The organism is Amycolatopsis sp. NPDC005003 (genome assembly GCF_053600695.1).
The window spans coordinates 112,285-168,714 of the sequence record NZ_JBSGAI010000023.1; the positions used below are offsets into that span (position 1 = coordinate 112,285).

Sequence of the window (56,430 nt, forward strand, 5' to 3'; positions counted from 1 at the left end):
CCAGGGCCGTCGGGACCGTCGTCGGGCCCTCCGGGTGGGACGTCGTGTGCGCGTTCTCGTAGTAGAAGCGGATCGACGAGCCGCCGGTGCGGGTCAGCCAGTACAGCGCCACGTTCGCCAGCACGAACTCCGGATCCAGGTGCTCGCCGAACAGCTGGGCGTTCCACGCCAGCAGGGCCAGCGGCGAGTCCGCGAGCGCGAAGGCCAGCGTGTGCGGCTGCTGGCTGTGCAGCGTGTTGAAGGAGAACATGTTCTCGTAGAACCACTGCAGGTGCGCGAGCGCCGCCTGGTCGGCTTCGCTCAGGTCCGCCATCTCGGCCGGGTCGCCGGACGGGAACGAGAACAGCTGCGTGACGTGCACGCCGACGACCTTCTCCGGGGCCAGCCGGCCGATCTCCGGCGAGATCATCGACCCGCCGTCGTTGCCCACCGCGCCGTACTTCTCGTAGCCCAGCCGGCTCATCAGCTCGGCCCACGCCGCCGCCGTGCGGTACGTGTCCCAGCCCGCCGAGCTGGTCGGGCCCGAGAAACCGAAGCCCGGCACGGATGGGATGACCAGGTGGAACGCCGGCTCAGCCGCGGACGCCGGCTCGGTCAGCGGGCCGATCACGTCCAGGTACTCCACGATCGAGCCCGGCCAGCCGTGCGTGAGCACCAGCGGCGTCGCGTCCTCCCGCGAGGAGCGGACGTGCAGGAAGTGGATGGACTCGCCGTCGATCTCCGTCACGAACTGCGGGTACGCGTTGAGCCGCGCCTCGAACGCCCGCCAGTCGAACTTCTCCAGCCAGTACTCGGCCAGCGCGCGGACCCGCTCGTTCGTGACGCCGTACTCGGCGGGCAGCTCGTCCGGCCACAGCGCCCCGCGCAGGCGGTTTTCCAGGTCCACGAGGGCGGCCTGCGGGATCTCGACGCGGAACGGGCGGAGGGCGGGGACCGTCATGACTTGCTCCTTCAAGGTGGAACGGAATGCTTCGTTCCGAACTGTAGCAGACCGGAACGATCCGTTCCAGTGTTAATCTCGGCGGATGAGTGAGACCGAGACCGCCCTGCCCGGCCGCCGCGGCCAGGCCGCCCGCAACAACGTCCTCATCCTCGACGCCGCCCGCCACGTCTTCCTCGGGGATCCGAAGGCGCCGATCTCGCAGGTCGCCGAGCGCGCCGGCGTCGGGATCAGCGCCCTCTACCGCCGGTACCCGAGCAAGGAGGTCCTGCTCCGCCACATCTGCCACGACGGCCTTCTCCTCTACATCGGCGAGGCCGAACTCGCCGCCGAGGAGCCGGACGGCTGGGCGGCCCTGACCGGGTTCCTCGACCGGGTCGTCGAAGCCGACGTGCACTCCCTGACCGTCCACCTCGCCGGCACGTTCACCCCGACCCCCGAGATGGGCCGGGACGCGCGCCGCGCCGGCGAGCTGACGGAGCAACTGGTCGAGCGGGCGCGCGAAACCGGGCGCCTGCGCCCGGACGCCGTCGCCGAAGACATCGGCATGATCCTCGAATGCTGCGCCGCCATCCGCGTCGACGACGAGGAGCGGACGTCGCAGCTGCGCCACCGGTACCTCGCGCTGCTCATCGAGGGGTTGTCGGCGAAAGGTCCGGATCTGCCGGGCCCGCCGCCGCGGCCCGGTGAGATGAACGGCCGCTGGCGTCCATCCTGACGGCGGTGCCGTGGCAGGTCCGGATGGCGGTAACGAATTCCGCGAGTGCGACGACTGATCAGCGTCGGCTGTCCAGAAAAGACCCCAATGCACCATCAGTCAGAGCGGCATTCCCGGACCGGAACAGCGAGATGACGACTATGCAAAGAAGCTGGCGACGGACCACGATCCTGTCCTCGGTGGCCGCACTGGCCACGGCGTTCATCGCAATCGCCCCCGCCGCGCAGGCGGACACGCCCACCAGTTCCGTCGAAGTCAGTCCCACCACGGTACTTCCGGGACAGACGTTCACGATCACGCAAACCATTCACAACGACCGCGATTTCACGGTGACTTTCGCGAAGGGTGCCATTTACGGTACGCCGACCGCGATCGTCGACGTCGCCGACATCGTGTCGTGCACCAACACGACGGCGGTCGGCTGCTTCCAGGCCGGGAGCAGTTACCGCGCCGCGTTCGGCGATCTCGAGGCCGGCGGCACGAGGACCACGGTGTGGACCCTGCGCGTCAAGGACACCGCGGCGCCCGGGTCGTTCACGCTGCAGCACCAGTTCGTCGGTGACAACTACGCTTTCGAAACCCTCGACGGGCCGGTGATCACCGTCGCCGAGCCGGCCACGCAGGCCGACGTCAAGGTCGCGCTGGGCGCCACCGGGCACGGCGGGCTGAACGCGCGCATCGACTACACGGTCACCGTGACGAACAACGGCCCGGCCGCGGCGACCGGAACCCGGGTCGTGGCAACGTATCCGGCGGGCCTGTCGTTCGGCTCCGGCAGCGGCTGCACCCACGTCGCCGGCACCCGGACGGTGAACTGTGACGTCGCTTCGCTGGCCAGCGGCGCGTCGGCGACGCCGAAGTTCTCGGTGAACGGCGGCCTGCTCGCGCTCGGTTCGTACACCACCACGGCGAAGCGGACGGCGAGCTCGCCCGCGGATCCCAACCCCGCCAACGACAGCGCGTCGAAGACGTGCTCGGCGCTCACCGGGCTCATTGTGACCTGCTGAGAGGTTCTTTCGTTCGCGAAAGGTGAACCGGGCTCGTGTCCTCCGCCAGGGACACGGGCCCGGCTTTGCGTTTCACCCGGTGCGTTTCCACCGGGGAATCAGCCGGTGACCGACGCGTAGAGCTTCGCGATGTCGTCGTCGAAATAGGGGCTGTAGGAAACGTCCGGGGTGTCCCCGCCGAGCTGGTAACCGCCGATCACGCCGATGACGGCGCCGTCGGTGACCCACGGCCCGCCGCTGGTTCCGTCCGGGAAACCGGGGCACGCCACCCGCAGTTGATAAGGGCCGGAACGGGTCGTGTTCCCCTCGCAAACCACCGGGGAATCGGTCGTGTCGGGGTAGCCCGTGAGGGTGATCCGGTGCTCGAACCCGCGATTCGTGCCGAGCACGTTCGCGCCGGTGACGCTTTCCAGCGACGCCGCGTTTCCGGCCTGCCGCACGGTCAGGAACGCGAAATCCAGATCCGGGTCCGCCGAAGCCGTCCAGCCACCGGCGACGGCCACCGAGGTCACCGTCCACATCCCGGCCGGCGCGACACCGTCGTGGTAGCCAGGGGCGAAGGTCATGCCGTCCCGGACGCAGTGCGCGGCGGTCAGCACGAGGTCGCCGGCGGCGGAGTGCACCACGCTCGCCGAGCAGAAGTGCCTGCCGTTCGCGAACAGCGCCCCGACCGGGGCGACGGCGGGTTTCGCCGGAGCGGACGGCGCGACGGGGGCGGCGGCGACCGGAACGGTGACGGGGGCCGGAGTGGTGACCGGGGCCGGCGCGCCCGCGGCATAGGCGTCTTCGGCGGTCGTGCCGGTGCCGAGGACCAGCCCGGTCCCCATGACCAGCAACGCCGCCGCGGCCGTCAGCGCGGTGCGGGGGAACTTGATCGCCACGTCTCAAGACCACCACAGCACCACCGCATCCGCAGCGTGCGCGGCCCGATGCACAGCGACCTCATAGCGCCCGCACAGCGCCACACAGGCTGCCCGGACGCGCGGTCTTCGGCGCGAAGCGGGGGCGGCGCCGGGGATCGTCGTTAGCCTCGGAAGCATGACGGCATCGGTCACCTCGCCCGACGGGACGGTCATCGGCTTCGAGACCCTCGGCGACGGCCCGCCGATGGTCCTGGTCCACGGCACCGGTGCGGACCACACGCGCTGGGCCGCGGTGCGGGACCGGCTGGCCCGGCGCTACCGCCTGTACCTCGTCGACCGCCGCGGCCGGGGCCTCAGCCGAGCCGAGGCGCCCGCCTACGACCTCCGGCGCGAAGGCGAGGACATCGCCGCCGTCGCCGAAGCCGCCGGGGGAGACGTCTACCTGGTCGCGCACTCCTTCGGTGCCCTCTGCGCGCTGGAAGCCGTCCGGCACACCAAGGCGGTCCGGCGGCTGGTGGCCTACGAACCGCCGCGGCCGCAGCCGGGCGGGTCCGTGGTGGGCCCGGACGCGCGCGGCCGGATGCGAGCCGCGCAGGACCCCGAGCGGATCCTGGAAACCTTCCTGCAGGAGGCGTTGCGGCTCCCACCGGCGGACGTCGAGGCGATGCGCGCGACACCGGTCTGGCCGGCCCGGGTCGCCGCCGCGCCCACGATCCCGCGGGAGCTGGACGTCGTCGAGGGCATGGCCTTCGACGAGCGGCTCGGCGAGATCGCCGTCCCGGTCCGGCTGTTCGCGGGCACGGAAAGCCCGGCCTACCTCCGGCTGGCCGCCCAGGCGGTCGCGGAGCTGATCCCCGGCGCCGACGTCGTGCCGCTGCGCGGCCAGGCCCACCAGGCGATGGACTTCGATCCGGACCAGTTCACCGAGGCGGTGTTCGCGTTCGACCGGCTCACGGGGGGTTCCGGGTGACGGAGCCCCCGGCCCCGGTCGGCACGGTGAGGCCGCGGCGGTGCGCCCAGGCCGTCACCTCGGTCCGGTTCGCCAGGCCCAGCTTGGCCAGCACGCTGCGGACGTGGCTTTCCACCGTGCGCTCGGACAGCACCAGCCGGTGGGCGATCTGGCGGTTGCTCAGCGCGCCGGCGACCAGCGCCACGATCTCCCGCTCGCGGCCGGTGAGCGGGTCGGCCTCGCTCCGGACCCGGTCGAGCAGCGCGGTGGCGTCCCGCACCCAGCCGGGCATGCCGAGCCGCCGGGCTTCGTCGGCGGCCTGCCGGGCCAGGGTCTCCGCGCGGGACAGCTCGCCGAGGGCGGCCAGTTCGGCCGCCAGGCGGACGCGGTTGTGCACGACGTAGGGCCGGGCGCCGAGCCGCGTGTCCCAGGCGATCGCCTCCTCGAACAGCGGCACGGCCTCGGCGTGCCGCCCGAGGACCGCGGCCAGCCGGCCGGCCCAGCTGCTGGAGCAGTCGCTGCAGAAGGTGCCCGCCCCGCCCGAGCCGACCGGCGACTCGCCGGCCAGCCGCTCGGCGAGCCACTCCGCCGTTTCGCGGTCTTCGAACGCCTCCAGCAACGGCAGGAGGTTCGGCCCGATCCCCGGCGCCTGGCCGATGAAGTCGGGATCGCGCAGGCGGGGACGCAGGGCGTCGTACTCGGCCCGTGCTTCGTCGCGGCGGCCCGTGACCAGCGCGCAGAGCGGCCGGGAGACGACCGTGATGGGCAGCGGCGGGGCGATCGCCAGCAGCTCGTCGTAGCCGTCGGGCAGCTCGCCCGGGTCGCCGACCACGTCCGCCAGCTGCTGCGCGAACGCGAACGACATCCCGACCGCGGACCGGTCTTCGGCCAGCTCCGCCTCGGCGAGCTCCCTCGCGAGCCGGTTCTGCGCCCTGGCCTCGGCGAACGCGCCGCGGTAGGCCGCGACCGAGGCGCGCAGCCGCAGCTCGTGCCAGCGGACGAGCGGCAGCCGGGTCGTCGCGGCCAGCGCCGAGATCGCGGCGAGCTCGGCGTCCACGACGGGAACGGTGCCGACCTCGAACGCCGCGTCCAGCCGCCACTTGTGGCCCCACAGCGCCACCAGGGGCCGTCCCGTGCCGCCCAGTGCCACGGCGAGCGCGCCGAGCCGCAGCCGCTCGGCCAGCGGCAGCTCGAACGGGCGGATCTTCATCCGGGCGCGGACGGCGTCGAGCAGCGCCTCCTGGTCGCCGGAGCGCTCGGCCAGCGCCAAGGCTTCGCCGGCGGCTCCGACGGCTTCGGTCGCCCGGCCGTAATCGGCGGCCACGGCCGCTGATTGGGCGAGGAGCTTCGCGCGCACGGCCGGGTCCGCGCCGGGCCCGGTCGCCGCCAGCGCGGACGCCGTGAGTTCGGCCATTTCCGGCAGCAGGTCGGGCGCCGACGTGTCCCGGACGACGAGCGCCGCGGCGGCGACGAGCGCCGGATCGGACGTCAGCTCCGCGGCCTCGCGCGCATGGGCCAGGCTGCGCGCGAACCGGCCCGCCCGGTACTCCGCGGTCGCCAGCTCGACGAGCAGGGCGGCGAGGCCGTCGCGCCGGCCCGCGCGACGGCGGCAGCCGAGCGCGAGGCCGAGGAACCGGGCGGCTTCGGTGAAGGCGAGCGAGCGGGTGGCGTCCCGGGCCGCCGTTTCGGCCCAGTCCGCCGCCCGGGCGAGGGCGTCCGGCGTCGCCGCGGCTCGCAGCCAGTGCCCGGCCACGACGCCCGGCTCGGCCCGCGGCTCCAGCGCGGCCGCCGCCCGGGCGTGCAGCTCCTCGCGGACGCCCTGGTCGAGATCGGCGTAGATCCCGTCGCGCACCACGGCGTGGGCGAACCGCCGCGAGCCGGCGACGGCGGGCCGCAGGACCCCGGCGCGCACGGCCCGGTCGAGCGCCGCGACGACCTCGCCGTCCGGCCGGGCGGCCACCTCGGCGACGACGTGCGCGTCGACCTCCTCGCCGAGCACCGAGGCGATCGCCAGCAGGTCCCGTGCCGCGGTGTCGAGCCCGGCGACCGTGGTGCGGACGAGGTGCCGCAGCTCGGCCGCACCGCCACCGGTCGCCGAGGACCGGGCGACCGCCTTGAGGTAGAGCGGGTTGCCGCCCGAGCGCCGCCACGCGTCGAGGGCGTCGACGCCCGCCCGGCCGACCTCGGCGAGGTAGGCGCGGACGTCGGGTTCGGTCAGCGGCTCCAGGCGCAGGCTCTCCGTGCCCGGCCGGCCCAGCAGCTCCGGCAGCGCCTCGAAGAGCGGGCCCGCCGCGTCGGTGTCCCGGTAGGTCGCGACGACGGCGAGCCGCGACCGGCGGATTTCCCCGGCCAGGTGCCGCAGCAGCCGCAGGGAGGCCTCGTCGGCCCAGTGCACGTCTTCGAGCACGACGACGAGCCCGTCCGGCTCGGCCGCCGCGACCAGGGCGTCCGCGGCCACGGCCACGAACCGGAACCGGGCCGCGACCAGGTCGGCGCCGTCGCGGTCGTCGAGGTCGGCCAGGGCCCGGTCGACCTCCGCACCCGCCTCCGGCAGCGCGCGGAGCACCCGCCGCCACGGCCACAGCGGCGGGGCGCCCGGGTCGTCGACGCAGCGGCCCCAGACGGCGGCCGGGCCGGTGACCGTCTCGGCCAGCCGGGTTTTGCCGATCCCCGCCGGACCGCCGACGAGCACCAGCGCGCCGGTGCCGCCGCCGGCCGCCGCGAGCCACGCACGCAGGTCGGCCGCGGCACCGGCCCGCCCGACGAACGGCTCGCTGCGCGTCACCCGAGCAGTATCCCCTCCGTGCCCGGTTTGCGCGTCGGTCTCCGTACTGGCACTGATGTCCGGGACGCCGCCGGCGGCGAGAGTGACTCCCAACGCCGTGACCAGCGAAAAGGAGCACACCATGCACGCTGTCGTCCACCAGTTCCGGGGTCCGCTGGGAACCCGGGACCTCACCGAAGGCGCCCTCGGTGCCGCCACGCTCACCCAGCTGGGCGGCCCGGCCGGCGCCGTCGTCACCTTCTGGCCCGACGCCTCGGCCGCGGAGGCGGCCGCGGCCCGGCGGCCCGCCGGGACCACCTGGCTCGACACCGGCGTCTACCGGGTCACCGACGCGCACTGGGCGTCGGACGCGGCCGCCTACGCCCAGCTCACCTGGTTCGACGGACCCCGCGGCGCCGAGCAGTCGGCCGCCGAGCTGCGCGCGGGCCGCGAGCGCATCTGGCCCGCCGTGCGCGACATCGAGGGCGTCGGCGCGAGCTACACCCTCGTCGCCGAAGACCGGTCCCTGCTCGTCGTGGGGTTCGGCGCGTCGACGGCGACGATCGAAGCCGTCCAGGAGGCGATCATGGCCACCGAGCTGCTGGCCGGCGAAGACCCGGTGCTGCTGCCCGGCCCGGACCGGGTCGACGTGCACCGCGTCCGGCACGCGGCCCTGCCGGCCCCGGCGGGTGCGCGATGAGCCCGCACACCGCCCCCGCGCTGCGCGCCGGCACCTGGACCGTCCGCAGTGGACGGACGACGGCGGCCTTCGAGGTCCGCAACTTCGGGTTCAACCGGGTGGGCGGCACGATCCCGGTCCGCACCGGCACCGTCGAGGTGCGCGACGGCGCGGTGACGGCCGTCCACGCCGAGCTGGACCTCGGGGCGCTCGACACGCGGAACGAGCGTCGCGACGCCGACCTGCGCAAGCCGAACCTGCTCGACAGCGGCGCCCGGCCGGACATGACCTTCACGGCCACCGGTGCCCGGCGGCAGGACGACGGCTGGGAAGTGACGGGCGAGCTGCGGCTGCGCGGGACGTCGTGCCCGCTGACGCTGACCGTCACGGCGCTCACCGGCACCCGCGTGCGGGCGACCGGGACGCTGGACCGGGCCCCGCTCGGCATGCGGGTGCCGCGCGCGGTGATCGGCCGGTACGTCCGGATCGACGTCGAGGCGGAGTTCGAGCCGCCTAACTGACGTCCTTGGGGAGCAGGGCGGTCGCCGGGTCGGGGGCGGCGACCGCCTTGGGGCGCCGGTCGCGGAACAGCCAGCCGCCGACGATGCCGCCCACGAACCCGAAGAGGTGGCCCTGCCAGCTGACCCCTTCCTGGGTCGGCAGCAGGGAGGTGAACTGGTAGGCGAAGCACAACGCCATCACCAGCCCGATCACGATGTCGATCAGGTGCCGGTCGAAGAGGCCTCGCACGATGATGTAGCCGAAGTAGCCGAAGACCAGGCCGCTGGCGCCGACCGTGACCGAGTTCGCCGGCGAGATGAACCAGACGCCGAGGCCGCTGGCGACGATGATCAGCAGGCTGACGCCGAGCCACTTCTTCACCCCGCGGTAGGCGGCGAGGAAGCCGAACACGAACAGCGGCCCGGAGTTGCCCTCGATGTGGCCCCAGCTGTAGTGCAGGAACGGCGAGGTGAGGATTTCGGGCAGCGACGCCGGATCGCGCGCCTCGATGCCGAACTCCCGGCTCAGGTCGTAGCCGCTGGGGGCGTTCACCAGCTGGACCACCCACAGCGCGGCCAGCAGGCCGACCATCACCCACAGGGCCTTCTTGGCCTCGGCGATCATGGCCTCGGCGTCGCTGCGGCTGGGTACCTCGTTCATTTCGCCCCCTCGGTCGCGCCCGAGGATAACCGGCGGACGGCCCGGACGCGGCGTTCCGGACCCAGCCGTGACCTGGCAGGGTTGGGCGCATGACGTCACACCGGCCGGAGATGGTCTTCCGGGGCCGTCGCATGCCCGGCGACCGCGCCCTGGTCATGGCCATCGTCAACCGCACGCCCGACTCGTTCTACGACAAGGGCGCGACCTTCGCCGACACCGCGGCGCTGGACGCGGTGGACCGCGCGGTCGCGGCGGGCGCCGACATCGTGGACATCGGCGGGGTGAAGGCGGGCGAGGGCCCCGAGGTCGACGTCGACGAGGAGATCAGGCGGGTGGTGCCGTTCGTCGCCGAGGTGCGCCACCGCCACCCGGGGCTGGTCATCAGCGTCGACACGTGGCGCCACGAGGTCGGCCGCCAGGTCTGCGAAGCGGGCGCGGACCTGCTCAACGACACCTGGGCGGGCGCGGACCCGAAGCTGGTCGAAGTCGCCGCGGAGTTCGGCGCGGGATACGTGTGTTCGCACGTCGGCGGCATGCCGGTGCGCACCGACCCGTACCCGGCGCCCACGCCCGAGCGGCCCTTCTGGCCCCGCTACGACGACGTGGTGGCGGAGGTGATCGCCGAGCTGACGGAGGCGGCATCGAGAACGGTGGCGGCCGGAGTGCCCCGCGACGGCGTACTGGTCGACCCGACGTTCGACTTCGGCAAGAGCACCAGGCACGGCCTGCAGTTGTTGCGCCACTTCGACCGCCTGGTGGCAACGGGCTGGCCGGTACTGGCGGCGCTGTCGAACAAGGACCTGATCGGCGAGACGTTGGACGTCGAAGCCCCCGACCGCCTGGCGGGAACCCTGGCGGCCACGGCAATAGCGGCACAGGCAGGCGCGGCGGTGTTCCGAGCCCACAACGTGCGGGAAACCCGCGAGGCGGTGGAGGCGGTCGCAGCGCTGGCCTGACCCAGAAAAGGAGCGGGATGACCACCCGCGGCCCACCTCGAGAAGGTGAGGTGGCAGCGGTAGTTGTGCGGCGAGGACAGTCTTTTTTGCCGCGGTGGAAGTTCCAGGCTTGCCCTGTCTCTGCTTTTGCCGCGGAAGGAGTCTGCCGTGGCAGGGCGAGCCTGCGGCAGGGCGGGGCCTGGTGACGTTGTTGGTCCGGCTTGCGTTGCCGGCCGGCGGTCCGTATGTCGCGTGTGGACGAGCCGCCGTGCGAGCCCCTTGCTGTGGACAACCGCGGGCACCTCCGCCGGAGGGCACCGATTCCGTCGGTGCCCTCCGCTAGCGTGGAATCGGGGGCTGCTCAGCTCGCCCGCGCACGCGGGAGCGCCTTCGCTATGGCCTGAGCCGCCAGAGTGAAGTGACTTCCGCGGCCCGCGCCCGGTGCAGCGGGTCGGCGGGGTCGAGCGCCCGCGGATGTCGCGGTAGCGCTTCCGTCCGGTCCGCCACCCGCAACCCCGCCGCCGCGATCCAGGCGAGCAGTTCCCCCCGCGTGCGCAGGCCCAGATGCTCCGCCAGGTCCGACAGCACCAGCCAGGCCTCGCCGCCCGGGGTCAGGTGCCTGCGGGCCCGGTCGAGGAAGCCGCGCAGCATGCGGCTGCCCGGGTCGTACACCGCGTGATCGAGGGCTGTGTGCGGCCGGCCCGGCAGCCACGGCGGGTTGGCCACCACCAGGGGCGCCCGGCCGCGGGGGAACAGATCCGCCTGCACCACTTCGGTGCGGCCGGCGAAGCCGAGCCGGGTCAGGTTCGAGGTCGCGCACGCGACCGCCCGGGGCGAAGTGTCCGTCGCGATCACCCGGCGCACTCCGCGGCGGGCCAGGACGGCGGCGAACACGCCCGTTCCGGTGCCGATGTCGAACGCCAGCTCCGTGCTCGGCAACGGCGTCTGCGCGACCAGGTCCACGTACTCCTGGCGGATCGGGGCGAACACGCCGTAGTGCGGGTGGATGCGGGCCCCGAGGGCCGGGACCGGGATACCCCGGTGACGCCATTGCGCCGCTCCGATGACCCCGAGCAGCTCCCGCAGCGGCACCGCCGCGGCATCAGCCGGCGGCCCGTAGACCGCACGGCACGCGGCCCGGACGTCCGGTGCCCGCCGCAACGGTATGACGTGGCCGGGATCGAGGGGCACATACAACGACGAAAGCAGCCGGGCGCGGTGGGCGCGGTCCGCCCGGTATCGGGCGTAATCGTCCGGCGGGGGCTGGGGAATCCGGCGGTTCACGGCGGTGAGCAGACGGCGGGCGGCCGGGTAGTCGCCTTGCCAGAGCAAGGCGACGCCGCCTGCCATCGTGCGAAGGGCGGTGTCGGCGGAGAGTCCGTCGTCGGCGGGGATCGCGCGCCGTGAAGGCGGGGAAAACAGCCGGCGATCGGGTTCGCCGGGCAGGACGAGGTGAGCCACGTAAGGGGGTTTCCGTTCTTGCTGCGGGCACGGCGAAGCACCCGCGTGAGGTGCGGGGTGTGCGGAGGACCGGAGCGGGAACTAGCTCAGGACAGCAGCATGAACGGGATTCGTCACCCTTCGACCCTAGCTGCGAGCCTCCGACCCTGCGTACAAAGGACAGCAAGAGGTGATGCCCGATGGTGTTGCGGCACGGGAAGCGGCGCCGGTGGGCGACCGTCGCCGCCGTGGCCGTTGTGCTTGTTTCGGCTCCTTCGGTCGTCTCTGCGCTCTCCCCGGCCGGGGCGGTGGTCGACCCCGGCCGGCTGCGGGCGCTCGTTCTGGACTCCGCCGGACGGCCGTACCAGGGTTACGCCGAAAGCGCCGGGTCGCTCGCCCTGCCGGAGCTGCCGAACCTCGCCGCCGTCACCGCGCTCTTCTCCATGCGGACGCCGATGCGTGCCTGGTACGCCGGGCCCGACCGGTATCGCGTCGACATCCTCGGGACCGCCGGCGAGCACGATGTCTACCGGCTGCCCGATGGCGAATACACCTGGGACTACGGCGACAACACCCTCACCGAGCTGATCGGCGAGCCCGGCCTGCGGCTGCCGCGGGCCGGGGACCTGCTGCCGCCCGAGCTCGCGCGGCGGATCCTGCGTTCCGCGCCGGGCGATCCGGTGAGCGCGCTGCCGGGGCGGAACGTCGCCGGGGTCGCCGCGTCCGGGCTGCGGCTCGTCCCCGCCGATCCCGACACCACCATCGGCCGCGTCGACGTCTGGGCGGACCCGGCGACCGGCGTCGCCGTGCGTGTCGAAGTGACCGCGCGTGGGCAGGAAGCGCCGATCCTGGTCACCGAGTTCCAGCAGCTCGAGCAGACCACACCGGTCGTCGAGGCGCCGCGGCCGGTGCTCGGGTCCGGGTTCAGCGTCACCAGCGCCCCGGACGTCGCCGACACGCTCGGCGCGTTCGGCCAGGTGCCGCTGCCCTCGTCGCTCGGCGGGCGCCCGGTGGTGTCGGAGAACTTCGGCGGTGTGCAGGGCGCCGCGCTCTATGGCCGGGGGCTGGCCGCCTTCGCCGTGATCGCCGTGCCGCGGACGGTGGCCAACGCGGCGGGCGATGCCGCCGGGAAGGCCGGTGGGGCGCAGGTCAAGCTGGCCGCCGGCAGTGTCGTGCAGCTGTCGATCACGCCGCTTTCGCTGGGCATCGTGCGGTCTTCGGTGTCCCGGCGCTCCTACCTGCTGGCCGGGACGGTGACGCCCGGCGTCCTGAAGTCCGTCGCCGACGAGCTGTCGCGGCTGCGCCGGAGTGGCCCGTGATCGTCACGCGCGCGCTGACCAAGCGCTACGGCCGCACGGTCGCCGTCGACGCGGTCGACCTCGACGTCCGCGAAGGCGATCGCTACGGCTTCCTGGGCCCCAACGGCTCGGGCAAGACCACCCTGGTCCGGATGCTGCTCGGCCTGGTCTACGCGACCGCCGGCGAGATCGAGGTGCTCGGGAAACCGGTGCCGAAGCGGGTCGCCGAGGTGCTGCCGGACGTCGGCGCGCTCGTCGAGGGCCCGGCCGCGTACCCGCACCTGTCCGGGCGCCGGAACCTGGCGCTGCTCGACGCCGCGGGCCGCGGGGGTGGGCGGCGCACGCGACGCCGTCGCATCGACGAAGCCCTCGAACGGGTCGGGCTGGGCGGGGTCGACCAGCGGCCGGTCAAGGCGTACTCGCTCGGCATGCGGCAGCGGCTCGGGCTCGCCGGCGCGCTGCTGCGGAAGCCGCGCCTGCTGATCCTCGACGAGCCGACCAACGGGCTCGACCCGCAGGGCATCAAGGAGATCCGGGAGCTGCTGGTCGAGCTGAACGCGGGCGGCACCACGGTGTTCCTCTCCAGCCACCTGCTGGCCGAGGTGGAGCAGCTGTGCACCCGCGTCGGCGTCGTCGACCGCGGCCGGCTCGTGCTGGAGGAGGACCTGGCCACGCTGCGGGCCGCCACCGGCCGGATCCTGGTCGGCACGCCGGACGCGGCCCAGGCGGCCGCGGTGCTCGACGGGCAGCTCGAAGCCCGCGACGGCGACCGGCTGGTCATCCGGCACGCCGATCCGGCGGCGCTGAACGCGCTGCTCGTCGAAGCGGGGGTGCGCGTGACGTCGATCCACGCCGAACAGCGGACGCTGGAACAGGTCGTCCTCGAACTGACGGGCCCGGGGTCGGACCGGTTCGGAGCGGCGCGGTGATCGGCGTCGAACTGCGGAAGCTCGTGCTGCGGCCGCGGGTGTGGTTCAGCGTGCTGCTGCTGTGCCTGCTGCCCGCGATCGTCGGCGTCTTCCTGGCGACGGCCGACTTCGCGCCGCCGCCGGGGCAGGGCGGGGCGTTCCTCTCGGCGGTGGTGAACGACGGCGCGCTGTACCCGGCCGCCGCGCTCGCGCTGGTGCTGCCGCTGTTCCTGCCGATCGCGGTCGCCGTCACCGCGGGCGACGCGATCGCCGGCGAGGCCTCCACGGGCACCCTGCGCTACCTGCTGGTGCGCCCGGTCGGCCGGACGCGCCTGCTGGGCGCCAAGATGGTGGCGCTCGCGGTGTACGTGACCGCCGCGATCGTCATCGTCGTGCTGACGTCGCTGGTGCTCGGGGTGATCCTGTTCGGCACCGGCGGCAACCCGGGCGTCGCCGGGCCGGGCGGGCAGCCGACGGGTGTGACGTCGTTGTCCGGCCAGTCGCTCAGCTCCTCCGCGCTGGGCCTGCGGCTGCTGGGCGCGGTGTCCTACATCGTCGTGTCGATGCTCGGGTTCGCGGCGATCACGCTCTTCCTTTCGACGGTGTCCGATTCGGCGCTGGGGGCCGCGCTGGGCGGGCTGGCGGTGCTCATCACGAGCACGGTGCTGGAAACCCTGGACGCGGCCGCGTCCGTGCGCCCCTACCTGCCGACGCACTACTGGCTGTCCTGGATCGACTTCTTCCGCGATCCGGTGCTGTGGCGCAACATCGACCACGGGCTGCTGCTGCAGGCCGGCTACATCGTGGTGTTCTTCGGGGCCGCGTGGGCGAACTTCGCGACGAAGGACGTCACGAGCTGAGGCACTCCGCGGGCGCTTCGAGCGCGGTGGTGCCGAGCGCCTGCAGGACGATCTCGGTGACGGCGGGGTCGGTGGGCAGGTCGCCGTGGCCGGCCGGGTTGCCGGGGCAGACCTGCTGGAGGGAGACGTTGACGGCGCCGTCGACCCGGGCGGAGTCCGGCGGGGTCACCGTCTCGTCGTTGTCGGTCCAGAGCGACAGCCACGGCAGGCCCGGCGGGAGCGGCTGCTTGGCCAGCTCCTGCAGGAGACTGCTGCCCGGCGCCAGCTGGACGCACGCGGCGGGACAGCCGCCGGGGACCAGCGCGCCGCCCGCCGTGGCCAGGCCGGTGCCGTGCATCGGCGCGCCGAGCGTCACGACCCGGCGGGCCTGGTGGTCGCCGTTCTCCCGGCCGACCCACAGCCGCACGACGACGCCGCCGGCCGAGTACCCGACGACGTCGACCGAAGGCGCGCCCTGCTCGTAGGCCTTCTCGACGGCTTCGGCGAGGACGGCGGCCTGTTCGACGAGGTCGCCGGTGCCGTCGCCGGCCAGGGTGAGCACCTCGGCGGACCGGCCGGTGGCCTGCCGGATCCGCTCGGCGAGGGTCTCGAGCGCACCCCGGCCACCGCCGTAGCCGGGGACCAGCAGCACCGGCCCGGGCCTGTTCTGGTCCGGCGTCCCGGCGTCGGGCGCGGCCTTGGCCCCGGAAGCGGCGGCGACGGCGGCGACGACCACGGCCACCACGGCGACGGCCACGCTGCTCAGCATCAGCCGCCGCCGCGGGCTGAGCCCGCCCCACCAAGCCGTGATCCGCACAGCTCCATGATGACCCGGCCCGCGCGTGGCCGCCGTGATCCGGCGGGCATCACGCGTGACTGGAGAGGCATCACGCGTGATTGCCGGGGCATCGCGGCGATGCCCCGCCAGGCACGGGTGATGCCCGGTCAGTCACGGGTGATGCCTCTTTGCGCACGGGCTCGGCCGATCCGGTGAGAGCGGGGGCTTGCTGAACCGGCCTGGTGGTGGGTGCCGTGTGCCCGGTGGGAGTGGTGGAGATGGGTCGGGGTGAGTCGTTCGTGCGGACTTTCGTACTCGTCGTGCTGGTGGGGGAGCTGCCGCGTGCGGGCCGGTGGAGGTGCGCGGCCGGGCGCAGCCGCAGCCGGTGCCGGAGCGCACCGGCGCGCCCCCGGGCGAGCTGCTCGGGAACACGCCGGTGCGGCCGGACAGAGTCGTCGTGAAGCTCTAGTTGAACGGATCGAGCGTCAGGTAGGCCGTCGCCGGGTTGCCGTCGTTGACCAGGGATTCGTAGTGGCCGACGTCGTCGAACGCGAAGGCGTACGCCTTGCCGTCGGCCATCTGCGCGTGGATCTTGCGCGCGTAGTGGTTGGTGACGGCGTCCTGGTAGAAGCCCGCCGAGCTGGTGTCCGGCTGGTTCGCGTTCATCAGCAGCGTCGAGCGGTTGAAGCCCGCGCAGAGCGTGCGCGAGATCTGGCCGCGGACGTCGTTCGGCGCGTCGAGGTTCTTGTAGCAGCCGAAAACACTGTCGGAATCCGGCTTCTGGAACGCCGTCACGAATCCGCCGGACGTGTTCGTGAAGTTCATCGTGTTGCCGGAGACGCGGCCGTAGTATTTCACGTTCGGCTGGTCGGCCACCGGTGTCACGGTCAGCGTCGACGAGCTGTACTTCGTCCAGACGCGGTTGATGTAGTCCTGCAGCACGGTCGCGGGCAGCGCGCCGGCTTCGATGCCGTGGCTCGGGGCCAGTGCGCGCAGGACCGTGCCGTCGGAGCGCGTCCGGACCAGGTTGGCCCAGCCGCCCGGCTGGCTGCGCAGCGACGAGTAGAAACCGTTGTAGCCGCCCGGTTTCAGGTGCCCGGTGCTCCTCGTGGTGCCGCCCACGGGCTGCACACCGACCGCGTACGGCGCGGAGAACATGTCCACCTGGGTGCTGTTGATCCAGAGGCCGCCGTCGTTGAGCGTGTACTCGGACCAGTTGAAGAGGATGTTCACGTTCGGGTCGGACGGGTTCTGGACCGCCGGCTGGACCAGGCCGCCGGTGGCGAGCTTGAAGGCCAGCTTCTGCCCGTACGAGAAGTAGATCCGGCCTGAGAACTTCGGGATCCGGATGGTGATCGACTGGCCGTTCGCGGGGCCGGGGATCGACGCGTCGGGCGCCGGGATCGGCGGCACCGCGCCGCCGGGCCAGGCGTGGAACGTGCCGTTCGCGTCGGCCCAGCCCTGCTGCCCGGTCGCCAGGTTCGTGCCGAGGTCGTAGAGGTACACGGGGTCGCCGCGGCCCGAGTTGTTGGTGATCTTCAAGGGGATCGTGGCCGGCACCGCTTCGGCGGCGGGGGCGGTCGCGGTGGCCACCGCGAGTGCCGCGGCCAGCACCACAAGCCGTTGCCGGACGGACGTCTTCGTGCGCACGGGCGCCTCCTCGTCGAGGCCGATGATCGCAAGTTGTTCAGACCATTTCAGCGTCGGTGGCCCGGCGAGGCGTTGTCAAAGGCTGATAGCTATCAGCCCCCGTCCGGACCAACGGCCGCCGCTGCGCGGCCACGACGGCGGCCAGCGCGATCACCGCGCCCAGCAGCTGCCACGGCGTCAGCCGCTGGCCGAGGACGAGCCAGCCGAGCAGGGTGGCGACGACCGGGCTCAGCAGCCCGAGGAACGTCACGTGGGTCGCGGACAGCGCGCGGATCCCGCGGAACCACAGAGCGTACGCGAAGGCGGCGCCGATCAGCGAGAGATAGGCGTAACCCGCCAGGTTCGCGCCGGACAGCGACGCGGGCGGCGCGCCTTCGACGGCCAGCGCGACCGGCACGAGCACCAGGCTGCCCGCGACGAGCTGCCAGCCGGTGGTCGCCAGCAGGGGCGCGGGGGACGTCCAGCGCTTGCTCAGTACGACGCCGAAGGCCATCACGACCGCGCCGCCGGCCGCCGCGGCGACGCCGATCGCGTCGAGCCGCGCGGAGGACTGCAGGACCAGCAGGCTGACGCCGACGACGCCGGCCAGGCCCGCGAGCACGGTGCGCCGGGTCAGGCGTTCGCCGAGCAGGCCGGTGGACAGCCCGGCGACCAGCAGCGGCTGCAGGGCGCCGAGGGTGGCGGCGACCCCGCCGGGCAGCCGGTAGGCGGCGACGAACAGCAGGGCGAGGAACGCGCCGATGTTCAACGTGCCGAGCACGAGCGAGCGCCACCACCAGTCGCCCTTCGGCAGGCGGCGGGTGAGCCCGACCAGCAGCAGGCCGGCCGGCAGCGCCCGGATGACGGCGGCGAGCAGCGGGCGGTCGGGCGGCAGGAACTCGGTGGTGACGAGGTAGGTGGTGCCCCAGATGGCCGGGGCGAGTGCGGTGAGGAGCAGCTGTTTGTTTAGCACTAAGACAGATTACCTCAGTGCTAAGGTAACTGACTACCCTTTCACTTACCGCTAAGACATCGGTTACGCTGTGGCGATGGCCGACCACGTGGACCGGGTGCTGGCGCAGTGGCACGCCGAGCGCCCCGACCTCGACGTCTCCCCGATGGCGGTGATCGGCCGGCTGTCCCGGCTGAGCGCGCTGGTCGACGCGGAACTGCGCCGCACGTTCGCCCGCCACGGCCTGGACCGGGCGACCTTCGATGTCCTCGCGACCCTGCGCCGCAGCGGGCCGCCGTACCGGCTGACCCCGACGGAGCTGATGCGCTCGGCGATGGTGACGTCCGGGGCGATCACCCAGCGGCTCGACAAGATGGAGGCGCGCGGGCTGGTCGAGCGCACGCCGAACGAGGCGGACGGCCGCGGCGTGCGGGTGCGGCTGACCGAGGCCGGCGGGGAGCTGATCGACCGGGCGCTGCCGGAGCACGTCGAGACCGAGCACCGGATCCTGGCCGCGTTGGACACCGGCGAGCGGGTGGAACTCGCCGCGACGCTGCGGACTCTCCTGGAGAGCCTGGGCGGCTCCGGTTCCTAGGAAATCTGCCGGACCGGTTCGCTGCCCAGCAGCAGGTCCAGATCGATCCGGCCCCCGGCGGCCGCCAGGACCGCGTCGACCGCGAGGTCGACGTCGAGCTTGCGGCCGTGCTGGTCGGCGTACGCGCGCATCAGGTTCCCGATGTGCCGCTCCGGGTTGCGCCACGACGGCCACCGCAGGGACGCCTGCTTCGCCAGCTTCGTGAAGTTCGACTGGCGCACCGTCGCCTCCAGCAGCCACTCCAGGTAGACGCGCATCCCGTGGAGCGCCGGGTGGGCGGGGGTCGCCACCGGGCCGTGCCCGGGGACCAGGGTGCGCGGGCGGAACGTGTCCTGGAGCCAGTCGAGCGCGTCGAGCCAGCCGGGGATCGAGCCGTGCACCGCCATCGGGGTGTCGCCGATGTACACCAGGTCGCCGGTGAACAGCGTGCTCGACCGCGGCTCGTGCACCACCAGGTCGCCCGCCGTGTGCGCGACGCCCGGCACCGCCACGACGTCGACCGTCGCGCCGCCCAGGTCCAGCTCGTGCCGGCCGGTCACCGGCCGGACGGCGCCGGGCTCCGGCGGCTCGAGCACGCCCCAGCGGGTGTAGGTGAAGACGTTGCCGTAGGTCTGCGGCCCGGCCTTGACCAGGTCGAGGCTGCCCGGGGCGGCCAGCGCGGTGCCGCCGTCGCGCAGGGCGACGCCGAGTCCGTTGTGGTGTTCGCCGTGCGCGTGCGTGATGACGACCGTGAGCTCCTGGTCGCCGGCGTACTTGCGGACGTCGCGCAGCAGTTCCAGGGTGGCCTGCTCGGTGCCGCAGGTGTCGATCAGCGCGACGCCCTCGGTGCCCTGGATCCAGCCGCTGTTCGCGACGAACCACTCGGCCGGGCTCTTCACGTACGCCACCACGCCGGGCCGCGCGTGCCGGAGCGGGACGATGTTCGATCTGACGGCCGGCATGCTTTCCTCCCCTGAACGGACGATGCGGATAACGACGGTGACCGGGTCAGGTTGCGCGGTTCCCCCGGAATGTTCCCGTCGAATTTCGGTCGGCTGACCGGTCGAGAATTTCTCGGATTCTCCGAGGTCCGAGGTCTTGACAGTCGATCACATCCGTCCATACTGGTATATACCTTTATGGGAGGGTCCGGGAGAAAAATCCAGGGGGACTTCGCGCTCGTGGGCCGACGGAAGGTCTGAGGGGTCCTTCCGTCGGCCGCGCGAAGGCCGGTCACCGGCAGTGTTGACACAGATACTGGTACGAACCAGTATGTCTCCTGCCGGCCGGGAGGAGAAACATGACGGGGGCACACGTCCGGATCGACAACCGGCTCATCCACGGTCAGGTCACCGTCGCGTGGACCCGCCGCCTCGGCGTGCGCCGCCTGGTGGTCTGCAACGACGACGTCGCCACCGACGAACTGCAGCGGATGCTGCTCCCGCAGGCCGCCCGCGGGTTGCGCACGGACGTGCTGTCGGTCGAGGCCACGCTCGCCGTCGAGGCCGGCACGGACGTCATGATCATCGCCAAGCACCCCGAGGACGCCTTCCGCCTCGTCGAGGGCGGCCTGCGGCCCGAGGTCGTCAACGTCGGCAACGTGGCCCCCCGGCCGGGGGAGCCCGCCACCATGGTCACCCGGTCGATCGCGGTCACCGCCGACGAGGCCGACGCCTACCGCAAGCTGGCCGCCGCGGGCGTCCCGCTGGTCACGCAGCTGATGCCGCAGGACAAGCCCGCCGACTTCGTCCCGCTGCTCGACCGGAAAGGGCTCTAGCTCCGCATGCTCGTCGCGTTGGCCCTGACCCTCTGGGCGATCTACTGCACGTACGACGGCCTCGGGCCGTTCCTCATCTACGCCCAGCGCCCGCTGATCGCCGGCTCGGTGGCCGGGCTGATCACCGGCCACCCGCTGCTCGGCCTGCTGGTCGGCGCCACGCTGGAGCTGGCCGCTCTCGGCGTCTACACCTACGGCGGCGCCACCATCCCGGACTACCAGACCGGCGCGATCGTCGGCACCGCGCTGGCCGCGGGCGCCGCCGGCACCCCGGCCGCGCAGGCCGCGATCGGCATCGGCGTCGGGCTGCCGGCGGCGATCCTGCTCGCGGCGCTGGACCCGGTCGGCAAGATGGTCACCACCGCGCTGGTGCACCGGGCCGACGGCTACGCCGCCGACGGCAACGCCCGCGGCCTGGCGATGATCCACTGGATCAGCCTGGTCCCGTGGGTGGCCGTGCGCGCCGTCCCGACGTTCCTCGCCGCGCTCGCCGCCTCCGGCGGGCTGGTCAAGGACATCACCGCGAGCATCCCGGCCGGGTTCGTCCAGGGCATGACCCTGGCCGGGTCGCTGCTGCCGGCGGTCGGCTTCGCGCTGCTGCTCGGCATGATGGAGCTGTCGCGGTACTGGTACCTGCTGCTCATCGGGTTCGTCGGGTTCGCCTACCTCAAGCTGCCGGTGCTCGGGATCGCGCTGGTCGGCGTCGCGGTCGCGATGCTGTTCGTGACGCTGAAGCGCGACGAGCCCGCGATCGCCGTCCCCGAAGCGGCCGCGGACGAGTCCACAGTGGACCCACGGCTGACCAAGCAGGACCTGCGGCGGGTGTTCCGCCGGTACTTCTGGTCGAGCCAGATCTCCTGGAACTACGAGCGGATGCAGGCGCTCGGGTTCGCGTACTCGATGGAACCGGTGCTGCGCCGGCTCTACCCGGAAAAGGCGGACTACGTCGCCGGTCTGCAACGGCACCTGCAGTTCTTCAACACCTCGGTGCTCGTCGGCGGCCCGCTGATCCTCGGCTCCAGCGTCGCGCTCGAAGAAGCCGGCACGCCGAAGTCGGCGGCGAGCACGAAGGTCGCGCTGATGGGGCCGATGGCCGGCATCGGCGACACCGTCGTCTTCGCGCTGTACAACAGCATCGTCTTCACCATGGGCGCCTCGTGGGCACTGCAGGGCAACTGGCTCGGCCCCGCCTTCGCCGCGGTCATGGTGCTCGTGCCGTACGCGCTGGTGCGGCGCTGGCAGTTCGGGTTCGCCTACCGCGAGGGCAAGCGGCTGGCCGGGCACCTCGCCGCCGGGGCGCTCGCGCGCGTCGCCCAGGGCGCGACCGTGCTCGGGTTCGTCGTCCTCGGCGGGTTCATCCCGTCGATCGTCAAGGTCGTCACCACGCTCACCTACCGGCAGACCACCACGGTCCAGGGGCAGCCGGTGACGCAGGCGGTGGCGATCCAGGACCGGCTCGACGAGCTGCTCCCGTTCCTGCTCCCGGTGCTCGTCACCGCCGGGGTGTACCTGCTGACGGTCAAGGCGCGGCTGCGGCCGGTCTGGGTCATCGGCATCGTGGTCGTGGCCGGGGTCGTCCTGGGGTGGCTCGGCTGGTTCGCGCCATCGGCCCCGGCGAAGAGTTAGGGGAGTTCGCCATGTCCGTTCCGATCATCCTCGCCGGCCACGGCCGGCTGCCCTCCGGCGTCGGGGAAGCCGCCGAGATGATCCTCGGCCCGCAGGCGCGGCTGAAGGTCTGCGAGCTGAGCCCGCGCGACAGCCCGGAGGAGTTCGGCGCCCGCGTGCTCGCGCTGGCCGGCGACGCCCCCGGCGTGCTGGTGCTCGCCGACCTGCACGGCGGCTCGCCGTTCAACGCCGTCCGCACGCTCGCGGCCGGGCACCCGCGCATCCAGCTGGTCTCCGGGCTCAACCTGCCGATGCTGCTGGAAGTCCTGCTGCACACGACCGACGACGTCACCGCGCTCGCGGGGGTGGCTCGCGCCGCCGGCCGCGACGGCGTCGTCGACGTCCTGGAATCGACCTGGTGACCGCCGCGCTCCTGCTCGCCGCGCAAGACGTCCGGATCACGCCGGGGCCCGGGCACCCGCTCGGCGGCTACCTGGCCCGGCACGGCGTCGCGACCGGTACGCACGACGACCTCGAGGCGTCGCTGATCTGGCTGTCCACCGAGGACGACCCCGGCGTGGTGTGGGTGGCGCTGGACGCCCTCGCCGTCGACGCTCGCCTGACCCGCACCCTGGCCGACGCGGTCGCCGAGGCGGTGGAAATCGACCCGGACCGGGTGCTCGTCTGCGCGTCGCACACGCATTCCGGCCCCGAGGGCTGGACCGGCCCGCTGCACCCCGGCCTGCCGGGGCAGCGCGACGCCGGGCTGGTCGGCGGCATGGCGGAGAAGGTCACCGGCGCCGCGCGGCGGCTGCGCGCCTGCCGCGGCCGGGTCCGCGCCCGCTGGCACGCGGGTTCGACGGAAGCCGTCGGCGGCAACCGCTACCGGCCGGACGGGCCGCACGACACGTCGTTCGGCGTGCTGGAGCTGCGCCGCGACGACGGCACTCCGGCCGCGCTGCTGTTCGACTACGCCAGCCACCCCACGGTGCTCGGCCCCGACAACCTCGCCTGGTCGGCGGACTGGCCGGGCGCGACCCGCCGCGAGCTGGCCACCCTGGTCGGCCAGCCGGTCGCGGCCTTCCTGCAGGGCGCGGCGGGCGACGCCAGCTCCCGGTTCGTCCGCCGCGGCCGCGACCACGCCGAGGTCCGCACACTCGGCGGTCACCTGGCGACGTCGATCGCGCGCACGCTGGCGGCGGTGTCGCCCGCGCCCGCGACGGCCGGCCCGGTCCGGCTGACGCGCTCGACGCTGCACCTGCCCTACCGCGACATCCCGTCGCTCGAGGACAGCCTCGAGCTGCGGCAGGCGGCGGAGGCGGAGTGGCAGCGCGAGCTCGCCCGCCACGGCGAGAACCACCCGGCGGTCCGCATCGCGCAGACCCGCTACGAGGGCTGCGCGATGCTGGCGACGATGGCGGCGAGCGGGCGGCCGACGGGCTGCGCGGAAGTGCCGGTCAGCGTGGTGTCGCTGGGGGAGATCGCCTGGCTGCACACGCCGTTCGAGCTGTTCGCGTCGCTGGGCCTGCGCATCCGCCGCGGCAGCCCGTTCCGGCACACCCGGGTGATCGGCTACACCGACGGCTACCTGGGCTACCTGCCGGACGCCGACGGCCACCGCGACGGGATCTACGAGTCGTACGTGACGCTGTTCGAGCCGGAGGCCGCGGACGAGCTGGTGGAGCACTGCCTGAAGGTGCTGCGGGCGCACCAGGTCAGCCGCTGCTGAGCCGGCGGAGCGGGTAGCCGGAGCGGAGCACGGTGACCCCCAGGACCCCGGCGCCGCCGAGCACGAAGGCGGCGGGGACCGCGGGGTCGACCTCTTCGGGCAGCATGGGGCGCACGAAGCCCCCGCGGTCGACGAGCACGGTGAACCGCTCGCCCAGGGTGAATCCGGCATCGGTGCGCAGGTCGCCGGGCAGCAGCGTCGAGCCGCCGGGCAGCACGAACCGGTAGGTGCCGCCGCCGTCCGGGTCGAGGTTCGCCTGCGCGACCTCGACCGTGACCGGCGTGCCGCGATGGGTCAGGATCACCTCGGTCACCACGGCCGGGCCGCCGAAGAGCAGGCAGGACACGCCGAGCATGGCGAACAGGAACGGGAAGTAGTAGAGCTCCTCCGAGATCCAGCCGCCCCACCAGGAAGCCACCAGCAGCCCCAGCGTGCAGCCGACCAGGCCGAGCACGGCGAGCCCGAACGCCCCGGCGTGCCGGTCTTCGTGCGCGGACAGCACCGCGAGCACCGCGGCCACCGTGAAGAACGCGGCCAGGGTCAGCGACCGGGTGAGCTTCACCCGCGGGGTCACCAGCTGTTCTTCCCGCACCTCCGGCGCGGGCCGGGGCCTCGGCACCGGCCGCGAGGCCCGGGGTGTTCTCGCCTGCGGACGGCGGACGGACAGGAGCGTGACCGCCGCCGAGGCGGTGAGAACGGCGGCGAGGGCCAGCCGCCGACGGGTCTTCGTCTTCCGCGTCGCCATCGGGCCCCCTCCGCGCCGTTTCCGCTAGCACGCGGGACGGGCGCCGGGGGTTGCCCGCTCAGGTCGCCGGGCTGCGCCGCGCCTGCGTGAAGACGGTGTAGCGGTCCGCCCGGTACAGCGACCGGCCCGCTTCGATGACGCCGCCGCTCTGGTCGTGCAGGGTGCCTTCGATGATCAGGCACGGCTGGGTGGCTTCGATGCCGAGCAGGGCGGCGTCGTTGCTGTTGGGCAGGACCGCGGAAATCGCGGTGTCGTTCCACTCCGGGCGCACGCCCCAGCGTTCCTCGATCGTGCGGTGCAGGGACTGGGTCTCCCAGTCGAACAGCTCGATGTCCGGGAACCGGTCGACGGACAGGTTGGTGCGCTCGACCGCGAACGGCTCGTCCTCGACGTAGCGGAGCCGTTCGAGCCGGAACACCCGGGCGCCCGGCGGCACGTTCAGCCGTCCCGCGATGCGCGGGCCCGCGCTTTCGACTTCGGCGTGCAGCACCTTCGTCTTCGGCACGACGCCGCGGGCCTGCATGTCCTCGGTGAACGAGGTCAGCATGTCGATGTGCGCGGCCTGCCGTTCGGCGGTGAACGTCGCGGTGCCGTGCTGGCGGTACAGGACGCCGTCCGCGACGAGGCGGTTGATCTCCTGCCGCACGGTGCCGCGGGCCACCTGGAAGTGCTCGGCCAGGAACCGTTCGGACGGCATGAGCCGCCCCGGCCCGGCTTCCGTGGCGACGCTCTCCAGGATCTCGCGCAGCTGATCGCCCTTCGGCCGCCCCGGCTGCAGCGCGTCCGGGAGGCGCAGATCGCTCGCGGGGACGTGTTTCGGACGGGGCATGTCCTCAGTATGTCGCGCGAGCGCCGGGGAGGTAACACCCGACGCGGGCCAAGCCGGGCCCACGACCGGCCGCGGCAGACGCTCAGCCCGTGGCCTGGTCGCCGAGCCGCGCGAGGAATTCGCCCGCCAGGGCTTCACCCGTCACGTGCCCCACCGCCCGGTACAGCGCCTGGGACTCCCGGGCCGTCCCGCCGGCCAGGATCGACCGCCCGGCCGCCTCCTGGACCGCCGCCAAGCCCAGCAGCGCCTCGGCCTCCACCACCCGGAAGCCACCCGCCCGGGCGGCGTCCAGTGCCGTTCGCGCGTGTTCGCCCGCTTCGCCCGGGCGCCCGTCGGCGGCGAGGACCCGCGCCAGCGTCGCGGCCGCCTCCGCCAGCTGGCCCCGCAGTCCCGACTCCGCCGTCAGCGCGCGAGCCTCGCGCAGGACGCGTTCCGCCGCGGCGAGATCACCGCGGCCCTCCTCCGCCCGGCCCAGCGCGATCAGCGCCGCCGCCTCGACCTGGCGGTCGCCGTCGCGGCGGACGCACTCCAGGGCCGCCTCCGCCGTCGCCGCCGCGGCCGCGTGGTCGGTGCGGGCGATCTGCAGGGCGCTCACCACGTTCAACGCCGTGGCCTCGCCGAAGCTGGAGCCCAGGTCGCGGAACGCCCGCAACGCCTGGTCGAGGGTTTCCCCGGACTCCGCCAGCCGCCCGGTGGCCATGAGCACCCAGCCGAGGTCGGCGAGGTTGGCCGCCTCCCAGAACGCCAGGTCCTCCTTGCGGGCCAGCGCGATCGCCTCCACCAGGCAGTCCTCGGCCTGCTCCAGGCGGCCCAGCTGCCGGTAGTGGCAGCTCAGGGAGTTCAGCGCGAGTGCCTCGCCCGACCGGTTGGCCAGCTCGCGGAACAGCTGGATCGCGCGACGGCTGTGCTCGACGGCCTCCGACAGCCGCCCCGTCCACTCCAGCATCGCCCCGAGGTTCGCCACCGCCGTGGCCTCGCACTGCCGCCAGCCGCACGCGCGGCTGGCCAGCACCGCCTTCTCCGAGTGCCGGATGCCGGCCTCGTGCTGGCCTTCGCGGAAGTACGCCCCGCCGATGGACAGCTCGACCAGCGCTTCGGCGGGCTGGGCGCCGTGGTCCTGCGCCGCGCGGAGCACGATCGGGGCCAGCTCGAGCCACTCCGCCCGGCGGCCGTGGTCGTGGAAGAACCGCCGCAACGCGTCGGCGAGGTACCAGGCGCCCGGGTACGGCCCGCGCGCCGCGGCCTGCCGCAGCGCCGCCGAGAGGTTCGGCACCTCGACGTCCAGCCAGGCCACGGCTTCGGCGGCGCCGGCGAAGACCACCGGGCTCGGCGCCGACGGCGCGTCCTCGCGGGGGAGTGCCACGATCCGCGCGCCGAGCAGCGCGACGGCGGCGTCCGCGGCCGCGCAGTAGCCGGTGAACAGCCGTTCCCACGCCTGCTCGCGCGCCGGCTCGTCTTCCTCGGCGCGGACGCACCGCTCGGCATAGCGGCGGGCGAGGTCGTGGAAGCGGTAGCGGCGGGGCGCGTGCGCCTCCAGGAGGTTCGCCGCGATCAGCCCGCGCAGCCGCCGGGTCGCCACCTCGGCCGTCTCTTCGAGCAGGGCCGCCGCCTCGACCGCCGTGAAGTCGGTTCCCGGCACCAGCGCGAGCAGCCGGAACGTCTGCCGCAACGCCGGCGGCAGCGCCTGGTAGGACACCGAAAACGCCTTGGCGACCGCGCTTTCGCCGTCGAAGCCGAGGTGGGCCAGCGGGTCGCCGCGCAGCTCGTCGACCAGCTCGCCGATGCTGGCGACGCCGGTGTTCGCCGCGGCGATCCGCAGGGCCAGCGGGTGGTGGCCGCACAGGCGGGCCAGCTCGGCCGCCGCTTCCGGCTCCGCCGCGGTCCGGTCGCCGAGCAGCGCGGTCAGCAGCGCCCGGGAGTCGGCCTCGCGCAGCTGGGCCAGGCCGAGCGATCGGGCGCCGACCCGGGCGACCAGCTCGTCGAGCCGGTGGCGGCTGGTCACCAGCACCCGCCCCGAGGACGGCAGCAGCGGCAGCACCTGGGCGGTGTCGCGGGCGTTGTCCAGCACCACCAGGGCCTGCCGGTCGGCCAGCAGCGACCGGTAGAGCTTGCTCTGGTCGTCCACCCCCGGCGGGACGTCCCGCAGGTCGACGCCGAGGGTCCGCAGCAGCTGGGCGAGCGCGGCCGCGGGCGTGAGCGGCTCGTCGTCGGCGTCGAAGCCGCGCAGGTTCACGTACAGCTGGCCGTCGGGGTAGCGGGTCCGGGCGGTGTGGGCCCAGTGCACGGCCAGCGCGGTCTTGCCGACGCCGGCGGTGCCGGTGATCACCCAGACCTCGCCGGGTTCGTCGAGCGCGGCCAGCTCCGGTGCCCGGCCGGCGAACCCGCGCACGTCCAGCGGCAGCTCGGCGGGCCGCGGGGTGATCGGGGCGGCGGGCGGGGCGGGCTCGCCCTCGCCGCGCAGGATCCGCATCCGCAGGTCCTGCAGGGCCTGACCGGGTTCGATGCCCAGTTCGTCGACCAGCAGCTCGTGCGCCCGCGTGTACGTCTCCAGCGCTTCCGGCGTGCGGCCGCAGCGGTGCAACGCGAGCATCAGCGTGGCCCGCAGGCGCTCGCGGAACGGGTGCTCGTCGACGAGCCGCCGCAGCTCCCCGACGACCTCGCCGTGCCGCCCGGCGACGAGTTCCTGCTCGTACAGCTCCTCCAGCGCGACGAGCCGGCGTTCGGCCAGTGCCGGGCCCTCGTACTCCGCCAGCGCTTCGCTCACCCCGCCGAGGGGGGTGCTGCCTTCCCACAGCGCCAGCGCGGCCCGCAGGTGCGTGACGGCGTCCGCCCCGGAGGTCGCCCTGGCCTTGGCCACCTCGGCGTCGAACACGTCGAGGTCGCGGTCGCCCGGGGCGACTTCGATGAGGTAACCGGGCGCGCGCCGCACGATGACGTCGCGGCCGAGCAGCTTCCGCAGCTCCGAGATGTGCACCTGGAGCCGGCCGCGGACGCTCGGCGGCGCGTTCTCGCCCCAGGTCAGGTCGATGAGCCGGTCCTCGGTGACCACGCGGTTGGCGTTCAGCAGCAGCGCGGCGAGCACGGACGTCTGCTTCTGGCCGCCGGGCCGCAGCGGGCCCGCGTCGCCGAGGACCGTGACCGGTCCGAGCAGGCGGTAGCGCACGTGATGCCCCCCGGAAGACGGACCGAAGCGAAACGGAAGTGCTTTGGCCGACCCTATCCCCGGGCAGGCTGGAAGGGAGGCCACGGGTGGACCGAGACGACGTGCAGCGTCTGTTGTTCGTCTGCTTCCCGGACGCCGGGGAAGCCGCCGGCCGCTACCGGGCCTGGCGCGATCCGCGGATCGCGGTGCAGGTCGTGGAGCTGCCGGGCCGGGGCGAACGCCGGGACGAGCATCCCTACCGGGACATGTGGCTGCTGGTCGAGGCCTTGGCGGGGGAACTGGCCGAGGCCCTCGAGAGCCCGCACGTGCTGTTCGGCGCGGGGCTCGGCGCCCTGGTCGCCTACCGGCTGGCCCAGCGCCGGGTGGCCGCGGGACTGGGGGTCCCGCGGGCACTCGTCGTGGCGCACCAGGCGCCGCCGTCCCGGGCCGCGCGCGCGGTACCGGAACAGGCTGGCCGCGCCGACGTCAGCCTGCTGGCCAGCGACGCGCACCTGCCGGTGGCACCGCCGCTGCCGTCACCGATCCGGGGGTTCGGCGAGCCGAACGTGATGACCGGCTGGGGGGAGCACACGAGCGCCGGGTTCGTGCTCACGCCGGCGCGGGCCCAGGACAGCGCCGCCCTGCTGCGCGACGCCGTGCTGCGGTCGGCTCACCTGATCTCCGCGATGTCGGTGCAGCCGCCCGCGCCCGCGTCCGCGCCTGCGCCTGCGCCGAAGCTGACCGGGACGTAGCCGGGCGCCAGCCCTGCCGGGAGTCGACCGGGACTCCGCCCGAGCGCCCCAGGGTGGCCTTGGTTGCCTTGAATCCAGCACTGCGGCGCGGCCGACACGGCTCGGTGGACTCGCGGAGCGCGCTGGTCCAGCCGGCGACCCCGGACACCCTGCGAGCGGTCAGCCGGCCGGCGACGGCGCGAGTTCCAGGGCCTTCTCCGCGCCCTTGATGAGGTCGGCGTAGGTGATCACTTCGACGCGGCTGAGGTGCGCGTTGTAGGTCCGGAGCGTGTCGGGGACCTGCTCGCGCGCCTCGGCGTCCGGCACGTGCTCCGGGTGGCCGATGACCACCGTCGCGAAGGCGCGCCGGCATTCGATGCCCAGTTTCCGCTCGATGGTGTTGCGTTCTTCGTCGAATTCGCGCAGGTAGTTGAGAGTCTGACCGACGGCCTTGTTCACTTCGGGGCCGACGACGAAGAAGTCCCGGTGCTTGACGACGAGGTTCGGCACGCAGGCCCGTTTCAGCTCGACGACGTGCAGCGCGCCGTCGGCCCGGATCAGCGGGACGTCCAGCTGGGTCAGCACCGTCAGCTGCCGTCGTTTCGCCTTCTCGACGAACCTGCCGCCGAACATCCACCAGCTTTCCTGGAGGATCTGCTGGAATTCGTTCTCCTTCGCGTCCGGATCCCGGACGACTTCGGAGAGCGCCGCGATGACGTCCCGCTGCTTCGCCGCCTGGATGCCGTCGAGCAGCACCTGCCCGGCGCCGTGCGCGGCCAGGATCCCGGCCGCGTTCGGGGCGCCGGCCAGCGCTTCCGCCAGCTGGGCCAATTGGCCCGCATCGGCTTCCCCCGTCTGGACCTTCCGGACGACCGCCGCGAGCGGGGCGGCCGGCTCGGCCGCCGGCTCCGGGCTCTCGAAACGGTCGGAGAGGAACCGGTGGAGTTCGCCGATGCCGTCGTCCGCGCACGTCCATTTGCTCGCGCCGGGCCGGAGGTCGAATCCGGAGAAATCCGGTCTCCGGGACCAGGAACTGAGCATGAGAATCAGCTTTCCGTCGTCGCCTTCGGTCGGCACGTAATAGATGGTCGCCGTTTTGAAGGTGTTTTCTTCCTGGTGGACGACGGTGGATTCGACGTGTCGGTAGCCGGCGGGTGTGGATTGTTCGATCAGCGTTGTCAATTCTTCGGCTGGATCCGGTTCGCCAGGACTGGAGGTCACGCCAGGCAGTCGCGTCGCCACTCGGTGGCGTTACGACGATCAGCGCAACCCGAGGTCACTACCTGGAGTGGCAAGATCACGAAACGGGGCACCTGGTCGTCGGTTTCTTTCCGCCGGGCGCATCCACCCTGTGGGTGGGTTACCCGTTGGCCCTCTTGTCACTCTTTCGCGTGAACGTGGCGTGACGTATTTCTCGGCAACACATTTGCGGGCCGGGAAATCGTCATCTACAGTCCCGCTGATCACGGCCGAACGAGCCGTATTCCGTGGTCCCCATAATCTTCTCCGAGGAGTGGCATTGCTTCATCGCGCCTCGACCCGCCGGCTCGCCGTGCTCGCCCTGGCCTTCGTCGTCCTGCTGACCGGGTGCAGCCAGCTCAAGGGCCCCGCAACCGCCGGTGACGTCGAAAAGCCGTCGATCCGGGTCGCGATCCTCACCACCGTCGACCTCGCGCCGCTCTGGCTCGCCCAGGAAGGCGGGTACTTCAAGGCCGAGGGCCTCGACGTGCAGACCGACGTCGGCACCAGCGGGCAGGAGACGCTCAGCCGGATGACGAGCGGCCAGGACGACCTCGCGCTGTCCACCTACACCCTGTTCTTCCTGGCCAAGAGCAGTGGCGCCGCGGACGTGAAGCTGGTCACCGACGGGACGTCGGCGAGCCCGCGCAGCAACGAGGTGGTCACCGTGCCCAACTCGCCGGTGAAGACCGTGACCGACCTCCCGGGCAAGCGGATCGCGATCAGCTCGAAGAACGCCGCTTCGGACGTGCTGACCCGGTCGGTGATGCGCGACCACGGTGTCGACCCCGGCAAGGTGCAGTGGGTGCCGATGCCGCTGGCGGAGATGAGCACCGCGCTGGCGCAGAACCGGGTCGACGCGGCCTACCAGCCGGAACCGTTCCTCACCCAGGCGGCCCGGACCGCGGGCGCGTTCCCGGTCATCGACGCCGCCAGCGGCAGCACGCAGAACTTCCCCCTCACCGGCTACGGCGCCACCGCCAAGTGGGTCCAGGACCACCCGAAGACGATGCGGGCGTTCCAGCGCGCGATGCTCAACGCCACGCGCGCCGCGGTCGACCGGGCGCGGATCGAACCGCTCGTCGTCCGCAACGCCAAGGTGGACCAGGACATCGCGAGCCTGATGGTGATGCCCGCCTTCGGGTCCAGCCTGGACGCCCGCCGCATCCAGCGCGTGCCGGACCTGCTGCAGCAGCTGGGCGTGATCCAGACGAAGCTCGACGCCTCCTCGATGATCGCCCCGCAGACCGGCACCGGCTGAGCCTGGTCCGGCTGCACTGAAGGGCACCTCCCTCGCATTCGACGCGAGGAAGGTGCCCTTCAGTGCGTCCGGTGGGTGGAAAGTCCCGTTCCGTGCGGTCTTGACTTCGTCGCCGCCGCAGCCCACCCTCTTCATACCGACCGCGCGGTACGACGAAGTCCACATGGTGGGATAGGAGAGTCATCGATGACGGACCCTGGCGACCTGCTCGTGGTCGACGGCCTCACCGTGCGCTTCGGCGGCCTCACCGCCCTGCACGACGTCCACCTGAGCGTCGGCGCCGGCACCGTCGTCGGGGTCATCGGGCCCAACGGCGCCGGCAAGACGACGCTGTTCAACGTCGTCTGCGGGTTCGTCCGGCCCCAGGAGGGCCGCGTGCTCTGGCGGGGGCGCCCGCTCGTCCGCCACCGCCCGGAGCACCTCGCGCGGCTCGGGATCGTCCGGACCCTGCAGGGCCTCGGCCTGTTCCCCGGGCTGACCGTCCTCGAGAACGTGCTGGCGGGCGCGGCCCGCCACGCCCGGACCGGCGCGCTCCCGGCCCTCGCCGGCGCCGGCCGTTCGGCCCGCGACGAAGCCGAGCTGGCCGGGCGGGCCCGGGCGACACTGGGCGAACTCGGGATCGCCGACCTCGCCGGCCGGCTGCCCGGCGTGCTGCCCTACGGCGTGCGGAAACGCGTGGCGCTCGCGCGGGCCCTGGTGGCCGAACCGGACCTGCTGCTGCTCGACGAACCCGCGAGCGGGCTGTCGTCCGCCGAGCTCGCCGAGCTCTCGACGTTGATCGTCTCGCTGCGGCGGCGGATGGCGGTGGTGCTCGTCGAACACCACATGGACCTGGTCATGGAGGTTTGCGACCGCGTGGTGGTGCTGAACTTCGGCGAGGTGATCGCGGCGGGCAGCCCCGCGCGGATCCAGGCCGACCCCCGGGTGGCCGAGGCCTACCTCGGCGACCCCGCCGAGGAGGCGTCCGGTGCTTGAGATCGAAGAGCTGTCCGTGGCCTACGGCGCGGTCCGCGCGCTCGACGGCGTCGGCCTCACCGTCGAGCGCGGCGGGATCACCGCCGTGCTGGGGGCCAACGGTGCCGGGAAGACCACCCTGCTGCGCACGATCAGCGGCCTGCAGCCCGCCCGCGGTGGCCGGATCACCTGGAACGGCACGGAACTGACCGGGCTGGCGCCGGACCGGATCGCCCGCGGCGGGATCGCGCTCGTGCCCGAAGGCGGCGGCGTGATCACCGAGCTGACCGTCGAGGAGAACCTCCGGCTGGGCGCACTGTGGCGGCGGGACCGCGCCGACCGGGCCGCCGCGCGGACCGAGATGTACGAGCTTTTCCCGGCGCTGGCCGAACGTTGCGCGAAACCCGCCTCGACGCTCTCCGGCGGCGAACGGCAGATGCTCGCCATCGGCCGCGCCCTGATGAGCCGGCCGTCGCTGCTGCTGCTCGACGAACCGTCGCTCGGCCTCGCGCCGCTCGTCACCGCCCGGATCATGGGCATCCTGCGCGACCTGCGGGCCTCGACCGGGCTCACCGTCGTGCTCGTCGAGCAGAACGCGCACTCCGCGCTGTCCATCGCCGACCGCGGGTACGTCCTCGCGCTCGGCCGGGTGGTGGCCGTCGACACCGCGGCGGAACTGCTGGCCGACGACGGCCTCCGCCACGCCTACCTAGGTTTCTGAACCACCCACCAGGAGGTGAACGGTCCGGTATGCAGGACTTCTTCGACCTGACCCTCGGCGGGATCTCGGCCGGCGCGGTGTACGCGGCGCTCGGGCTCGCCCTGGTCATCATCTACCGGGCCACCCGGGTGGTGAACTTCGCGCAACCCGCCCTCGCTCTGATCTCGACCTACCTCGCGTACTCGGTGACGAAGGCGACGGGCAGCTACTGGCTCGGCTTCGCCGTCGCGATCGTCGCCGGGACGGTGCTGGGCGTCGCGACCGAACGGCTGCTCATCCGGCCGCTGCGGCACCGCTCCGAGCTCAGCTCGATCATCGTCACGCTCGGTCTCCTGCTGGTGCTGCAGGCGGTCGCGGGCATGATCTGGTCCAACGAGCCGCTGGCGTTCCCGTACGCCTTCGACTTCCGCGGCCGGTTCTCCGCCAACGACCTGTTCGTGGTCCTGGTGGTGCTCGCGATCGCCGCGCTGGTGCTGGTGGTGTTCAAGTACACGCCGCTGGGCCTGCGGATGCGCGCGGCCGCGTTCGCCCCGGAAGTGGCGCGGACGCTCGGCGTGCGGGTCGGGCTGATGCTCACCGCGGGCTGGGGGCTGGCCGCGGCCGTCGGTTCGCTGGCCGGGCTGCTCGCCACCCCGCCGTTCCTGTTCCCGAACGTGCTGGACGGCGTCTTCGTCTACGCGCTCACCGCGGCGGTGCTCGGCGGGCTCGACAACCCGCTGGGCACCATCGCCGGCGGGTTCGTCCTGGGCGTCGGGCTGTCCTATGTGTCCGGATACTTCGGACCGGAGATGGTGACCATCGCCGCGCTCGCCATCCTGGTGGTCGTGCTGACGCTGCGGCCCAGCGGGCTGTTCGGCCGGGCCAAGGTGAGGCGGGTATGACCGTGCGCACGAAACCGGCGGAAGCCACGGCAGCGCCGGTGAAGCAGCGCCGCACGCTGCCGCCGCTGCTCGTCCACGCGCTCGCCGCGCTGGGCGCGTTCGTGGTGGTCGTGCTGCTGACCCTGGTCACCGACGAGTTCACCAACCTGCGCCTCGCGACCATCGGGTACTACCTGATCGCGGTGGCCGGGCTGACCCTGCTGACCGGCCTCACCGGCCAGGTTTCGCTGGGGCACGGCGCTTTCATGTTCATCGGCGCGTACACGGTGGCGCTGCTGGTGAAGCACGTGCCGTCGTTCCCGCTGTGGGCCGACCTGCTGCTGGCCTCGGCCGCCGGCGGGCTCGCCGGGCTGCTGGCCGGCGCGGCGGCGGCCCGGCTGCGCGGCCCGTACCTCGCCGGCGCGACGCTCGCCCTGGCCGTCGGCCTGCCCGCGCTGACCCGGAAGTTCCCCGATTTCCTGGGCGGCAGCAACGGGTTGAGCTTCACCGTCCACAGCAGACCGGCCGGTGTCGGCGTCCCGGAACTGCGCTGGCAGACCTGGATCGTCTGGCTCAGCGTGCTGCTCGCGCTGGTGCTGGTGGTCAACATCGTCCGCGGCCGGCTCGGCCGGGACTTCCGCGCGGTCCGCGACGACGAGGTCGCCGCCGCGCTGAGCGGGATCGCCGTCGGGCGCACGAAGATCCTCGCGTTCCTGGTCAGCGCGGTCTGCGGTGGCCTCGCCGGCGGCCTGCAGGCGTTCCTGCTGGGCACCGCCGCGCCCGGCTCGTTCACGCCCGCGCTGTCGCTGAGCCTGCTGGCCGCGGTGGTGCTGGGCGGGCTCGGCTCCCTGTGGGGCGCGCTGTGGGGCGCGGTCGCGCTCGTGTACTTCCAGGCCTGGTCCGAGGATCTCGCCGACGTCCTGCACCTGAACACCGACGTGGCCAACAACCTCCCGCTCGCGGTGTACGGCGTGATCCTCATCGTCGTCGTGCTCGCCTTCCCGCGCGGCATCCAGGGCGGTTTCGAAAAGCTGCGCGGACTTCTCCGCCGACCCGCCGAAAAGAAGGAGAACCATGAGAACCACTAGGTACGGCGCGGGTTTCCTCGCCCTGGCCGTGGCGCTGACCGCGTGCGGCGGCGCGGGGGAGAGCGACGGCGGCGGAGCGCAGGCCGCCGACTCGGCGGTGGGCGTCACCAAGGACACCGTCGTCATCGGCACGCACCAGCCGCTCACCGGCCCGGCCGCGCCCGGGTACAGCAAGATCTCCGCCGGCGCCCGCGCGGTCTACCAGGCGATCAACGACAGCGGCGGGATCAACGGCCGCAAAATCGAGTACAAGGTGGAGGACGACGGCTACAACCCGACGAAGACCGTCGAGGTCGTCAAGAAGCTCGTGCTGCAGGACAAGGTGTTCGCGATCGTCGGCGGGCTGGGGACGCCGACGCACTCGAAGGTCGTCGACTACCTGAACGCCGAAGGCGTCCCGGACCTGCTGGTGTCTTCGGGCGCGCTCGCCTGGGACAACCCGCAGAAGGCCCCGATGACCTTCGGGTACCAGGTGGACTACACCCGGGAAGGCAAGATCCAGGGCAAGTACGTCAAGGACAACCTCGCCGGCAAGAAGGTCGGCTACTTCACGCAGAACGACGACGTCGGCCGCGACACCCAGGCCGGGCTCGACCAGTTCGTCAAGGACCAGGTCGTCGTCCGGCAGGGCTACGACAGCGCCAACACCGACGTCACGCCACAGCTGTCGGCGCTCAAGGCGGCCGGTGCCGAGGTCGTCGTCTGCGCGTGCATCCCGGCGTTCACCGCGCTGTCGATCCTGGCCGCGGCGAAGATCGGGTACCGGCCGCAGTTCGTGGTCAGCAGCATCGGCGCGGACCCGGCGACGCTGTCCGGGCTGCTGCAGGACTTCGCCAAGCGCGGCGGCGCCGGCGTCTCGAGCGGGCAGCTGCTGGCCGGCCTGATCGGCACCGGGTACCTGCCGGACGTCGCCCAGACCGCCGACCCGTGGGTGGCCTACTTCAAGGGCATCCACGACAAGTACATCGCGAAGGAGCCGTTCACCAACACCGTGCTGTTCGGCATGGTGCAGGCGTACACGTTCGGCCAGGCGCTCAAGGCGGCCGGCCCGGACCCGACGCGGCAGAAGGTCGTCGACGCGATGAGCTCCGGCGCGCTGAAGGGGCCGGGCCTGACACCGTTCGGGTTCTCGAAGGAGTCGCACGCGGGCTACACGGGGGCGTACGTGTTCAAGATCAACCCGGACACCACGACGACGGTGTTGCAGCCACCGGCCGTCACCGACCGCGGGACGGGCGCGATCACGCCCTACTCCGGTGAACGCGCCACTCCCGAGCAGGTCGACCTGGTGAGCAAGTGACGACCGGGCCGGTCCGTGGGGCCCGCGGGCCGGCCCGTCCGTTCCCCTAGGGTGGCGACATGAGTCTCCGGGAGAAGGTCGTGCGGGCGGCGGTGCGGCTGTTCGCCGAGAAGGGCTTCGAGGCGACGACGGTCCGCGAGATCGTCGAGGAAGCCGGCGTCACCAAGGGCGGGCTGTACCACTACTTCGAGTCCAAGGACGACCTGCTCTTCGAGATCTACGCGGCGATGCTGCGGATGCAGACGCGGCGGATGGTGACGATCGCCGAGTCGGACCTGCCGCTGGCCGAGCGCCTGCACGCGATCATCGCCGACGTGGTGGTCACCAGCATCGCCGACCTCGACGCGGCGACGGTGTTCTTCCAGTCGTTCCCGCTGCTGGAGAAGTCGAAGCAGGTCCAGGTGCGCGCGGAGCGGCGCACCTACCACGAGCGGGTGCGCGACCTGGTCGCCGAGGGACAGCGGACGGGCGTCTTCCGCGCCGACGTCCCGGCCGACCTGGTGATCAACTACCACTTCGGCGCCATCCACCGGCTGGGGATGTGGTACCACGCCGACGGGGAGCTGTCGGGGGAGCAGGTGGGAAAGCACTTCGCGGACCTGATGCTGCGCAGCCTCCGTCCTTAGTGGACGATTCGGCGCGGGTGCGTCACGAGGTGACCCGCCGTCGCCGGACGTAGTGGACGACCAGGAGGACGAGGGCGACGGTCGCGATCGCGCCGGCGGTGATCCGGAACGGGTCGGCCAGCCCGGTGAAGGAGCCGACCGCGTTGACCGCGGCGCTGACGAGCAGGACCGGCCAGAGGACGAGGGGCGTCGCGGTGCGGGTCGGTGCGGTGGTGTTTGTCATGACCGGAACACTACGAGCCGGCGACCTCGAGATCGATGCCGTGCGCACCCGGATGCGGGGTGGTGCCTGCGCTACCCCGCATCGCGGCCGAGGTAGGCGAGCACCGCCAGCACCCGGCGGTGCCCGGCGCCTTCGTCGGACGGCAACCCGAGCTTCGCGAAGATGTTCCGGATGTGCTTGAGCACCGCACCGTCGCTGACGACCAGGAGCTCGGCGATCGTGCTGTTGTTGTAGCCCTCGGCCATCAGCGCCAGCACTTCGCGCTCCCGGGCGGTCAGTGCCTCCAGGGGATCCGCGGCGCGGCGGCGGCTCATCAGCTGCCCGATCACCTCGGGGTCCATCGCCGTGCCGCCCTTGGCCACCCGCTGCAGCGCGTCGAGGAACCGCTCGACCTTGCCGACGCGCTCCTTGAGCAGGTAACCCACCCCGCCGACGCCGTCGGCCAGCAGCTCGACCGCGTAACTCGTCTCGACGTGCGCCGACAGCACCAGCACCGGCAGCGCCGGGTGGATCTCGCGGGCGCGGACGGCCGCGCGCAGGCCCTCGTCGCGGTGGGTCGGCGGCATGCGGACGTCCATCACCACCGCGTCGGGCCGGTCGCCCTCGACGAACTCCAGGAAGTCCTCGGCGTTGTCGAAGGTGGCGGCCACCTCGATGCCCGCCGTCTTCAGCAGCAGGGCGAGGCCTTCGCGCAGCAGCGCGTCGTCCTCGGCGATCACGACCCGCATGGCAGCTCCACTCGCAGCACGGTCGGCCCACCGGGTGGGCTGGTCAGGGTGAGGGTTCCGTCGAAGGCTTCGGCGCGGCGGCGGATGCCGGCCAGGCCGCTGCCCTGCGTCTCTTCGGCGCCGCCACGGCCGTCGTCGCGGATTTCCAAGCGCAGCAGCGACGCCGTGCCGCCGAGCGTGATGTCCACTTCGGACGCGTCGGCGTGCTTGGTGACGTTGGCCAGTGCCTCGGCGACGACGAAGTACGCGGCGGCCTCGACCGCGGCCGGGCGGCCGCTCTCGTACTCGACGTCGACGGTGGCCGGCACCGGGCTGCGCTCCGCGAGCGCCCGCACCGCCCCGGCCAGGCCGCGTTCGCTCAGCAGCGGCGGGTAGATGCTGCGGACGACCGTGCGCAGCTCGGCCAGTGCGTCGGTCGCGGTGTCCTGGGCCTTGACCAGCAGGTCGCGCGCGGTGGCCGGATCGCGGTCGTACAGCTGGCCGGCGATGCCGAGCTGCAGCACCACCGCCGCGATCCGCGCCTGGGTGCCGTCGTGCAGGTCACGCTCGATGCGCCGCAGCTCGGCGCCGTGCGCCTCCAGGGCCGCCGCCCGGGTCGCGGTCAGCTCGGCGACCCGGTCGGCCAGCACGACGCCGGGGGCGGGCGCGAGCAGCTTCCGCGCGGTGCGGGCCTGCCACCGGGCCACCCGCGGCAGCTGCAGGGTCGCCGCGACCATGGCGGCGGCCACCAGGAGGTCCAGCGCGGCCCGCGGCCACGAATCCACCATGATCCCGAACGAGCCTTCGATGCCGCCGGGGACCAGCGGCCAGACGAAGGACGTGATGACCTGCTGGACGGCGCCGAGCGGCAGGCCGAACGCCAGCGCGCCGATGACCAGGCCGGTCGCGCCGTGGATCGCGAGCCACGCGAGGTCGCGCCGGGTGGCCGGGTCCTTCAGCGGGGAGCCGTCCCGGTACGGCTCGGGGATCGGTTCGCCCAGCTTCCGCGCGGCACGGCGGCGGTCGACCGCGACCGGCCACCGCGAGAGCCGGATCATCGGGGCCAGCGACGGGATCCCGACACCGAACGGGCACAGCAGCAGCACGGCGAACAGCCCGGCGAGGGCGAACATCGACAGCAGCGACGTGCCGGCGCCGACCACGAGGTAACGCACCGCCGACCAGCACTCGCGCAAGCGGGTCGTCACGGCCACAGTGTCCCACCCCACCACCGCGGTAGTGCTGGCGCTACCCCGCATCCACCTCCGTACGGGATCGATCCCCCGGCGCCACCGGCCTAGTTTTCGTTGCGGAACAACGAAGGGGATCGCAATGACCACAGCGTATGCGCTGGAACTCACCGAGGTGCGGAAGGTGTACGGCGCCGGCGACGGCGCGGTCACCGCGCTGGACGGCGTCTCGGCCGGGGTGGCGCGGGGGACGTTCACCGCCGTGATGGGCCCGTCCGGCTCCGGCAAGAGCACCTTCCTGCACTGCGCGGCCGGCCTCGACCGGCCGACGTCGGGGCGGGTGCTGCTCGGCGGCACCGAGATCGGCAAGCTGAAGGAACGCCAGCTGACCGAGCTGCGGCGCAGCCGGATCGGGTTCGTCTTCCAGGCCTACAACCTGCTGCCGTCGCTGAACGTGCTGCAGAACATCACGCTGCCGCTGCGGCTGGCCGGCCGGAAGCCGGACCCGCAGTGGCTGCGGGAAATCGTCGAGGGCGTGGGGATCGCTAAGCGGCTGGAACACCGCCCGGCGGAGCTGTCCGGCGGGCAGCAGCAGCGGGTCGCGATCGCGCGGGCGCTCGTCACCCGGCCCGAGGTGGTGCTGGCCGACGAGCCGACCGGCGCCCTCGACACCCGCACCGGGCGGCAGGTGCTCGACCTGCTCCGCGCGATCGTCGAGCAGATGGGCCAGACCGTGCTGATGGTGACCCACGACCCGGTCGCGGCCTCGGCCGCGCACGGCGTGCTCTTCCTGGCCGACGGCAAGCTGGCCGGCCACCTCCCGCACCCCACCCCCGAGCGGGTGGCGGAGCGGATGACGCACCTCGGGGAGTGGTGAGCGTGCTGGCCATCGCCTGGCAGACGATCCGGACCCGGCTCGGCGGGTTCGCCGGCGCCTTCATCGCGATCCTGTGCGGCACCGCTCTGGTGGCCGCCTGCGGGGTCCTCATGGAATCCGGCCTGCGGGCCGGCGTCCCCACCCAGCGCTACGCCGCCGCGGCCGTCGTCGTCGGCGGGGCGCAGACCGTGCGCCCGCCCGGCGCCGACGCCCTGTCGGCCGAGCAGGTGGGCGAGCAGCCGTCGGTTCCGGCGGCGCTGACCGCGCGGATCGCCGCGGTGCCCGGCGTGCGCGCGGCGGTCGCGGAGCAGAGCTTCCCGGCGCAGGTCGTCACCCGCGACGGGCGGGTGCTCGCCGACCGGGAATCGCTGGGGCACAACTGGGACGCGGCCGTGCTGGCGCCGTTCACCCTGCGCGGCGGGGACGCGCCCGCCACCGCGGGCGACGTCGTGCTGGACGCCGACCTCGCGCGCCGGGCCGACGTCGGCATCGGCGGCCAGGTGCGGATCACCACCCGGTCCGGGCCGGTGGCGTTCAAGGTGAGCGGGGTCGTCGACGGCGGCTCGCGCCAGTCGGCGCTGTTCTTCACCCCCGAACGGGCCGCGGAGCTGGCCGGACGGCCGGGCCAGGCGCACGCGATCGGCGTCCTCGCCGACCCGGGGGTCGCGCCGGAGACCCTCGCCGAGCGGATCGGGGCCGTCGCGGAGGGGGCCGAGGTGGCCACCGGCGTCGAGCGCAGCAGCATCGAGTTCCTCGACGTCAGCCAGACGCGGACGCTGCTGCTGGCCATCGCCGGCTCGTTCGGCGGCTTCGCGCTGCTGGTCGCGGTGTTCGTGGTGGCGAGCACGCTGGCCCTGACCATCAACCAGCGCCGCCGGGAGTTCGCGCTGCTGCGGGCGGTCGCGGCGACCCCGCGGCAGGTCCGCAAGCTCATCGGCACCGAGACGACGCTGGTCGCGCTCGTCGCCGGGGTGCTGGGCAGCGTGCTGGGCCTGGCGGTCGCCGGTGGGCTGCGGGACGCGTTCGCCGCGATCGGCGTGGTCCCGGCCGACTTCGGGCTGGCGATCAGCCCGCTGCCGCTGCTGGCCGCGGTCCTGCTCGGCCTGGGCGCGGCCCGGCTGGCGGCGTGGGCGGCGTCGCGGCGGCCGTCGTCGATCCGGCCCGTGGAGGCGCTGGGGGAGGCCGCGGTGGAACGCCGTGAGCTCGGCCGGGTCCGGCTGCTCACCGGCTGGGGGCTGGTGCTGGCCGGGGTGGGCGGCGCGCTCGTCCCGCTGTTCCTGCGCGGGGACATCGCCGCCGCGATTTCGACGATGGCCACCCTCGTCGTGGTCATCGGCCTGGCCGTGGTGGGGCCCCAGGTGACCGGGCTGGTCATGCGGTTCCTGGTCCCCGTGCTCGCCCGGGTCTGGCGGATCAGCGGGTACCTCGCCGGGGCCAACGCCCACGCCAACGCCCGGCGCGTCGCGGCGGCGGTGACCCCGCTGATGCTGGCGGTGGCGTTCGCGCTCGCCACGTTCTACGGCCCGACGGCCATGACCGCGGCCGCCCAGCAGGAGACGGCGCGGTCGACGACCGCCGACTACGTGCTGGCGGCCCCGGGCGGGGTCCCGCCGGAGGTGGCCGCGGCGGCCGGCCGGGTGCCCGGGGTGGCGGCGGCGACGCCGGTGGTGCGCACGTCCGTGATCACCGCGACGCCGGTGGGCGACAGCGTGGAAGTCCAGCGGACGCCGGCGCAGGGCCTGGCGGGCGACCAGACGGGGGCCGCCCTCGAGCTGGGTGTCGACGCCGGCCGGCTCACCGACCTGACCGGGGACACCGTCGCGCTGAGCCGTTCGGAAGCGGACTGGTTGGACAAGAAGCTCGGCGACGAGGTCGAGTTCCACTTCGGCGACGGCGTCCCGGCGAAGCTGCGGCTGGTCGCCACCTACACGCACGACCTGGCCTTCGGCGACTTCGTGCTCCCGGTCGCGCTGGCCCGTGAGCACGTCGGCGGCCGGCTGGACGACTCGGTGCTGGTCCGGCGGCAGCCCGGTGCCGACGCCGGCGCGGTGGCCACGGCGCTGAGTGCGTTGCCGTACCCCGGTTTGGCGGTGGCCCCGGCGTCGGTGATCGCCGCCCCGGAAGGCGGGGAACGGCAGGCGCAGTTCTACCTCAACCTGGTCGCGGCCGGCGTCATCGTCGGGTACCTGGCGATTTCGGTGGCCAACACGCTGGTGCTGACGACCGCGCAGCGTGGGCGCGAGTTCGCGCTGCTGCGGCTGGTGGGCACGACCCGCCGTCAGGTGACCCGGATGATGCGGCTCGAAGCCGCGGCCACGGTCGGGCTCGCGGTCGTGCTGGGCACGCTGGTGGCGCTGGTTCCCTTGGCGCTGCTCAACTTCGGGTTGCGGGGCAACCCGGTCCCGGCCGGTTCGCCGTCCGTCTACTTGGGAGTCGTCGCCGGCGCGGTCCTGCTCGGGATGGTGGCGATCGGGGTGGCGACGTCGGTGGCGCTGCGGGCCCGGCCGATCGAGGCGATCGGCTTGCGCGAGTAGGGAAAGCGGGGTGGGCCGGCCCGGCTCACCCCGCGCCGGGGGCGATCATCGAAACTTTCCGAAAGTGATTGCCCGACCAGCGGGACTGCTCGCATGCTTTTGCCATCCTGGCTTGCCTGCCAGCCTCGACGAGGAGGAAGCATGCTCACCAAGAAACGCGGCCGCAGCAGGATGTTCGCCGGTGGCGCCGTCCTTGCGCTGGTCGCCGCATTCCTGCCCGGAACCGCCTGGGCCGACACGGTCATCACGACCAACCGGACGGGCACCGACAACGGGTACTACTACTCGTTCTGGACCGCCGGTGGCGGTTCGGTCTCCATGACGCTCTCCTCCGGCGGCAACTACCGGACCAACTGGAGCAACGTCAACAACTTCGTCGCCGGCAAGGGCTGGAGCAACGGCAGCCGGCGCACGGTGAACTACTCCGGCAGCTTCAACCCCTCCGGCAACAGCTACCTGGCCCTCTACGGCTGGACGTCCAACCCGCTCGTCGAGTACTACATCGTCGACAACTGGGGCAGCTGGCGGCCGACCGGGACGTACAAGGGCACCGTGACCAGCGACGGCGGCACCTACGACATCTACCAGACGACCCGCTACAACGCGCCGTCCGTCGAAGGCAACAAGACGTTCAACCAGTACTGGAGCGTCCGCCAGCAGCGGCGCACCGGCGGCAGCATCACCACCGGCAACCACTTCGACGCGTGGGGCCGGGCCGGCATGCGGCTGGGCAGCTTCAACTACTACATGATCCTGGCGACGGAGGGCTACCAGAGCAGCGGCAACTCCAACATCACGGTGGGTTGACCATGCGTGCGTGGAGCACTCTCCTGGCCACGGCGGCCCTTGCCGTGGCGGGCACCATCGCCGTCACGCCGGCCGCCCAGGCGGCCGCGTGCAACGGGTACGTCGGACTGACCTTCGACGACGGACCGTCGAACGCCCACACCCCGGCCATCCTGAACGCGTTGCGGCAGAACGGGTTGCGGGCCACGATGTTCAACGAGGGCCAGTACGCGGCCGCGTACCCGGCGCAGGTCCGGGCGCAGACGAGCGCGGGCATGTGGGTCGGCAACCACAGTTACACGCACCCGCACCTCACCCAGCAGAGCCAGGCGCAGGTGGACTCCGAGATTTCCCGGACCCAGCAGGCGATTTCGGCCGCGGGCGGCGGCACGCCCCGGCTGTTCCGCCCGCCGTACGGGGAAACGAACGCGACGGTCCAGTCGGTGGCGGCCAAGTACGGCCTCCGCCAGGTCATCTGGGACGTCGACTCGGGAGACTGGAACAACGCGAGCGTCAGCGCGATCGTCGCGGCCAACGCCCGGCTCACGAACGGCCAGGTCATCCTGATGCACGAATGGCCGGCCAACACCCTGTCCGCCATCCCGCAGATCGCCCGGACGCTGGCGAGCCGCGGGCTGTGCGCGGGGATGATCTCGCCGCAGACGGGGCGGGCGGTCGCCCCGGGCTGAGGCGGGTGGAGGGTGGCGCGGCGCTTGCACCCGTCGCGCCACCCTCCGATCATCCACAGTGGATTCCCCGGTGGCCGCGCGGTGGTAGCCTGCCTCCCCGTACCGGGAGGGGGATCATGGGGGAGCCGCGGGTGATCAGGGTGGTCGTGGTCGACGACCAGCAGGCCGTGCGCGAAGGCCTGGTCGCGCTCATGGGGCTGCTCGACGACGTCGAGGTGGCCGGCTCGGCGGCCGACGGTGCCGAAGCGCTCGCCCTGCTGCGGCGGCTCGACCGGATCGACGCGGTGCTGATGGACCTCACCATGCCCGTCATGACCGGGGTCGAAGCGACCGAGCGGATCGTCCGCGACCACCCGCACGTCGCCGTCCTGGTGCTGACGACCTACGCGGACGACGGCTCGATCGCCGGCGCGCTGGCCGCCGGGGCGCGCGGGTACCTGACGAAGGACGCCGGCCGCGGCGAGATCGGGGCCGCGCTGCGGGCCGTGGTCGCCGGGCAGCTGACCTTCGGGGCCGGCGTGTCCGGCCGGGTGGCGTCCGCGCTGTCCGGCCGGGGCGGCGAAAAGGACCGGCTGCCGGACGGCCTGACCGCGCGCGAGGCCGAGGTGCTCGGGCTGATCGCCGCCGGGCTGAGCAACGGCGAGATCGCGGCCGAGCTCGTCATCGCCGAAGCCACGGTGAAGACCCACATCAACAACGCGTTCGCGAAGATCGGTGTGCGCAACCGGATCGAAGCGCTGCGGTACGCCGTGCGGCACGGGCTCGGCCGCGGGCTGGGGTAGCGGTCGCTCACCGGCCCAGCTTCTTGAGGATGATCGCGACCACGCCCAGCAGCAGGACGAGCAGCAGTATTCCGCCGCCGATGACGGCGAAGCGGAGGAACATGAACCCGAGCACTTCGTTCATTGGCTTTCCCTTCCGGATGATGGCGACGGAAGGAAAGGTAGGGCGGCACCCGGGTGGAGCGGGACCACCCGGCGGTGGAGACCCGGGTGGATCCCGGGCCGGCTTCGGAGCCGCGGCGCGGACACCCCGGCCCCGCCGGACCCGGCCGCCGCGCCGGTGCCGTCGCCGGCGGTGCCGGCGGACAAGGAGCAAGTGGCGGCGCAGTGGCAGGAGTGGACGGCGCACCAGCGCGTCACCGGTCCCGACGCCGGCGGCCCTTCCGAGGTCCCCCCATGAGCCATTCGCGATGGGAAACCCGGCCCGTAACTCTGTTGGCAGGGACAGCTCACTCGATCGTGTGGTTTGAAGTCACGTAAAACGGACAAGCTTTCACCCGGCTTCACCGGGTGTGTCACTCCTCCCGGCTCCTAAGCTCACCCACAACCGTCTGCATTGGACAGTGGCCGTCGCGGGCCCGGCTGTTGTGGAGTGAACGTTGAAGAGACTGATGGCTTCCGGCGCGGTGCTCCTGCTCGCTTCGACCGTGCTGCCGTTGACCGTCCCGGCCGGACCGGCTCTCGCGGACGCCTCCGACGGCACCCTCACCGTCCGGGTGGTCCGTGACCTGAACGGCAACGGGAACTACGAGCCCGCCCTGGAGACGGGGGTGGCCGGGATCCCGGTCAAGGCCACCGATCCCGGCGGCGCCACGGCCACCGGGACGACCGCCGCGGACGGCACCGTCAAGCTGGCCACCACCGGGCTGAGCGGTGGCAAGTACCGCGTCGAGGCGAGCGTCCCCGCGTCGATGCCGTACCTGAAGCCGGCCCCGGCGGGCGGCGGGCTGAGCAGCCTCACCAGCTTCGTCGACGTCTCCGGCGGCAAGAAGGCCGACCTGACGATGGGGCTGTGGAACCCGGCGGACTACTGCCAGGACAACCCCGCGCTGGTCACCGCCTGCCAGCGCAACGGCATCGCGCCGGGCATCGACCCGAAGGCCCGCTCGCTGGTGAGCTTCCCGTTCACCGCGCGGGGCACCGGCACCCCGCCCACCGCGACGGCCACCCAGGGCGACACCGGGACGGTCTACGGCATCGCCTACCGCAAGGCGGACAAGCGCGTCTTCTCCAGCGCGTTCGCCAAGCGGGCCGCGGCCTACGGGCCCGACGGCCCGGGCGCCGTCTACGTCACGAATCCGGCGACCAAGAGCACCACCCTGTTCACGAAGGTGCCCGTGCCCGGCGGCAGCGCGCACGCCATGCAGACCGACTTCGACCTGAAGTTCGCCGACGTCGTGGGCAAGGAAAGCCTCGGCGCGCTGCGCATCAGCGAGGACGGCAGCACGCTGTTCGTGGTGAACCTGGCCGACCGCAAGCTCTACCTCTACGACGCGACCGCGGCGACCGCGGCCGCGCCCAAGGCGAGCTACGCGATCCCGGACCCGGGCTGTCCCGCGGCCGGTGACTGGCGGCCGGGCGGCCTGGGCGTGCACGACGGCGTCGTCTTCGTCGGTGGGGTGTGCTCCGGCGAATCGACGCAGAAGGTCAGCGACATGCGCGTGGTGATCCGGGCCTTCGACGCCACCGCGGGCACGTTCGGCGCGGTGCTCGTCGACCACAAGCTGGACTTCAAGCGGGGCGACGCGCTGTGGGACGGCAGCAACACGCACGTCTGGAACCCCTGGCAGGCCACCTACCAGCCGCCCGCACCGCAGGGCGGGCACCTGCTCGCGCACCCGGAACCGCTGCTGACCGACATCCGCGCCGAAGTCGGCGGTGACCTCGTGCTCGGCTTCCGGGACCGCTTCGGTGACCAGGGCGGGCACGACATGCCGCCGTCCGCGGGCTCGCCCGACCGGTTCGACACGGTCAGCGGCGGTGACCTGAACCGGGTCTGCAAGCAGGCAGGCGGCTACGTCTGGGAAGGCACCTCGGGCTGTCCGAACAACAACAGCGCGGCGGCGAACGGTGGTGGTGAGCCGACCGACGTCGTCGAGTACTACCCCGGTGAGTACTTCGCCGACGACGAGCACGGCAAGCCGCACAACGAGACCGCGCAGGGCGCCCTCGCGGTGGTGTACCCGGCCGCGCGGATGCCCGCGACGATCATGGACCCGACGGCGATCAACACCGGCGGTGTCGGCTGGTTCGACCGGGCCGGCGGCACGATGATGAACACCGGCTTCTCGAACAGCTACCTCCTCAACGACGCGAAGGAAGGCTGGGCCAAGGCCAACGGCCTGGCCGACCTGGAGGCGCTCTGCGACAACGCGCCGGTCCAGCTGGGCAACCGGGTGTGGTTCGACACCGACGGCGACGGCGTGCAGGGCCCGGCCGAGCCGGCGGTCGCCGGGGCCAAGGTGCAGCTGCTCGCGTGCGACGGCAAGGGCGCGGCGCTCGCCACCAAGACGACCGGGGCCAACGGCGAGTACTACTTCGGCGCCGCGGACGGCCTCAAGGCCGACACCTGCTACACGGTGAAGTTCGACTACTCGGGCATCGACACCACGGCGCTGCCCGGTGCGCCGCCGTTGGCGAGTGTCAAGTGGACGGTCGCGAAGGCGGGCGGCAACCCGGCGCTCGACTCGGACGCCGACCCGGCCACCGGCACCGTCAAGGTGACGATGGGGCCCGCGGGCTCGGTGGACCACACCGTCGACGCCGGCCTGTTCGCCCAGCGCAACCGGCTCGGGGACTTCGTGTGGGCGGACAAGAACGGCAACGGCCTGCAGGACCCGGGTGAGCCGGGGGTGCCGGACGTGCCGGTGACCTTGAAGGACGGCACCGGGAAGCAGCTGGCTGCCACCAAGCCGGGCACGGACGGGAAGTACCTGTTCGACGGCTTGGCGGACGGCGCCTACCAGGTGTGCTTCGACCTGAAGAAGCTGCCGGCCGCGTACGCGGGTTACCTGGCGACGAAACCCGACGCCGGTGACGACACGAGGGACTCCGACGCCGACCCGGCGTCCGGGTGCACTCCGGTGACAACGCTCGGCCCGGCCAAGCGCGAGGACCTGACGCTGGACGCGGGCATCCGGCCGCCGAACCGCCTGGGTGATTTCGTGTGGGCGGACAAGAACGGCAACGGCCTGCAGGACCCGGGCGAGCCGGGTGTGCCGGACGTGCCGGTGGTGTTGAAGGACGGCACCGGAAAGCAGCTGGACAAGACCAAGACGGGCCCGGACGGGAAGTACCTGTTCGACAACCTGCCGGACGGGTCGTACCAGGTGTGCTTCGACCGTTCGAAGCTGCCGGCGGACTACGCCGACTGGCAGTGGACCAAGCCGGACGCGGGTGAGGACACCAAGGACTCCGACGCCGGCACCGAGACCGGGTGCACCCCGGTCACCACGCTCGGGATCGACCGCCCGGAGGACCTGACCCTGGACGCGGGCCTGGTCGCGCCGCGCAACCGGCTGGGTGACCTCGTGTGGATCGACCGCAACGGCGACGGTCTGCAGGACCCGGGCGAGCCGGGTGTGCCGGATGTGCCGGTGGTGCTGAAGGACGGCACCGGGAAGCAGGTGGCTTCCGTCAAGACGGGGCCGGACGGGAAGTACCTGTTCGACAACCTGCCGGATGGGTCCTACCAGGTGTGCTTCGACGTCAAGCAGCTTCCGGCGCCGGTGGCCGACTACAAGCTGACCAAGGCGAACGCGGGTGACGACGGGACGGACTCGGACGCGGATCCGGCGTCCGGGTGCACCCCGGTGGTGCCGCTCGGGGTGGGCAAGCGGGAGAACCTGACCCTCGACGCGGGTCTGGTCGCGCCGCCGAACCGCCTCGGCGACCTCGTGTGGGCGGACAAGAACGGCAACGGCCTGCAGGATCCGGGCGAGCCGGGCGTGCCGGACGTGCCGGTGGTGCTGAAGGACGGCACCGGGAAGCAGGTGGCGGCGACGAAGACGGGTCCGGACGGGAAGTACTCGTTCGACAACCTGCCGGACGGGTCGTACCAGGTGTGCTTCGACCGTTCGAAGCTGCCGGCGGACTACGCCGACTGGCAGTGGACCAAGCCGGACGCGGGCGACGACACGAAGGACTCCGACGCCGATCCCGGCACCGGCTGCACGCCGGTCGTCAAGCTGGGCCCGGGCGGGCGGGAGAACCCGACTCTGGACGCGGGCCTGGTCGCGCCGCGCAACCGGCTGGGTGACTTCGTGTGGATCGACCGCAACGGCGACGGTCTGCAGGACCCGGGCGAGCCCGGGGTGCCGGACGTGCCGGTGGTGCTGAAGGACGGCACCGGGAAGCAGGTGGCTTCCGTCAAGACGGGTCCGGACGGGAAGTACCTGTTCGACGACCTGCCCGATGGGTCCTACCAGGTGTGCTTCGACGTCAAGCAGCTTCCGGCGCCGGTGGCCGACTACCAGCTGACCAAGGCCAACGCCGGTGACGACGGGAAGGATTCCGACGCGGATCCGGCGTCCGGGTGCACCCCGGTGGTGCCGCTCGGGGTGGGCAAGCGGGAGAAACTGACCCTCGATGCGGGTCTGGTCGCGCCGCCGAACCGCCTCGGCGACCTCGTGTGGGCCGACCTGAACCGCAACGGCCTGCAGGACCCGGGCGAGCCCGGGGTGCCGGACGTGCCCGTGATCCTGAAGGACGGAGACGGGAAGCAGGTGGCCACCACCAAGACGGGGCCGGACGCGAAGTACCTGTTCGAGGATCTGCCGGACGGCTCGTACCGGGTGTGCTTCGACCGGACGCAGGCGCCTCCGCCGTATGCCGGCTGGCAGTGGGCGAAACCCGACGCGGGCGACGACGGGACGGACTCGGACGCGGATCCGGCGTCCGGCTGCACCCCGGTGGTGCCGCTCGGCGTGGGCAAGCGGGAGAACCTCACGCTCGACGCCGGTCTGGTCGAGCCGCGCAACCGCGTCGGCGACTTCGTGTGGGCCGACCGCAACGGCAACGGCGTGCAGGACCCGGGCGAGCCGGGCGTCCCGGACGTGCCGGTGACCTTGAAGGACGGCACCGGGAAGCAGGTGGCTGCCACCAAGACGGCGCCGGACGGGAAGTACCTGTTCGACGACCTGCCGGACGGGCCGTACCAGGTCTGCTTCGCCACCGGCGGCCGCAAGCTGACCAAGCCGGACGCCGGTCCCGACGACACGAAGGACTCCGACGCCCAGCCGTCCGACGGGTGCACCAAGGTGGTCACCCTCGGCCCGGCGAAGCGCGAGGACCTGAGCCTGGACGCCGGGCTGCTCACCGCGGCGGCCCCGCCGACGACCCGTCCGCTGTCGAGCACGGGCGTGGCGGCCGACTGGCTGGCGGCGATCGGCGGGCTCGCGGTGGCCGCGGGCATCGCGGCCCTGCTGCTGGCCCGCCGCACCCGCCGGACACGGTGACCGGCGGGGGCTGAGTCTCCAGCGCCCCAAGGTGGCCTTCGGTGCGCCAGACGCACCGGAGGCCGCCTTGGGTGTGTGAGGCGCAAGGCCGGGCGGGTGTGTGAGGCGCAGCGACGGCGCCTTGGGCGCATGAGTCCGGTCAGGCGAGCAAGGTGTGGCCCAGCGGGGCGTCGGCGGTGAAGCCGGGCAGCACCAGGAAAGTCGCCGACGCCGTTGTCGTCGCGTAGCGCAGGAGGGCGTCGCCTTCGCTCATGCGGTGCTGGGTGGCCACGAACGTCCGGAGCTGCCGCTGGAAGGAGATGAACAGCAGCCCTTCCTCGGAGCTGTACCCGCGCCGCAGCATCACGCCCGCTCCGACCGTGAGCGGGTGGGCTCGGCGCACGTGGGCGTCGGCCGGGATGCGGTACTCGCCGTCCGGGGTCTTGGCGCCCAGGTCGAGTTCCGGGCCGGACAACGGTTCCGCCGTCGCCTTGCGGCGGCCGATCACCCGCTCCTGCGCGGCCACCGGCAAGGCGTGGAAGGCCGCGGTGTCCAGCCGGATCCCGCGCACCACGGCGATCGTGCCGCCGCGGACCGCGGGCGGCCCGCCGAGCCACACGTCGGCGGCCAGCTCGGTGTCGGTCCGGGGCACCACGATGCCGTCGGCGAACCCCAGCACGTTGCGCGCCGATCCGTCCGAAGAGGACGGTCCGCGGAAGCCGGTCCGCCGCCAGCGCAACGACATGTCCCGGCCGGCGGTCAGCTCGGTCGTCGCGAGGGCGGCGACGAGGGGTTCGTCCGCGCACACCTGGAGCAGGAGGTCGCCACCGCCGTCGCGGGGTTCGTCGCCGGGGAACACCGGCAGGTCCTGCGCCCCGGGCAGGTCCGGGGCGACGGCCGTGACGATCCGCGGGCCGAGCCCGGCCGTGACCGTCAGCCGCGACGGCGGGAGGTCGGACAGGGCGGCGTCCCCGCCCGCGGCCAGCGCCGCCACCCGCCGGCCGAGCTTGGCCAGCAGGGCGCCGAGCCACGCGCGGTCGGCCCCTCGCGGGAGGTCCCACACCGAGAGGTTCACGTGGCGCTGCGGCGGCGATGGCCGGGCGATCCCGGCCTGCTGGGCCCCGAAGGCGGTGACCACGTCCGGATCGGACGCCGCGGCCGGTGCGGAACAGGCGGACACCAGGCCGGCGCCGGCGCCGAGCAGCACCGAGCGGCGGGACAACGGGGGAGGAGTGGCCACGCGCGGATTGTGCCGCGCCGGCGTCGCGAAACCGGGACTTGTCACTCCACCAGGTGGCATTTCGCGCCGCGAGGGTTCCGCGGGCCGGATCGCTCCTATGGTTTCGCCGTGCGTGCGCTTTTTGCTTTCCTGGTGGCTGTCCTGTCCCTCGCCGGCTGTTCTTCGCCACTCCGGCCGGACGTCGCCGGATCCGCGACCATCCGGGTGCCGCAGGACGCCCCGACCGTCCAGCAGGCCGTGGATTCCGCGCGGCCGGGTGACCTCGTGCTCGTCTCACCGGGCGTGTACCGCGAGTCGGTGCGGATCACCGTGCCCGACCTCGTGCTGCGCGGCACGGACCGCAACCGGGTCGTGTTCGACGGCGAAGTGCGCCGGGCCAACGGGATCGTGGTCACCGCGGACGGCGTCGCGGTGGAGAACCTGACCGTCCGCGACCACGTCCTGAACGGTGTCCTCGTCACCGGGATGGCCGACGAGAGCGGCGGGCTGGCGCGGGGCAGCGACGGCTACACCCGGCTCGACCCGGCCCGGTTCCCGCCGGTGCAGGGCTTCCGCGTGTCGGCTGTGACGGCGAGCAACAACGGTCTCTACGGCGTGTACGCCTTCGACTCCCAGCACGGGGTGATCGAGCACAGCTACGCGTCCGGCAGCGCGGATTCCGGGTTCTACGTCGGCCAGTGTCACCCGTGCGACATCGTGGTCCGCGGGAACGTCGCCGAGCGCAACGCGGTGGGCTACGAAGGCACGAACGCGTCCGGGCGGATGGCCGTGGTGGGCAACCGGTTCGCCGGCAACCGGGTCGGCCTGTCGACGAACTCCGACTACCAGGAGGCGTTCGTGCCGCAGCAGGACGCGGCGATCGTCGGCAACGTGGTGGCGGCGAACGCCCAGCCGGGCAGCCCGGCCCAGGCCGACGGCGGCTTCGGCGTCGGCATCGGGATCGCCGGCGGCACCCGGAACCTGCTGGCCCGCAACCTCGTCACCGGCAATCCCGGCGCCGGGATCGCACTGGCGTCCGCGGAGGACCTCGCCCCGTCGGGCAACCGGCTGGTGGGGAACGTGCTGTCCGGCAACGGCGTCGACGTCGCCTACGCGGCTTCGGAGCGGGCGCCGGGCAGCGGGAACTGCCTGCAGGACAACGTCTTGACGAGCACCGCGCCGGCCGGTCTGGCGGCGGCGATGGCCTGCCCGGCGAGCCCCGGCGCGGCGGCCGGGGTGCGGTTGGCCTTGCCGCCGGCGCCGCGCGGGGTGCCGTTCCCGGACGTGGCGGCCCCGCCGGAGCAGCCGGGCCTGCCGGACGCGGCGACGGCGCCCCCGCGGCCCGCGCGCGGCCTGCCCGGGCCGGTTGATCTGGACAGCTACCCCGTGCCGCCGATCGCGTTGCTGGCCGAACACGCCGGGGTCAAGTCGTGAAGCGCCGGACGGCGTTGGCGGTGGTGCTGCTGGTGGCGGCGTGCGGCGCGGACCCGCGCCCGCTGTCAGCGGAGGAAGCGGAACGGCTCGCGCTCGCCCGGTTCGCCAACTACCGCTTCCGGACGGAGACCTTCACCGCGACGGTCCCGACCGGAGGCGGCGTGCTCGCCCTGCGCGGCCGCGTGGACTTCGTCCAGGGCCTGGGGTACGCCGAGCTGAGCACGGAAGGCCGCGGCGACGAGACATCGGCCGGATTGCTGCAGTGGACCCCGGCGGCGGTGGCGTTCCGCGGCGGCCCAGGCCAGGCGGCGACGGACCCACCGCCCCCGGACCGCTGGCAGTACCGGCCGCTCCAGCCGGGCCCCGAGCTGGACACGGCGTTGCGGCTGGTGCTGGGGCTGGGCGCGGACCGCCCGGACAACGGGCAGCTGCTGCGCCAGAGCTCGGCGCGCTGGGTCCGCGCGGACACGGTGGGCGAGGTGGCGGTCGACGTGATCGACGGTCCCCAGCCGGCCCGCGCACCGGACCCGACCAAGGCGGCGAGGGTGCAGTACTGGCTGGACGCGGAGGGGCTCCTGAGGAGGGTGGAGGCCCGGGTGGGCGACCGGCCCGACCCGGTGGTGGTGACCTTCACGCCGGCACCCTCACCACCGCCGGCGCCTTTGGCGGCCTTCGCGCGCTGAGCGGGTGGGTGGCCAGGGCTTGGGGTTTCGCGGTCCGGGCTTGTCGGGCCGGCCCGCGTGCGCCGCCTAAGTCAAGCGAAGCGTGCAGGCCAGGCCAGGCCTTGCCGGGGCGAGTCGAGCGGGGCGGGCCGAGCGGAACTGGGCGGGGCGGGGCGGGCTCAGCGGGCCGGTCTCAGGTGCTCGGGGCGCCAGTGCCGTCCGCGCCGGGGCGTTCGCCAGTGGCGGCCTCGCCACGGGCGCACCGGGCCGCGCGCCGCGAGGAACGTCGGCTGGTGTTCTGCGAAACCCTCCGCCGTGATGCCCATCAGCACCGGGTAGCGGACCTCGCCGCGCCGCAGCTCCGTGTCGCGGGGGCGGCCCTCCTCGCGGAAGCCCAGCTCTCCGTGCAGCGCCAGCGAGGCGAAGTTGCTGCCGTTGATGCTGACCTCGCACTTGCGGTACCGCTGCAGCTCGAACATGTACGCCAGCAGGACCGTGACCGCGTCGGCCGCGTAGCCGCAGCGGCGGTACTGCGGCCCGATCCCGATGCCGTAGCTGAAGTGGCCGCTGGCCGGGTCGGCCTGGATCCAGATCGAGCCGACCAGCGTCCGGTTGTGCAGCGTTTCGATCGCGAAGTGGAAGTCCTCACCGGAATCGGCCGCGCCGCGGTGGGTCGCCCAGTGGCGGTAGCCGCCGACCTGACGGCCGGAGTCGCGGTCGAACCCGATCAGGGTGCGGTGATCCGCCGGGCGGACCTCCCGCAACCGCACCTTCCACCCCGCCCAGCTCATCGGCAGTGATGGTACAGCCCACCGGCCGGGCCGAACCCGCCCGCGCGTAACGACCACGTCGACCAGGGTGAAGGACAGGACACGATGAACCCGGTGCGCCTGGGCCCGCTCGTGCGCGCGGCGGTCCACGACCCGGACCCGAGCTTCGACCGGCAGTTCGTCGAGCCGCTCGTGGCCGCCTTCGGTGCCCGCCGGACGCAGGAAGCGCTCCTGGAAATCCTCACCACCGGCACGAACCCGGAACGCGCCGGCGTGGCCGACCCGCGACCCTGACCGTCACAAGCTTCGCCCCACCGGTGTCTTGAGGTCGTTCCGCCCGACGACACCAGTGAGGACGAAGGCATGGACACCCGCATCGACCTGTTCGGCACCGAAACCGGCTCCCGGCTCGCCAAGCGGTTCGCGAACCTCGGCCAGGTCATCGACCGGTCACCGCTGCCGGCCGCCACCCGGGAGCTCGTCAGCCTGCGGGCCAGCCAGATCAACGGGTGCGGCTGGTGCGTCGACATGCACGTCAAGGAGGCCGTCGCGGCCGGGGAGACGGCTGTCCGGCTCGCGCTCGTCGCCGCCTGGCGGGAGTCGACGGTGTTCACGGAAGCCGAGCGCGCCGCACTCGCGCTGGCCGAGGAGGGCACCCGGCTCGCCGACGCCGCCGAAGGCGTCTCCGACGAGACCTGGGCCCGGGTGCGCGAGCACTACGACGACGAGCAGGTTGCGACGCTCGTCGCGCTGGTCGCCCTGATCAACGCCGCCAACCGGCTCGCCGTGATCGTGCACCGGAAGGGCGGGTCCTACGAGCCCGGGATGTTCGCCGCCGCGGCCGGCCGCGACTGAGCACGGTGCCCGGCCGCCTCTGCGGCGGAGGCGTCAGCGGGTGGGCACGGTGATGGTCTTGTACTCGGTGTAGGTGCCGAGCCCGACAGCGCCGTACTCGCGGCCGAGGCCACTGGCCTTGAACCCGCCGAACGGGCCGTCGAAGCCGATCGGCGCGCCGTTGACCGTGACCGTGCCGGTCCGCACGCGGCGGGCGACGGCGAGCGCGTGCGCCGGGTCGGCCGACCACACGCCACCGGAGAGGCCGTACTCGGAGTCGTCGGCGATCCGGACGGCGTCGTCCTCGTCGTCGTAGGCGATGACGACCAGCACCGGGCCGAAGATCTCCTCCTGGGCGATGCGCATGCTGTTGTCGACGTCCGCGAACAGCGTCGGCGTCACGTAGTTGCCCTGTTCCAGCCCCGGCGGGACGTCCGGACCACCGGTGACGAGCCGCGCGCCCTCCTCGACACCGAGGCGGATGTAGTCGAGGACGCGCTGCTGCTGGTCGCGGCGGATCATCGGGCCGATGAACGTCCGGTCGTCGGCCGGGTCGCCGACGCCCAGGGATTCGATCAGCTCCTTCAGCCCGGCGACCACCTCGTCGTAGCGGCTGCGCGGCGCGAGGACGCGCGTCTGGGCGATGCACGATTCGCCGTTGTTGAGCAGGGAACCGAACTTGAGGCCCTGGACGGCCGCGCCGAGGTCGGCGTCGGGGAGGATGATCGCCGCCGACTTGCCGCCGAGCTCCAGGCTGACCCGCTTGAGCTGTTCCCCGGCCAGCGACGCGATGCGGCGCCCGGCGCGGGTCGACCCGGTGAAGGCGATCTTGTCGACGCCCTCGTGCTTGACCAGGTATTCGCTGGTCCCGCGGTCGGCGGGCAGCACGCTGATGACGCCCTCGGGCAGGCCGGCTTCGGCGAGCAGTTCTGCGAGGAGATTCATGCTCAGCGTGTTCTCGGGCGAGACCTTGAGGACCACGGTGTTGCCGGCGAGCAGCGCGGGGATGATCTTGGCCGACGCCGAGGAGAACGGCGAGTTCCACGGGATGATCGCGGCGACCACGCCGATCGCCTCCCGGCGCACGACCGACCGGAACGGCGCGGCCGGGTCCGACGGGGCGAGGGTCTCCTCCCAGCCGAACTCTTCGGCCGCCTTCAGGTAGGCGTTGGCCTGCCGGGTCAGGCCGGGCTGGCCGGCCTTGGTGAACCAGAGCGCGGAGCCGTTCTCCGCGGAGATGAGGGCCG

The 56,430-nt window shown here is 73.0% G+C and carries 52 protein-coding genes (2 of these 52 cut by a window edge); 32 read left to right on the forward strand and 20 right to left on the reverse strand.

What is annotated here, in order from left to right:
• A protein-coding gene (locus tag ACWED2_RS25835) for a TIGR03086 family metal-binding protein (RefSeq protein WP_449693056.1) crosses the window boundary here: on the reverse strand, nt 1-940 show its 5' portion. The gene continues 767 nt to the left of window position 1, outside the view; 940 of the gene's 1,707 nt are visible here — the first part of the coding sequence; the start codon lies at nt 938-940; its stop codon lies off the left edge, out of view.
• An 85-nt stretch (nt 941-1,025) separates the two neighbouring features.
• Here ACWED2_RS25835 and ACWED2_RS25840 point away from each other — a divergent pair, with 85 nt between their 5' ends.
• Complete coding sequence (locus ACWED2_RS25840; protein ID WP_449693057.1) at nt 1,026-1,658, forward strand: TetR/AcrR family transcriptional regulator; 633 nt, start codon at nt 1,026-1,028, stop codon at nt 1,656-1,658.
• A gap of 58 nt (nt 1,659-1,716) precedes the next feature.
• Here the strand turns inward: ACWED2_RS25840 and ACWED2_RS25845 are convergent, their stop codons facing one another.
• Nucleotides 1,717-1,956 (reverse strand): hypothetical protein, encoded by a 240-nt coding sequence (locus ACWED2_RS25845; RefSeq protein ID WP_449693112.1) that lies wholly within the window; start codon nt 1,954-1,956, stop codon nt 1,717-1,719.
• Here ACWED2_RS25845 and ACWED2_RS25850 point away from each other — a divergent pair.
• Nucleotides 1,838-2,665 carry a DUF11 domain-containing protein gene (locus tag ACWED2_RS25850; protein WP_449693111.1) on the forward strand — a complete coding sequence of 276 codons (828 nt, stop codon included), beginning with the start codon at nt 1,838-1,840 and terminating at the stop codon, nt 2,663-2,665. The two genes, ACWED2_RS25845 and ACWED2_RS25850, sit on opposite strands and share 119 nt — an antisense overlap.
• A gap of 98 nt (nt 2,666-2,763) precedes the next feature.
• On the opposite strand, the gene ACWED2_RS25855 is transcribed toward ACWED2_RS25850, so the two are convergent.
• A complete protein-coding gene (locus tag ACWED2_RS25855) occupies nt 2,764-3,546 on the reverse strand; it encodes a trypsin-like serine peptidase (RefSeq protein ID WP_449693058.1) in 783 nt (260 codons plus the stop codon).
• A 157-nt stretch (nt 3,547-3,703) separates the two neighbouring features.
• On the opposite strand from ACWED2_RS25855, the gene ACWED2_RS25860 reads away from it, so the two are divergent.
• Nucleotides 3,704-4,498: an alpha/beta fold hydrolase gene (locus ACWED2_RS25860; protein WP_449693059.1), complete on the forward strand. Its 795-nt coding sequence runs from the start codon at nt 3,704-3,706 to the stop codon at nt 4,496-4,498.
• On the opposite strand, the gene ACWED2_RS25865 is transcribed toward ACWED2_RS25860, so the two are convergent.
• On the reverse strand, nt 4,479-7,262 hold the full coding sequence (locus tag ACWED2_RS25865; RefSeq protein WP_449693060.1) for an ATP-binding protein: 2,784 nt from the start codon (nt 7,260-7,262) through the stop codon (nt 4,479-4,481). The two genes, ACWED2_RS25860 and ACWED2_RS25865, sit on opposite strands and share 20 nt — an antisense overlap.
• Before the next feature lie 121 nt (nt 7,263-7,383).
• On the opposite strand from ACWED2_RS25865, the gene ACWED2_RS25870 reads away from it, so the two are divergent.
• The gene (locus tag ACWED2_RS25870) at nt 7,384-7,941 is read left to right on the forward strand and encodes a hypothetical protein (RefSeq protein ID WP_449693061.1); all 558 of its coding nucleotides are present in this window, start codon (nt 7,384-7,386) and stop codon (nt 7,939-7,941) included.
• The gene (locus ACWED2_RS25875) at nt 7,938-8,441 is read left to right on the forward strand and encodes a YceI family protein (protein WP_449693062.1); all 504 of its coding nucleotides are present in this window, start codon (nt 7,938-7,940) and stop codon (nt 8,439-8,441) included. The genes ACWED2_RS25870 and ACWED2_RS25875 overlap by 4 nt, the downstream gene beginning before the upstream one ends.
• On the opposite strand, the gene ACWED2_RS25880 is transcribed toward ACWED2_RS25875, so the two are convergent.
• Entirely contained in the window at nt 8,434-9,081 is a 648-nt protein-coding gene (locus tag ACWED2_RS25880) for a rhomboid family intramembrane serine protease (RefSeq protein WP_449693063.1), read from the reverse strand. The genes ACWED2_RS25875 and ACWED2_RS25880 overlap by 8 nt on opposite strands.
• An 89-nt stretch (nt 9,082-9,170) precedes the next feature.
• Between ACWED2_RS25880 and folP the strand changes: the two genes are divergently transcribed.
• Nucleotides 9,171-10,037 (forward strand): dihydropteroate synthase, encoded by an 867-nt coding sequence (folP, locus tag ACWED2_RS25885; RefSeq protein WP_449693064.1) that lies wholly within the window; start codon nt 9,171-9,173, stop codon nt 10,035-10,037.
• A gap of 372 nt (nt 10,038-10,409) precedes the next feature.
• Here the strand turns inward: folP and ACWED2_RS25890 are convergent, their stop codons facing one another.
• Nucleotides 10,410-11,477 (reverse strand): methyltransferase, encoded by a 1,068-nt coding sequence (locus ACWED2_RS25890; protein ID WP_449693065.1) that lies wholly within the window; start codon nt 11,475-11,477, stop codon nt 10,410-10,412.
• Between the two features lie 179 nt (nt 11,478-11,656).
• On the opposite strand from ACWED2_RS25890, the gene ACWED2_RS25895 reads away from it, so the two are divergent.
• The 3 genes from ACWED2_RS25895 to ACWED2_RS25905 are packed head-to-tail and all read left to right on the forward strand — an operon-like array spanning nt 11,657 to nt 14,522.
• Entirely contained in the window at nt 11,657-12,775 is a 1,119-nt protein-coding gene (locus ACWED2_RS25895) for a hypothetical protein (RefSeq protein ID WP_449693066.1), read from the forward strand.
• Nucleotides 12,772-13,683, forward strand: a complete 912-nt coding sequence (locus ACWED2_RS25900) for an ABC transporter ATP-binding protein (protein WP_449693067.1) — start codon at nt 12,772-12,774, stop codon at nt 13,681-13,683. The genes ACWED2_RS25895 and ACWED2_RS25900 overlap by 4 nt, the downstream gene beginning before the upstream one ends.
• Nucleotides 13,680-14,522, forward strand: a complete 843-nt coding sequence (locus ACWED2_RS25905) for an ABC transporter permease (protein WP_449693068.1) — start codon at nt 13,680-13,682, stop codon at nt 14,520-14,522. Before ACWED2_RS25900 ends, ACWED2_RS25905 begins: the two co-directional genes overlap by 4 nt.
• Here ACWED2_RS25905 and ACWED2_RS25910 read toward each other — a convergent pair.
• From ACWED2_RS25910 to ACWED2_RS25920, 3 genes are all read right to left on the reverse strand, one after another.
• A complete protein-coding gene (locus ACWED2_RS25910) occupies nt 14,512-15,318 on the reverse strand; it encodes a lipase family alpha/beta hydrolase (RefSeq protein WP_449693069.1) in 807 nt (268 codons plus the stop codon). The genes ACWED2_RS25905 and ACWED2_RS25910 overlap by 11 nt on opposite strands.
• Before the next feature lie 426 nt (nt 15,319-15,744).
• Nucleotides 15,745-16,929 carry a glycoside hydrolase family 64 protein gene (locus ACWED2_RS25915; RefSeq protein ID WP_449693070.1) on the reverse strand — a complete coding sequence of 395 codons (1,185 nt, stop codon included), beginning with the start codon at nt 16,927-16,929 and terminating at the stop codon, nt 15,745-15,747.
• Between the two features lie 37 nt (nt 16,930-16,966).
• On the reverse strand, nt 16,967-17,881 hold the full coding sequence (locus ACWED2_RS25920; RefSeq protein ID WP_449693071.1) for an EamA family transporter: 915 nt from the start codon (nt 17,879-17,881) through the stop codon (nt 16,967-16,969).
• A gap of 76 nt (nt 17,882-17,957) precedes the next feature.
• On the opposite strand from ACWED2_RS25920, the gene ACWED2_RS25925 reads away from it, so the two are divergent.
• A complete protein-coding gene (locus ACWED2_RS25925; RefSeq protein ID WP_449693072.1) occupies nt 17,958-18,455 on the forward strand; it encodes a MarR family winged helix-turn-helix transcriptional regulator in 498 nt (165 codons plus the stop codon).
• On the opposite strand, the gene ACWED2_RS25930 is transcribed toward ACWED2_RS25925, so the two are convergent.
• Complete coding sequence (locus tag ACWED2_RS25930; protein WP_449693073.1) at nt 18,452-19,396, reverse strand: MBL fold metallo-hydrolase; 945 nt, start codon at nt 19,394-19,396, stop codon at nt 18,452-18,454. The genes ACWED2_RS25925 and ACWED2_RS25930 overlap by 4 nt on opposite strands.
• Before the next feature lie 338 nt (nt 19,397-19,734).
• Here ACWED2_RS25930 and ACWED2_RS25935 point away from each other — a divergent pair, with 338 nt between their 5' ends.
• The 4 genes from ACWED2_RS25935 to ACWED2_RS25950 are packed head-to-tail and all read left to right on the forward strand — an operon-like array spanning nt 19,735 to nt 23,545.
• Nucleotides 19,735-20,211 carry a PTS sugar transporter subunit IIB gene (locus ACWED2_RS25935; protein ID WP_449693074.1) on the forward strand — a complete coding sequence of 159 codons (477 nt, stop codon included), beginning with the start codon at nt 19,735-19,737 and terminating at the stop codon, nt 20,209-20,211.
• A gap of 6 nt (nt 20,212-20,217) precedes the next feature.
• Nucleotides 20,218-21,837: a PTS system mannose/fructose/sorbose family transporter subunit IID gene (locus tag ACWED2_RS25940; RefSeq protein ID WP_449693075.1), complete on the forward strand. Its 1,620-nt coding sequence runs from the start codon at nt 20,218-20,220 to the stop codon at nt 21,835-21,837.
• Between the two features lie 11 nt (nt 21,838-21,848).
• Nucleotides 21,849-22,238, forward strand: a complete 390-nt coding sequence (locus ACWED2_RS25945; protein WP_449693076.1) for a PTS sugar transporter subunit IIA — start codon at nt 21,849-21,851, stop codon at nt 22,236-22,238.
• The gene (locus ACWED2_RS25950; RefSeq protein ID WP_449693077.1) at nt 22,235-23,545 is read left to right on the forward strand and encodes a hypothetical protein; all 1,311 of its coding nucleotides are present in this window, start codon (nt 22,235-22,237) and stop codon (nt 23,543-23,545) included. The genes ACWED2_RS25945 and ACWED2_RS25950 overlap by 4 nt, the downstream gene beginning before the upstream one ends.
• Here ACWED2_RS25950 and ACWED2_RS25955 read toward each other — a convergent pair.
• The 3 genes from ACWED2_RS25955 to ACWED2_RS25965 all read right to left on the reverse strand — a co-directional run bounded on the left by ACWED2_RS25955 (nt 23,532) and on the right by ACWED2_RS25965 (nt 28,282).
• Nucleotides 23,532-24,290, reverse strand: a complete 759-nt coding sequence (locus ACWED2_RS25955) for a hypothetical protein (protein ID WP_449693078.1) — start codon at nt 24,288-24,290, stop codon at nt 23,532-23,534. The genes ACWED2_RS25950 and ACWED2_RS25955 overlap by 14 nt on opposite strands.
• Before the next feature lie 58 nt (nt 24,291-24,348).
• Nucleotides 24,349-25,119 (reverse strand): GntR family transcriptional regulator, encoded by a 771-nt coding sequence (locus ACWED2_RS25960; RefSeq protein WP_449693079.1) that lies wholly within the window; start codon nt 25,117-25,119, stop codon nt 24,349-24,351.
• Nucleotides 25,120-25,201: 82 nt separating this feature from the next.
• Nucleotides 25,202-28,282 carry a BTAD domain-containing putative transcriptional regulator gene (locus tag ACWED2_RS25965; protein ID WP_449693080.1) on the reverse strand — a complete coding sequence of 1,027 codons (3,081 nt, stop codon included), beginning with the start codon at nt 28,280-28,282 and terminating at the stop codon, nt 25,202-25,204.
• Between the two features lie 86 nt (nt 28,283-28,368).
• Between ACWED2_RS25965 and ACWED2_RS25970 the strand changes: the two genes are divergently transcribed.
• Nucleotides 28,369-29,013 (forward strand): thioesterase II family protein, encoded by a 645-nt coding sequence (locus ACWED2_RS25970; protein WP_449693081.1) that lies wholly within the window; start codon nt 28,369-28,371, stop codon nt 29,011-29,013.
• Between the two features lie 159 nt (nt 29,014-29,172).
• Here ACWED2_RS25970 and ACWED2_RS25975 read toward each other — a convergent pair whose 3' ends face one another.
• Entirely contained in the window at nt 29,173-30,069 is an 897-nt protein-coding gene (locus ACWED2_RS25975) for a Shedu anti-phage system protein SduA domain-containing protein (RefSeq protein WP_449693082.1), read from the reverse strand.
• Between the two features lie 442 nt (nt 30,070-30,511).
• Between ACWED2_RS25975 and ACWED2_RS25980 the strand changes: the two genes are divergently transcribed.
• The 7 genes from ACWED2_RS25980 (at nt 30,512) to ACWED2_RS26010 (ending at nt 37,041) form a co-directional block, all read left to right on the forward strand.
• On the forward strand, nt 30,512-31,492 hold the full coding sequence (locus ACWED2_RS25980; protein ID WP_449693083.1) for an ABC transporter substrate-binding protein: 981 nt from the start codon (nt 30,512-30,514) through the stop codon (nt 31,490-31,492).
• A gap of 186 nt (nt 31,493-31,678) precedes the next feature.
• On the forward strand, nt 31,679-32,467 hold the full coding sequence (locus ACWED2_RS25985) for an ABC transporter ATP-binding protein (RefSeq protein ID WP_449693084.1): 789 nt from the start codon (nt 31,679-31,681) through the stop codon (nt 32,465-32,467).
• On the forward strand, nt 32,460-33,167 hold the full coding sequence (locus ACWED2_RS25990) for an ABC transporter ATP-binding protein (RefSeq protein WP_449693085.1): 708 nt from the start codon (nt 32,460-32,462) through the stop codon (nt 33,165-33,167). The genes ACWED2_RS25985 and ACWED2_RS25990 overlap by 8 nt, the downstream gene beginning before the upstream one ends.
• A gap of 29 nt (nt 33,168-33,196) precedes the next feature.
• Complete coding sequence (locus ACWED2_RS25995; protein WP_176172688.1) at nt 33,197-34,048, forward strand: branched-chain amino acid ABC transporter permease; 852 nt, start codon at nt 33,197-33,199, stop codon at nt 34,046-34,048.
• Entirely contained in the window at nt 34,045-35,115 is a 1,071-nt protein-coding gene (locus ACWED2_RS26000; protein ID WP_449693086.1) for a branched-chain amino acid ABC transporter permease, read from the forward strand. The genes ACWED2_RS25995 and ACWED2_RS26000 overlap by 4 nt, the downstream gene beginning before the upstream one ends.
• Entirely contained in the window at nt 35,102-36,415 is a 1,314-nt protein-coding gene (locus ACWED2_RS26005; protein ID WP_449693087.1) for an ABC transporter substrate-binding protein, read from the forward strand. The genes ACWED2_RS26000 and ACWED2_RS26005 overlap by 14 nt, the downstream gene beginning before the upstream one ends.
• 59 nt (nt 36,416-36,474) lie before the next feature.
• Nucleotides 36,475-37,041: a TetR/AcrR family transcriptional regulator gene (locus tag ACWED2_RS26010; protein WP_449693088.1), complete on the forward strand. Its 567-nt coding sequence runs from the start codon at nt 36,475-36,477 to the stop codon at nt 37,039-37,041.
• A 22-nt stretch (nt 37,042-37,063) separates the two neighbouring features.
• Here ACWED2_RS26010 and ACWED2_RS26015 read toward each other — a convergent pair whose 3' ends face one another.
• The 3 genes from ACWED2_RS26015 to ACWED2_RS26025 form a co-directional block, all read right to left on the reverse strand.
• Nucleotides 37,064-37,264, reverse strand: a complete 201-nt coding sequence (locus tag ACWED2_RS26015; protein ID WP_449693089.1) for a hypothetical protein — start codon at nt 37,262-37,264, stop codon at nt 37,064-37,066.
• 71 nt (nt 37,265-37,335) lie between these two features.
• Nucleotides 37,336-37,992, reverse strand: a complete 657-nt coding sequence (locus ACWED2_RS26020; RefSeq protein WP_449693090.1) for a response regulator — start codon at nt 37,990-37,992, stop codon at nt 37,336-37,338.
• Complete coding sequence (locus ACWED2_RS26025) at nt 37,980-39,179, reverse strand: sensor histidine kinase (protein WP_449693091.1); 1,200 nt, start codon at nt 39,177-39,179, stop codon at nt 37,980-37,982. The genes ACWED2_RS26020 and ACWED2_RS26025 overlap by 13 nt, the downstream gene beginning before the upstream one ends.
• 124 nt (nt 39,180-39,303) lie before the next feature.
• Between ACWED2_RS26025 and ACWED2_RS26030 the strand changes: the two genes are divergently transcribed.
• The 6 genes from ACWED2_RS26030 (at nt 39,304) to ACWED2_RS26055 (ending at nt 50,285) form a co-directional block, all read left to right on the forward strand.
• Complete coding sequence (locus ACWED2_RS26030) at nt 39,304-40,038, forward strand: ABC transporter ATP-binding protein (RefSeq protein WP_449693092.1); 735 nt, start codon at nt 39,304-39,306, stop codon at nt 40,036-40,038.
• Complete coding sequence (locus tag ACWED2_RS26035) at nt 40,032-42,572, forward strand: ABC transporter permease (RefSeq protein ID WP_449693093.1); 2,541 nt, start codon at nt 40,032-40,034, stop codon at nt 42,570-42,572. Before ACWED2_RS26030 ends, ACWED2_RS26035 begins: the two co-directional genes overlap by 7 nt.
• Before the next feature lie 141 nt (nt 42,573-42,713).
• Complete coding sequence (locus ACWED2_RS26040) at nt 42,714-43,379, forward strand: glycoside hydrolase family 11 protein (RefSeq protein ID WP_449693094.1); 666 nt, start codon at nt 42,714-42,716, stop codon at nt 43,377-43,379.
• 2 nt (nt 43,380-43,381) lie between these two features.
• Nucleotides 43,382-44,047: a polysaccharide deacetylase family protein gene (locus ACWED2_RS26045; RefSeq protein WP_449693095.1), complete on the forward strand. Its 666-nt coding sequence runs from the start codon at nt 43,382-43,384 to the stop codon at nt 44,045-44,047.
• 131 nt (nt 44,048-44,178) lie between these two features.
• Nucleotides 44,179-44,829, forward strand: a complete 651-nt coding sequence (locus tag ACWED2_RS26050; RefSeq protein WP_449693096.1) for a response regulator — start codon at nt 44,179-44,181, stop codon at nt 44,827-44,829.
• A gap of 599 nt (nt 44,830-45,428) precedes the next feature.
• On the forward strand, nt 45,429-50,285 hold the full coding sequence (locus tag ACWED2_RS26055; protein WP_449693097.1) for an SdrD B-like domain-containing protein: 4,857 nt from the start codon (nt 45,429-45,431) through the stop codon (nt 50,283-50,285).
• A gap of 139 nt (nt 50,286-50,424) precedes the next feature.
• Here the strand turns inward: ACWED2_RS26055 and ACWED2_RS26060 are convergent, their stop codons facing one another.
• The gene (locus ACWED2_RS26060; RefSeq protein WP_449693098.1) at nt 50,425-51,504 is read right to left on the reverse strand and encodes a Dyp-type peroxidase; all 1,080 of its coding nucleotides are present in this window, start codon (nt 51,502-51,504) and stop codon (nt 50,425-50,427) included.
• A 108-nt stretch (nt 51,505-51,612) separates the two neighbouring features.
• On the opposite strand from ACWED2_RS26060, the gene ACWED2_RS26065 reads away from it, so the two are divergent.
• Both ACWED2_RS26065 and ACWED2_RS26070 read left to right on the forward strand, forming a co-directional pair.
• Nucleotides 51,613-52,917: a right-handed parallel beta-helix repeat-containing protein gene (locus tag ACWED2_RS26065; protein WP_449693099.1), complete on the forward strand. Its 1,305-nt coding sequence runs from the start codon at nt 51,613-51,615 to the stop codon at nt 52,915-52,917.
• Entirely contained in the window at nt 52,914-53,600 is a 687-nt protein-coding gene (locus ACWED2_RS26070; protein WP_449693100.1) for a hypothetical protein, read from the forward strand. The genes ACWED2_RS26065 and ACWED2_RS26070 overlap by 4 nt, the downstream gene beginning before the upstream one ends.
• Nucleotides 53,601-53,758: 158 nt before the next feature.
• On the opposite strand, the gene ACWED2_RS26075 is transcribed toward ACWED2_RS26070, so the two are convergent.
• Nucleotides 53,759-54,370 carry a GNAT family N-acetyltransferase gene (locus ACWED2_RS26075; protein WP_449693101.1) on the reverse strand — a complete coding sequence of 204 codons (612 nt, stop codon included), beginning with the start codon at nt 54,368-54,370 and terminating at the stop codon, nt 53,759-53,761.
• An 84-nt stretch (nt 54,371-54,454) separates the two neighbouring features.
• Here ACWED2_RS26075 and ACWED2_RS26080 point away from each other — a divergent pair, with 84 nt between their 5' ends.
• Both ACWED2_RS26080 and ACWED2_RS26085 read left to right on the forward strand, forming a co-directional pair.
• Nucleotides 54,455-54,643, forward strand: coding sequence for a hypothetical protein (locus ACWED2_RS26080; protein ID WP_449693102.1), 189 nt, complete (start codon nt 54,455-54,457; stop codon nt 54,641-54,643).
• Between the two features lie 69 nt (nt 54,644-54,712).
• Nucleotides 54,713-55,204, forward strand: a complete 492-nt coding sequence (locus ACWED2_RS26085; protein WP_449693103.1) for a carboxymuconolactone decarboxylase family protein — start codon at nt 54,713-54,715, stop codon at nt 55,202-55,204.
• A gap of 33 nt (nt 55,205-55,237) precedes the next feature.
• Here ACWED2_RS26085 and ACWED2_RS26090 read toward each other — a convergent pair whose 3' ends face one another.
• A protein-coding gene (locus tag ACWED2_RS26090; RefSeq protein WP_449693104.1) for an aldehyde dehydrogenase crosses the window boundary here: on the reverse strand, nt 55,238-56,430 show its 3' portion. 259 nt of this gene lie beyond the right edge of the window; the window shows 1,193 of its 1,452 coding nt (coding positions 260-1,452); the start codon falls outside the window, past its right edge; it ends in the stop codon at nt 55,238-55,240.

Excerpts from the sequence above, each read along its gene's own strand:
- ACWED2_RS25955 (WP_449693078.1), bottom strand. The coding sequence starts at position 24,290 with ATGGCGACGCGGAAGACGAAGACCCGTCGGCGGCTGGCCCTCGCCGCC.
- ACWED2_RS25995 (WP_176172688.1), top strand. The coding sequence starts at position 33,197 with ATGCAGGACTTCTTCGACCTGACCCTCGGCGGGATCTCGGCCGGCGCG.
- ACWED2_RS26000 (WP_449693086.1), top strand. The coding sequence starts at position 34,045 with ATGACCGTGCGCACGAAACCGGCGGAAGCCACGGCAGCGCCGGTGAAG.
- ACWED2_RS26045 (WP_449693095.1), top strand. The coding sequence starts at position 43,382 with ATGCGTGCGTGGAGCACTCTCCTGGCCACGGCGGCCCTTGCCGTGGCG.
- ACWED2_RS26005 (WP_449693087.1), top strand. The coding sequence starts at position 35,102 with ATGAGAACCACTAGGTACGGCGCGGGTTTCCTCGCCCTGGCCGTGGCG.
- ACWED2_RS26085 (WP_449693103.1), top strand. The coding sequence starts at position 54,713 with ATGGACACCCGCATCGACCTGTTCGGCACCGAAACCGGCTCCCGGCTC.
- ACWED2_RS25985 (WP_449693084.1), top strand. The coding sequence starts at position 31,679 with ATGACGGACCCTGGCGACCTGCTCGTGGTCGACGGCCTCACCGTGCGC.
- ACWED2_RS26080 (WP_449693102.1), top strand. The coding sequence starts at position 54,455 with ATGAACCCGGTGCGCCTGGGCCCGCTCGTGCGCGCGGCGGTCCACGAC.
- ACWED2_RS25930 (WP_449693073.1), bottom strand. The coding sequence starts at position 19,396 with ATGCCGGCCGTCAGATCGAACATCGTCCCGCTCCGGCACGCGCGGCCC.
- ACWED2_RS25960 (WP_449693079.1), bottom strand. The coding sequence starts at position 25,119 with ATGCCCCGTCCGAAACACGTCCCCGCGAGCGATCTGCGCCTCCCGGAC.
- ACWED2_RS26030 (WP_449693092.1), top strand. The coding sequence starts at position 39,304 with ATGACCACAGCGTATGCGCTGGAACTCACCGAGGTGCGGAAGGTGTAC.
- ACWED2_RS25925 (WP_449693072.1), top strand. The coding sequence starts at position 17,958 with ATGGCCGACCACGTGGACCGGGTGCTGGCGCAGTGGCACGCCGAGCGC.
- ACWED2_RS26075 (WP_449693101.1), bottom strand. The coding sequence starts at position 54,370 with ATGAGCTGGGCGGGGTGGAAGGTGCGGTTGCGGGAGGTCCGCCCGGCG.
- ACWED2_RS25860 (WP_449693059.1), top strand. The coding sequence starts at position 3,704 with ATGACGGCATCGGTCACCTCGCCCGACGGGACGGTCATCGGCTTCGAG.
- ACWED2_RS25895 (WP_449693066.1), top strand. The coding sequence starts at position 11,657 with ATGGTGTTGCGGCACGGGAAGCGGCGCCGGTGGGCGACCGTCGCCGCC.
- ACWED2_RS26015 (WP_449693089.1), bottom strand. The coding sequence starts at position 37,264 with ATGACAAACACCACCGCACCGACCCGCACCGCGACGCCCCTCGTCCTC.
- ACWED2_RS26010 (WP_449693088.1), top strand. The coding sequence starts at position 36,475 with ATGAGTCTCCGGGAGAAGGTCGTGCGGGCGGCGGTGCGGCTGTTCGCC.
- ACWED2_RS25945 (WP_449693076.1), top strand. The coding sequence starts at position 21,849 with ATGTCCGTTCCGATCATCCTCGCCGGCCACGGCCGGCTGCCCTCCGGC.
- ACWED2_RS25880 (WP_449693063.1), bottom strand. The coding sequence starts at position 9,081 with ATGAACGAGGTACCCAGCCGCAGCGACGCCGAGGCCATGATCGCCGAG.
- folP (WP_449693064.1), top strand. The coding sequence starts at position 9,171 with ATGACGTCACACCGGCCGGAGATGGTCTTCCGGGGCCGTCGCATGCCC.
- ACWED2_RS25840 (WP_449693057.1), top strand. The coding sequence starts at position 1,026 with ATGAGTGAGACCGAGACCGCCCTGCCCGGCCGCCGCGGCCAGGCCGCC.
- ACWED2_RS26040 (WP_449693094.1), top strand. The coding sequence starts at position 42,714 with ATGCTCACCAAGAAACGCGGCCGCAGCAGGATGTTCGCCGGTGGCGCC.
- ACWED2_RS25940 (WP_449693075.1), top strand. The coding sequence starts at position 20,218 with ATGCTCGTCGCGTTGGCCCTGACCCTCTGGGCGATCTACTGCACGTAC.
- ACWED2_RS25870 (WP_449693061.1), top strand. The coding sequence starts at position 7,384 with ATGCACGCTGTCGTCCACCAGTTCCGGGGTCCGCTGGGAACCCGGGAC.
- ACWED2_RS25875 (WP_449693062.1), top strand. The coding sequence starts at position 7,938 with ATGAGCCCGCACACCGCCCCCGCGCTGCGCGCCGGCACCTGGACCGTC.
- ACWED2_RS26020 (WP_449693090.1), bottom strand. The coding sequence starts at position 37,992 with ATGCGGGTCGTGATCGCCGAGGACGACGCGCTGCTGCGCGAAGGCCTC.
- ACWED2_RS25935 (WP_449693074.1), top strand. The coding sequence starts at position 19,735 with ATGACGGGGGCACACGTCCGGATCGACAACCGGCTCATCCACGGTCAG.